The organism is Planktothrix paucivesiculata PCC 9631, assembly GCF_900009265.2.
GTDB lineage: Bacteria > Cyanobacteriota > Cyanobacteriia > Cyanobacteriales > Microcoleaceae > Planktothrix > Planktothrix paucivesiculata.
On record NZ_LR735021.1, the window covers coordinates 184,107 to 241,777 of the forward strand.

Annotated in this window: 45 protein-coding genes (2 of these 45 cut by a window edge); 26 read left to right on the plus strand and 19 right to left on the minus strand. The window is 40.4% G+C overall.

The features are described 5' to 3' along the window. Positions 1–1,209, minus strand: partial view of a glycosyltransferase gene (locus tag PL9631_RS18065; RefSeq protein WP_083622443.1) — the 5' portion only. 99 nt of this gene lie to the left of the window's left edge; the window shows 1,209 of its 1,308 coding nt (coding positions 1–1,209); its start codon is at positions 1,207–1,209; its stop codon lies beyond the left edge, outside the window. A gap of 8 nt (positions 1,210–1,217) precedes the next feature. Further along, the gene (locus PL9631_RS18070) at positions 1,218–1,856 is read right to left on the minus strand and encodes a YybH family protein (RefSeq protein WP_083622445.1); all 639 of its coding nucleotides are present in this window, start codon (positions 1,854–1,856) and stop codon (positions 1,218–1,220) included. Positions 1,857–2,087: 231 nt separating this feature from the next. On the opposite strand from PL9631_RS18070, the gene PL9631_RS18075 reads away from it, so the two are divergent. Then, entirely contained in the window at positions 2,088–3,194 is a 1,107-nt protein-coding gene (locus tag PL9631_RS18075; RefSeq protein ID WP_083622447.1) for a ParB N-terminal domain-containing protein, read from the plus strand. A gap of 241 nt (positions 3,195–3,435) precedes the next feature. Beyond that, on the plus strand, positions 3,436–4,830 hold the full coding sequence (locus PL9631_RS18080) for a Uma2 family endonuclease (RefSeq protein WP_083622448.1): 1,395 nt from the start codon (positions 3,436–3,438) through the stop codon (positions 4,828–4,830). Between the two features lie 32 nt (positions 4,831–4,862). Here the strand turns inward: PL9631_RS18080 and PL9631_RS18085 are convergent, their stop codons facing one another. After that, entirely contained in the window at positions 4,863–5,480 is a 618-nt protein-coding gene (locus PL9631_RS18085; RefSeq protein ID WP_083622450.1) for a Uma2 family endonuclease, read from the minus strand. Between the two features lie 121 nt (positions 5,481–5,601). On the opposite strand from PL9631_RS18085, the gene PL9631_RS18090 reads away from it, so the two are divergent. From PL9631_RS18090 to PL9631_RS18105, 4 genes are all read left to right on the plus strand, one after another. Further along, complete coding sequence (locus PL9631_RS18090) at positions 5,602–6,576, plus strand: tyrosine-type recombinase/integrase (RefSeq protein WP_083622451.1); 975 nt, start codon at positions 5,602–5,604, stop codon at positions 6,574–6,576. 78 nt (positions 6,577–6,654) lie between these two features. Further along, entirely contained in the window at positions 6,655–6,882 is a 228-nt protein-coding gene (locus PL9631_RS18095; protein WP_016953657.1) for an AbrB/MazE/SpoVT family DNA-binding domain-containing protein, read from the plus strand. Further along, entirely contained in the window at positions 6,879–7,271 is a 393-nt protein-coding gene (locus PL9631_RS18100) for a type II toxin-antitoxin system death-on-curing family toxin (protein WP_083622453.1), read from the plus strand. The genes PL9631_RS18095 and PL9631_RS18100 overlap by 4 nt, the downstream gene beginning before the upstream one ends. A gap of 65 nt (positions 7,272–7,336) precedes the next feature. After that, a complete protein-coding gene (locus PL9631_RS18105) occupies positions 7,337–7,627 on the plus strand; it encodes a nucleotidyltransferase family protein (protein WP_083622454.1) in 291 nt (96 codons plus the stop codon). Positions 7,628–7,961: 334 nt separating this feature from the next. On the opposite strand, the gene PL9631_RS18110 is transcribed toward PL9631_RS18105, so the two are convergent. The 3 genes from PL9631_RS18110 to PL9631_RS18120 all read right to left on the minus strand — a co-directional run bounded on the left by PL9631_RS18110 (position 7,962) and on the right by PL9631_RS18120 (position 13,239). After that, the gene (locus PL9631_RS18110; protein WP_083617988.1) at positions 7,962–8,861 is read right to left on the minus strand and encodes an IS982 family transposase; all 900 of its coding nucleotides are present in this window, start codon (positions 8,859–8,861) and stop codon (positions 7,962–7,964) included. A 189-nt stretch (positions 8,862–9,050) separates the two neighbouring features. Beyond that, positions 9,051–9,563: a hypothetical protein gene (locus tag PL9631_RS18115; protein ID WP_083622456.1), complete on the minus strand. Its 513-nt coding sequence runs from the start codon at positions 9,561–9,563 to the stop codon at positions 9,051–9,053. Between the two features lie 133 nt (positions 9,564–9,696). After that, positions 9,697–13,239 (minus strand): WD40 domain-containing protein, encoded by a 3,543-nt coding sequence (locus PL9631_RS18120; RefSeq protein ID WP_083622458.1) that lies wholly within the window; start codon positions 13,237–13,239, stop codon positions 9,697–9,699. 192 nt (positions 13,240–13,431) lie between these two features. Here PL9631_RS18120 and PL9631_RS18125 point away from each other — a divergent pair, with 192 nt between their 5' ends. From PL9631_RS18125 to PL9631_RS18160, 8 genes are all read left to right on the plus strand, one after another. Then, the gene (locus tag PL9631_RS18125; protein ID WP_083622459.1) at positions 13,432–20,478 is read left to right on the plus strand and encodes a LamG-like jellyroll fold domain-containing protein; all 7,047 of its coding nucleotides are present in this window, start codon (positions 13,432–13,434) and stop codon (positions 20,476–20,478) included. Between the two features lie 206 nt (positions 20,479–20,684). After that, complete coding sequence (locus tag PL9631_RS18130) at positions 20,685–25,697, plus strand: thioester reductase domain-containing protein (protein WP_083622461.1); 5,013 nt, start codon at positions 20,685–20,687, stop codon at positions 25,695–25,697. Between the two features lie 21 nt (positions 25,698–25,718). Beyond that, positions 25,719–26,471, plus strand: coding sequence for a lysophospholipid acyltransferase family protein (locus PL9631_RS18135; RefSeq protein ID WP_083622462.1), 753 nt, complete (start codon positions 25,719–25,721; stop codon positions 26,469–26,471). Positions 26,472–26,523: 52 nt separating this feature from the next. After that, entirely contained in the window at positions 26,524–28,185 is a 1,662-nt protein-coding gene (locus PL9631_RS18140) for an FAD-binding oxidoreductase (RefSeq protein WP_197046421.1), read from the plus strand. Next, on the plus strand, positions 28,182–28,991 hold the full coding sequence (locus tag PL9631_RS18145; RefSeq protein ID WP_083622465.1) for an SDR family oxidoreductase: 810 nt from the start codon (positions 28,182–28,184) through the stop codon (positions 28,989–28,991). The genes PL9631_RS18140 and PL9631_RS18145 overlap by 4 nt, the downstream gene beginning before the upstream one ends. Positions 28,992–28,999: 8 nt before the next feature. Next, positions 29,000–29,929, plus strand: coding sequence for a phosphatidate cytidylyltransferase (locus tag PL9631_RS18150; RefSeq protein WP_197046422.1), 930 nt, complete (start codon positions 29,000–29,002; stop codon positions 29,927–29,929). 8 nt (positions 29,930–29,937) lie between these two features. Then, positions 29,938–30,567, plus strand: coding sequence for a CDP-alcohol phosphatidyltransferase family protein (locus PL9631_RS18155; protein ID WP_083622468.1), 630 nt, complete (start codon positions 29,938–29,940; stop codon positions 30,565–30,567). Between the two features lie 90 nt (positions 30,568–30,657). Then, positions 30,658–31,938 (plus strand): MFS transporter, encoded by a 1,281-nt coding sequence (locus PL9631_RS18160; protein WP_083622470.1) that lies wholly within the window; start codon positions 30,658–30,660, stop codon positions 31,936–31,938. A 173-nt stretch (positions 31,939–32,111) separates the two neighbouring features. Here PL9631_RS18160 and PL9631_RS18165 read toward each other — a convergent pair whose 3' ends face one another. Then, complete coding sequence (locus tag PL9631_RS18165) at positions 32,112–33,005, minus strand: tyrosine-type recombinase/integrase (protein ID WP_083622471.1); 894 nt, start codon at positions 33,003–33,005, stop codon at positions 32,112–32,114. Between the two features lie 60 nt (positions 33,006–33,065). Between PL9631_RS18165 and PL9631_RS18170 the strand changes: the two genes are divergently transcribed. Together PL9631_RS18170 and PL9631_RS18175 are read left to right on the plus strand one after the other, a co-directional pair. Then, positions 33,066–33,560, plus strand: coding sequence for a helix-turn-helix domain-containing protein (locus tag PL9631_RS18170; protein ID WP_083622473.1), 495 nt, complete (start codon positions 33,066–33,068; stop codon positions 33,558–33,560). 641 nt (positions 33,561–34,201) lie between these two features. Then, positions 34,202–34,549: an alpha/beta hydrolase-fold protein gene (locus PL9631_RS18175; protein ID WP_083622474.1), complete on the plus strand. Its 348-nt coding sequence runs from the start codon at positions 34,202–34,204 to the stop codon at positions 34,547–34,549. Here PL9631_RS18175 and PL9631_RS18180 read toward each other — a convergent pair. The 5 genes from PL9631_RS18180 to PL9631_RS18195 form a co-directional block, all read right to left on the minus strand. Next, positions 34,536–37,013 carry an HD family phosphohydrolase gene (locus tag PL9631_RS18180; protein WP_083622476.1) on the minus strand — a complete coding sequence of 826 codons (2,478 nt, stop codon included), beginning with the start codon at positions 37,011–37,013 and terminating at the stop codon, positions 34,536–34,538. The two genes, PL9631_RS18175 and PL9631_RS18180, sit on opposite strands and share 14 nt — an antisense overlap. A gap of 69 nt (positions 37,014–37,082) precedes the next feature. Next, a complete protein-coding gene (locus tag PL9631_RS18185) occupies positions 37,083–38,051 on the minus strand; it encodes an ADP-ribosylglycohydrolase family protein (protein ID WP_083622477.1) in 969 nt (322 codons plus the stop codon). Next, positions 38,048–38,509 (minus strand): type II 3-dehydroquinate dehydratase, encoded by a 462-nt coding sequence (gene aroQ / locus PL9631_RS18190; protein WP_083622613.1) that lies wholly within the window; start codon positions 38,507–38,509, stop codon positions 38,048–38,050. The genes PL9631_RS18185 and aroQ overlap by 4 nt, the downstream gene beginning before the upstream one ends. A gap of 30 nt (positions 38,510–38,539) precedes the next feature. Then, positions 38,540–38,677, minus strand: a complete 138-nt coding sequence (locus PL9631_RS26260) for a hypothetical protein (RefSeq protein ID WP_197046423.1) — start codon at positions 38,675–38,677, stop codon at positions 38,540–38,542. Between the two features lie 503 nt (positions 38,678–39,180). Next, positions 39,181–40,437 carry a competence/damage-inducible protein A gene (locus tag PL9631_RS18195; RefSeq protein WP_083622479.1) on the minus strand — a complete coding sequence of 419 codons (1,257 nt, stop codon included), beginning with the start codon at positions 40,435–40,437 and terminating at the stop codon, positions 39,181–39,183. Positions 40,438–40,593: 156 nt separating this feature from the next. Here PL9631_RS18195 and PL9631_RS18200 point away from each other — a divergent pair, with 156 nt between their 5' ends. Next, a complete protein-coding gene (locus PL9631_RS18200) occupies positions 40,594–41,703 on the plus strand; it encodes a serine/threonine-protein kinase (protein ID WP_083622480.1) in 1,110 nt (369 codons plus the stop codon). A 31-nt stretch (positions 41,704–41,734) separates the two neighbouring features. Here the strand turns inward: PL9631_RS18200 and PL9631_RS18205 are convergent, their stop codons facing one another. Further along, a complete protein-coding gene (locus tag PL9631_RS18205; RefSeq protein ID WP_197046424.1) occupies positions 41,735–42,655 on the minus strand; it encodes a c-type heme family protein in 921 nt (306 codons plus the stop codon). Positions 42,656–42,907: 252 nt separating this feature from the next. On the opposite strand from PL9631_RS18205, the gene PL9631_RS18210 reads away from it, so the two are divergent. Next, on the plus strand, positions 42,908–43,792 hold the full coding sequence (locus PL9631_RS18210) for a phosphate/phosphite/phosphonate ABC transporter substrate-binding protein (protein ID WP_083622482.1): 885 nt from the start codon (positions 42,908–42,910) through the stop codon (positions 43,790–43,792). 70 nt (positions 43,793–43,862) lie between these two features. Here PL9631_RS18210 and PL9631_RS18215 read toward each other — a convergent pair whose 3' ends face one another. Next, the gene (locus PL9631_RS18215; protein WP_083622483.1) at positions 43,863–44,954 is read right to left on the minus strand and encodes a calcium/sodium antiporter; all 1,092 of its coding nucleotides are present in this window, start codon (positions 44,952–44,954) and stop codon (positions 43,863–43,865) included. Between the two features lie 186 nt (positions 44,955–45,140). On the opposite strand from PL9631_RS18215, the gene PL9631_RS18220 reads away from it, so the two are divergent. Further along, positions 45,141–45,692 carry a DUF1269 domain-containing protein gene (locus PL9631_RS18220; RefSeq protein ID WP_083622485.1) on the plus strand — a complete coding sequence of 184 codons (552 nt, stop codon included), beginning with the start codon at positions 45,141–45,143 and terminating at the stop codon, positions 45,690–45,692. A gap of 33 nt (positions 45,693–45,725) precedes the next feature. Here the strand turns inward: PL9631_RS18220 and PL9631_RS18225 are convergent, their stop codons facing one another. Both PL9631_RS18225 and arsS read right to left on the minus strand, forming a co-directional pair. Further along, positions 45,726–46,343, minus strand: coding sequence for a TVP38/TMEM64 family protein (locus PL9631_RS18225; RefSeq protein ID WP_083622486.1), 618 nt, complete (start codon positions 46,341–46,343; stop codon positions 45,726–45,728). A gap of 122 nt (positions 46,344–46,465) precedes the next feature. Next, complete coding sequence (gene arsS / locus PL9631_RS18230; RefSeq protein ID WP_083622488.1) at positions 46,466–47,452, minus strand: arsenosugar biosynthesis radical SAM (seleno)protein ArsS; 987 nt, start codon at positions 47,450–47,452, stop codon at positions 46,466–46,468. A 95-nt stretch (positions 47,453–47,547) separates the two neighbouring features. Between arsS and PL9631_RS18235 the strand changes: the two genes are divergently transcribed. Then, positions 47,548–48,918, plus strand: a complete 1,371-nt coding sequence (locus tag PL9631_RS18235; protein ID WP_083622489.1) for an ion transporter — start codon at positions 47,548–47,550, stop codon at positions 48,916–48,918. Positions 48,919–48,973: 55 nt separating this feature from the next. On the opposite strand, the gene PL9631_RS18240 is transcribed toward PL9631_RS18235, so the two are convergent. After that, positions 48,974–49,258 (minus strand): hypothetical protein, encoded by a 285-nt coding sequence (locus PL9631_RS18240; RefSeq protein WP_083622491.1) that lies wholly within the window; start codon positions 49,256–49,258, stop codon positions 48,974–48,976. Between the two features lie 82 nt (positions 49,259–49,340). On the opposite strand from PL9631_RS18240, the gene dusB reads away from it, so the two are divergent. From dusB to PL9631_RS18270, 6 genes are all read left to right on the plus strand, one after another. Further along, positions 49,341–50,366: a tRNA dihydrouridine synthase DusB gene (dusB, locus tag PL9631_RS18245; RefSeq protein ID WP_083622492.1), complete on the plus strand. Its 1,026-nt coding sequence runs from the start codon at positions 49,341–49,343 to the stop codon at positions 50,364–50,366. Between the two features lie 173 nt (positions 50,367–50,539). Further along, a complete protein-coding gene (gene argF / locus PL9631_RS18250; protein WP_083622494.1) occupies positions 50,540–51,463 on the plus strand; it encodes an ornithine carbamoyltransferase in 924 nt (307 codons plus the stop codon). Between the two features lie 83 nt (positions 51,464–51,546). Further along, complete coding sequence (locus PL9631_RS18255) at positions 51,547–51,867, plus strand: hypothetical protein (RefSeq protein ID WP_156090621.1); 321 nt, start codon at positions 51,547–51,549, stop codon at positions 51,865–51,867. Positions 51,868–51,886: 19 nt separating this feature from the next. Then, the gene (locus PL9631_RS18260; protein ID WP_083622495.1) at positions 51,887–52,312 is read left to right on the plus strand and encodes a hypothetical protein; all 426 of its coding nucleotides are present in this window, start codon (positions 51,887–51,889) and stop codon (positions 52,310–52,312) included. Positions 52,313–52,424: 112 nt separating this feature from the next. Then, entirely contained in the window at positions 52,425–52,712 is a 288-nt protein-coding gene (locus PL9631_RS18265; protein WP_083622497.1) for a hypothetical protein, read from the plus strand. Further along, positions 52,712–53,158 carry a type II toxin-antitoxin system VapC family toxin gene (locus tag PL9631_RS18270; protein ID WP_083622498.1) on the plus strand — a complete coding sequence of 149 codons (447 nt, stop codon included), beginning with the start codon at positions 52,712–52,714 and terminating at the stop codon, positions 53,156–53,158. The genes PL9631_RS18265 and PL9631_RS18270 overlap by 1 nt, the downstream gene beginning before the upstream one ends. 66 nt (positions 53,159–53,224) lie before the next feature. Here PL9631_RS18270 and PL9631_RS18275 read toward each other — a convergent pair whose 3' ends face one another. After that, positions 53,225–56,254 (minus strand): plasmid replication protein, CyRepA1 family, encoded by a 3,030-nt coding sequence (locus tag PL9631_RS18275; protein WP_083622500.1) that lies wholly within the window; start codon positions 56,252–56,254, stop codon positions 53,225–53,227. 131 nt (positions 56,255–56,385) lie between these two features. Beyond that, positions 56,386–57,671 carry the 3' portion of an AAA family ATPase gene (locus PL9631_RS18280; protein WP_083622501.1) on the minus strand. The gene runs 781 nt beyond the window's last position, so only the last 1,286 of its 2,067 coding nucleotides appear in the window; its start codon lies off the right edge, out of view; it ends in the stop codon at positions 56,386–56,388.

The following is a 57,671-nucleotide window of genomic DNA, read 5'->3' on the forward strand; positions in this document are numbered from 1 at the left end:
CATCACAGGAATCCAATGCACCATATAAAACGAACCTTGAATTGTTGCCCAAATTAATTGCCATCCTCGTAAACTTTGATATTGGTAAACTCCTGCCATAAACCCAACCGTTAGAAGTAACCCAAGTAAAGTTTGTAGAGGAAAAAGAACGGGATGGTGGCTATAAAAAACTGTCCATAAGAGATCGGCAATTAACCCTATAGGAAGTAGAAATTGTAACAATAAAAATAATAATAAATCAAGTTCTTTTTTCCAATTTAAAGTTAAAATGTGGGGAAAATAATCGAGGTAACGTTGATAGCCCCCTTCTGCCCAGCGACAGTGTTGATGCCAAAGGCTTTTCCAGTTTGTCACACCTTCCTCCTGAACTGCTGATAACGTAACAAACTCGATTTCTGCACCGATTAAATATAGCTGGAAAGTGAGATCTAAATCTTCAGTTACCGTATCTTCACTCCAACCGTTACACTGTTCTAGCAATTCTCGCCGCACTAACATTCCATTCCCCCGGAGTTCAGTCATTCCCGCCGCCGCAATGCGATGAGTTTGCAGAAAAGCATCACAATTCATTTCCATTTGTTGGCAACGAGTCAGGAAATTGGTATCTGCATTAGAAATCGTTTTTCGGGTTTGTACGGCACCGATGGCACTTTGCCTAAATAAAGGAACTGTTTGCATTAAGAAATCGGCCGGAAGTTGAGCATCGGCATCACAAATTAACATAATCTCTCCCTGGGTAAAGGGAAAAACTGAGTTCAATGCCCCAGCTTTACCACCGTTTGATTCTCGACGATGTACTTGTAATTGGGGAAATTGACTTTGTAATTGACTCAAAATATGGGGAGTTTGATCCGTACTCCCATCATCAATTACCCAGATATCCAAAAGAGAAGTTGGATAATTTAGGTGAAATAAGTTATCAATTAAATCAGTTAAAACTGCACTTTCATTTTTAGCAGGAACTAAAATAGAAACTCTGGGTAAATCGACATCAACTTCCATCTGGAGCGAAGTTGGTTTTGCTATCAACATCCGTAGGATTTGAATCGTCAGGATTGCTGTTAATCCCCCCATGAACCATTGCGTTTGGGGTTGCCAGTGCAGTAGACTGACCATACCCCAAATGAGTAGAACCACCAGCCTTGCTTTCCAATGTCGATCCGACTCGGCACGGAGATCATGACTTGAGCGATCAATACGAGTTTCCATTCTATTAGCTACAGCTTTGACGTTACTTGTCTGCGCCAACGATGCCAGAACAGCATCCCCACAGCCCCTATTATGGCACCGCCCAACCCCGTAGCAACTGCGATCGCACGCCCCGCTTGTTGAGCGCCATGCAGTACCGGGTTATTCAGTAGATTAGACGAGAAATGCAGGGATTGAATCGTCCATCTGCCCTGAAACTTCTGCATCACGGCTGTCCACCGCATTGCCATATTAGCAGAATTACCATCTTGGAAAGAGAAGGTTGCGATCGCATCTCCATAGGAAACCGCAGTCTCCGGCGCGAGAAAGCTTCTCGGATCATCCACCTTAACTTCCATTGCGATCTTTTGGATCGAATTGGAAAACTGCTGATTCCAGTATGTCTCAAACTCTTGCACCTTATGAAACACCTGGTTATCCACAGTTGTAATCGTGAATGAGGGGTGTAAGTAAGGCTCAATTTTGGAAAAATCACGAGTGTTGATAGCTTTTAAGGCTATCTCCCGCGCCTGAATAATCCCATTGATGTCCTGTTGATTAACCTCTGCTAAGGCGCATTGAGGCATATTCCAAATTGTCAGCACTAGCAAAACGCTCCAAAGTAGCTGCCAATATTGATGTGCAATTGTGAGTTTTTGTTTGCTCATAGCCGCTTATTTTTCGACTTCAGTGCTAATCTAACATCTGATTGAAGTGGAAGTGAAAACTTCTGACCGTTGGAGTTAGAGATTTGACACAAAGGAACACGAACTAATTTAGAACATAGTGGAAAATTTTCCACTATGTTCGGTTTGATTCATTTCGTTCAGTGAAGCGATCGCTTAAAATGGCGAGTATACTTAATCCCAAATAATTAAACTGTCAACAAACTATCCCACTTGTCCTCTCTACCCGATGCCCACTCCACTCTAACAACCGTAGACCCCAAACTCCTCAAACCCCATCCCCGCTACCTGAAAATCTATGGTCGGATGAACATCGAGGAATTGGTCGAACAAATTCAATTGTCCAATTGGATTAACCCCATTCTCATCACCCCAAAACAGATTATTGTTAGTGGTCATCGACGCTGGCAAGCTGCCCTACAATTAAAGTGGAGCGCCATTCCCGTTGAAATTCGAGCCTTTCCCAACCGACTCTGTGAACTCGAAGCCCTCCTGAGTGAAAATCTCGCCCGACCCAAAACCCGGGAACAAAAAGTTCGAGAAGCCAACTCTTGGAAAGAAATTGAATCGGCGCGCGCCAAACAACGGCAAGAAGCCGGACTTAAAATTGATGAACCCGACAACCTTATGGATATATTTTCAGAAGGTAGGAAGGGAACCACCCGTGATTTAGTTGCTGCTAAGGTGGGTTTGGGTTCGGGTGTCACTTATACTAAAGCGGCTAAAGTCGTGGCTCAGATTGATTGGGAAATCAAAGCCGGAAACGAAGAATGGGCTGATGCTTGGCGTTCAATTCTCAACACCGTTAGTATTCAAGCGGCTTATTCCTTACTGAAACTGCCTCGAAAACAACAAAAACAAATCTTAGATTTAATTGCTACAGGTCAAGCTCGGACTCCCAAAGAAGCTGCTCTACTGCTGGCCGAAGAAGCCAGTCTTGATGACCCCCGCTTATTTGTATCGGGGGACTTTGCCGTTGTCAACATTGACCCGAACCTAACCTTTGCTCCCTCGGACAATCGCTGGAATGGGTATTGGGGAAGGGTGGAAGGCACAGGAACTTCTGGGTTAATTGTGCTGAACTTGGGGAGTGAAATGCTGCAATTTTACAGTCGAGATTTAGTAGAAATTGATGAGCCAACAGAGGAATTTTTACAAGTTGCTTCAAAGGTATTACGACTCCGAAGTTTGGACTTAGATGAACTGGAAATCGCGTTGCTGGATGTGTTGCAACAGCGTGTAGAATTTACGCCTCGACAACTGCTGTATCTGGAATATTTGGAAAAAGTTTTAACGTTACCTCGACTTTCCGGCTCTTAATTTCTCAACCCGTGTGAAAACAGCCTTCCCCAAGAGAGGAAAGCTGTGTTGCTTGCGTAATAATGATTAGGGAGAGTTAGGTTAAGATAATGCACGTTCTCTGACGCTTAGTTTTTCATTTGAAATTGGCGTTTGAATGGGGAATGAAAACCAATCATAATATCTGAAGTGGGTACACCCATCTCGACATGATCTCATTCAGGATTAAATTTCCAGGGTTTATATTCAAGGAGATGTGGCAATGACATCAAACCTGTTCAACGAATTTATCGACGCCGGCCCAGAAGCCAAACTAGAATTGATCGAATCCAAGCTAATCGTCGGTAATACCCTAGTTGGCAGCCGTCTGCTACTCAAACAAATTCTCACCGGATGGGGAGCGCGGGCCGCCATCGCCCTAGCCCCCATACAACAATGGTTAGAAGCTCTCCGTCTTACCTATAACGCGCCCATTCCAGACAGTACAGAAGCCATCATTACCACCTTACAAACCTGGGCTGCCAGTTTCCCCTACCAACCAGAAGACCTGATACCCGGCTTTAGAGGAGAAGAAAACCATCACAATCCCATCCGCAGTTATATCAGCCACTCCTTGTGGGAAATCGCAGAAAGACTAGGAGGACAATCATTCAGCCGCGATTTTGTCATGCGCCTGGGTAACAATGGCTTCACCCCAGACATCCTATTATTTCTGGGGCCACCGCGCAACACACTCAGAGAATACTACCTGGAAGGGCCAGCCGAAATGGTCATCGAAATACTGCGACCCGGACATGAATACGCAGACCGCATCATTAAACGAGACTATTACGCAGCAGGTGGAGTGCCAGAGTACATTATTCTCAGTCTGGCCCAAAAAGAAATCGAATTTTGGCGCTTATTCAACGGAAAATACGAGCGCATGGCTCCTGACGCATCAGGATGCTACCGACCGCAGAGCGTACCGGGGTTAGTTTTTGCCCCCGACAATCTGTGGAGAGAAGATGAAGACTGGTATAGCTGGCCCCAAGACCCTCCAATTGTTTACATTGAAGGCACACAGCCAAAAGGTCGAAGACTGCGAACGGTAGAGAATGGTTTAGGTTGGGGATGTTTACCATTTAATCCGCAATTGCAGCTAGAGCCAGTACCGATTTCTTTTGAACAGTATATTTCTTGGTCTCCAGAAGCCAAGTTTGAGTTTTGGGATGGCAAACCTCAAATTGGCAGTAAAGAAGGCATTCGTAACTTGATGGGAATGTTACTGATGACCTTTGGTTTAGCAGATGCTTTAAAGGTCTTGCCACCCGTTGAGTGGGTAACAGCGTTATTAGAAACAGAAACTCTAAGCTGGCAAGATGCCCAACGGAAAGCAGTTTGGTGGGATTTGGCTCGTCAAGCTGCTACCCTATTGCGTTCTAAATATGGGGTAACTCGCTTGGGAGTCATTGGAGATTTGGTCAAACCTGAGCCCTTAAATTTTTGGTCAGAAATTACGCTGGTTGTTTGGGATTTAACAGAGAGGAAAGATTACGAGATTTACCATGATTTGTCTAATTTAAGTAAGGAACCTGAGATTAACTTTATTGAGGCAGATAGTAAGTATGCTACGCTGGCTCAACAGCAAGCAATTTCTCAATTGTTGGTTGAAATTTAGGGCTGGCTGAATTAAATTCTTAAATTAATTCCTCAAAAACTGGCTTGGAAAATCTCGGAAGCGGTTAAACTCAACTCTGGAAAAGTGAGTGATTCAATGCGTTGATTTTCTCGAAATTGACTGACTTGATACTCGCCTTCAACAAGCTGGTAAATAGAAAGAGTCGGTTGTTTAGGATTTCCGATAAATCTTCTTCCTCCTAATCCTAAATAATCGACAATCCAATATTCAGCAATCCCTAAAACCTCATATTCTTCTAATTTTAAAGCATAATCATCACTCCAATTGGTTGAAACTACTTCAATAACCAAGGGGACAGAACTTCCTTGAGTGATAATCGATTCTTTTTCCCATCGGGGATTCTCTGCAACTCGTCGTCCATCGATGACAATCACATCAGGTTCATATCCAGACTCATCACGCGCCGATTTAATCACGCTTTCTTTAGGGATAAAATAGGGAAGTTTTAATCGTCTAATTTCAAAGTTCAGTTCAGCAATCAGAAAACCAGCTACCCGCGAATGTGTGCCTGTGGGTTTAGGCATTTGTACAATTTCTCCGTTGTGTAGTTCATAGTGACATCCCGACTCTTCTGGATACCAAGCAATAAATTCATCAAACGTTACAGTTTTAGGTATAGCTTGAATCATAATCTTTGTTTAGGGTTAATTGAGATAAAATCAAACCTAGATTCTATTCTAATCTTCCTCAACTCTATCTAAATCGCACTCCGCACCCCGCACTCTCCACTCCGCACTCTTAAAACTTCCTATGAACACCCTCCCGTCTAATTCTGCTGTTGAAATTGTTCCAGCTTTTGTTGCGGGGACATTAACTGAACGTAATGTGATGGAGGATTTGTTAGCCACAAAGCGTTCGGAGAATACCCGGAAAGCTTATCATCGGGATTTGAAGGATTTCTTTTGGGCAGTTGCTCATCAAGAACCCACCGCTCAGTTAGTGATTGAGTTTTTACAGTTATCCAAGGAACAAGCCTTAAGTTTGGTATTAGGTTATAAGCAACAATTACTGTCGAGGAAGTTATCAGAAGCAACGGTGAATCGACGTTTAGCCGCGATTAAAGCGTTGGTTGCATTCGCTTATCGGATTGGACAATGTGCTTGGACATTGGCAGAATTGAAGGGGGAGAAGGTTAAGACTTATCGGGATACGACGGGAATTCCCCCGGTGGCGTTTAAGAGGATGTTACAAATTCCCAATCGTCGCATACTTAAGGGCAAACGAGATTATGCGTTATTAAGGTTGTTATGGGATAATGTCCTACGGCGGGAGGAGGTGTGCCAAGCCAATCTTGAGGATTTGGATTTGGAGGGGAAAACGTTGAAGATTTTGGGGAAGGGGAAGGGAACACAGAAGGAAGCGGTAACGTTATCGAAGCCGACGGTGGAAGCTTTGCAAGATTGGTTGGTAGCTAGACGAGAATTAAAACGCTCTAAACCGTTGTTTATTGCGTTAGATAGAGCGAGTTATGGACATCGGCTGACGGGGACGGGGGTTTATAAGATTGTTAGTCAAATTGCCAGAGAAGCGGGGATTAATAAGCCGTTATCGCCTCATCGGATTCGTCATTCGGGGATAACGGCGGCATTGGAAGCAACGAATGGAGATGTGCGAAAGGTGCAGAAATTGAGTCGCCATTCAGATTTGAATACGTTGATGATTTATGACGATAATCGGAAAAATCAGCAGGGGGAAGTTACTGATTTGTTAGCGGATTTGGTTTGATAGTTATACTCATTTGAGGAGTTGGGAATTTAACGTTAATATAGTAGTTACATTTGTAATTACATTGGGGTAAGTTTCATGATCCAGACCTTAAAGTTACGCAAAATTGGTAATTCCGTAGGGGTGACATTTTCTAAGGAGTTATTAGAAAAGCTCAACCTTTCCGAAGGGGATACTGTATTTGTGACGGAAACTGAACATGGACTCCAGCTTAGTCCTTATGACCCTGAATTTGAGAAGGCGATGGCTATTTATCGCCAAGGTAGCCAGAAGTTTCGTCAGGCGTTGAAGGAACTCGCTAAGTGAATGAACCAACTTGGCTAACGGAACAAATGGTGCTTGCTATCCATGAAGATTTGATTTCTCAGTATGGTGGGTTATCTGGGGTGAGAGATAGCCCGTTATTAGCCGCGAGTTTAGCCCGTCCCCAGCATAGATTTTCTTATCAGTCGGAAGTTTCGCTCTGGGAATTGGCGGCGGCTTATTGTTTTGCTTTGTGTAAAAATCATCCCTTTGTGGATGGGAATAAGCGGACAGCTTTTATGGCAATGTATATTTTTTTGGGGTTGAATGGTTATGGTTTTAACGCACCAGAGCCGGAGATAGTATTAGTGATGGAGGGTTTAGCATCGGGGGAAATTGACGAAAATGCTTTGCACGTGTGGCTAGAAAAATATGCTGATAAATTGCTCTGAATAATATGATCTAATATCAGGATTATTGTGGTTTATTCCCTAAAAAATGGCTGAGGATTTAAAAAATGAACCGAGAAAATTTAATCGCTTTTTTAAAAGCTCATGGGGCAGAAATTCGGGGTTATGGTGTAAAGTCTCTGGCTTTATTTGGTTCGGTAGCCAGGGATGAAGCCACGGCTAACAGTGATATTGATTTATTAGTGGAGTTTGACGGTAAGGTGACGTTTGACTGTTACATGGACTTAAAGTTTTTTCTGGAGGATAGTTTGGGATGTCCCGTAGATGTAGTTAGCAAGAAGATGTTAAAGCCTCAAATTAGAGATGTTATTGAAACAGAAGCCATCTATGTCTCGTAGTCTCCGACTGTATTTTGAGGATATTTAAAATTAGGAATTATTGAAACTACTTCATGAAATTTTGGTAGATAGACCTTTGAGAATGCCTAATACTTCATAAAGTGAGTTGGTACGGGGATCTAGTAGCGAAAACTCGGCTGACCATGCGTATTCTGGTTGTCTCGATTTTTCCATTTTCAGGAATAAAAAGTTATTCCACGTGAGTTCGATGGAGTTTGATCGCCACACCCTTCGGCTGACGCTCACGGCGAAGCCACAAGCTGTAAGTTCTCAGGCGGGAAGTGAAATTAGCTTGTCAGTTTTAATGTTTATTTAATGCGCGGGAAATTTGAGTTTATTCAAAATGATAAACTGGTTGTTTAATCTCATACAATGATGGCTTTTCAGGTTGATAAGTATAAGCAATCATTCCGGCTACTAAATTCACCATAAAATTACCTACACTTCGATGTCTTGTATGTTCAATTTGGCATAAGTTTTTCAGTTGATCATTCACTGATTCTATTATACCTCTTTTTCTTAATTTCATTTTATCTGACCACAACATTAGTTTATTTTTCATGTTTTTCTTCAGCCTAGTTATCAGTTGTAAACCTTTTTCATGTAATTGCTTAAATAATTTTTCGGAAATATATCCCTTGTCTCCAAAAATTTTTCCCACAATTCCTTCTGTTAATTCTGGGACTACTTTTCGGTCATCAACATTAGCAGGTGTGACTTGAAAATTTAAAATTTCCCCATAGTCGTTGATGATTAAATGTAACTTAAATCCAAAATAAAAGCCAATTGAACTTTTCCCCCATTCCGCTAGTCCAGCAAAGACTTTATGGCTATTTGCTCGATTTTCATGACAGACCTTTAAGGCGGTCGAATCGATAAAACTTGTTCCAGTTACCTCGCCTTTACAACAATATTCAAAGTAACAACATAGTGCTAATAAAGCATAAGACATTAACTCAACAAAACGATTATAACTGACTAAGTTAGGCATAGCTTTTGACCAATATGCCATTACTTGTAATCGGTAAAAGTCTTTAAATGTTCGGTAACGTGAACCATGAAATCCGATCAATATTGTCATTATTTCACTTAAAGTCAAGCGGGTTTTGGGTCGGCTTTGACCCACCACTTCTGGTAACAACATTTGTGCCAATAAGGGTTCAAATACTTGACAAAAGTCATCCAGGTCACAAAAAACTTTTGTTATGTCTAAGTGTGATGCTCTGTGATCCATAAAAGCCTCCTTAATTGTCTAATATTTGCTGGTTACATCTCTATTTTCCCACGCTTACTGATTAGATCATATGCCCAATAGTCGTCTGTTTTGTCGCGATCGCCTGCCCAGTAGTCGTCTGTTTTATCGCGATCGCTTGCCCAGTAGTCGTCTGTTTTATCGCGATCGCCTGCTCAATAGTCGTCTGTTTTATCGCGATCGCACTCCATCGAACTCACGTTTATTCCCATTTGTCACCATGCCAAAGGTAGGATGAGTTGGTTGGTTGGGGCTGGCGTACATATAGGCAAGGGTCTGAAGAATGGCAGAATATGTACTGAATTTCAAGCCTTTGGCTTCGATAACGGCTATCCATAGTTTGCCATTAAATACCAAGACATCTAAGCGACCACGCACAGGCTCATTATTGTCTTCTTCGTCAATGATAATTGGGTCTTCAGCCGAAATATCAAAGGGGTCTTGATAAAAACCTGCTATGTCTAACAATGGCGATAAAACTAGCATTTTGACTAATACTTCGATGGTTTTACGGCGATATAGCACTTGTCGCATAAATTGGTTGCGGATGCGATCGCACTTGGCTTTTTCTTCTTCAGAGAGTGCTATCGGTTCTAGCCATTCCGTAAAGAAGTTGCTATCGGTAGCGACTTGTAGGTTTAATCGTTCTTCTAGTTCATAAAGTGTGATTTCATTGGCTTGCATGATTTTTATTTCTCCTATAGGGTAAGTTGTTTATCACCTTTGGCTTTCTGTGTTGGATGTGTGTATTCGGGGTATTGCAACGATTCATGAAAAATTCCGCCATATCGCCCGAAACGCTTACCTAGAGAGATTTTTAGCGATACCAGCATTCCTCATCTACACCTTCTTGAATCGCACCTAATGCTTTGAGAGTAGTTTTTTGCCCCTCGGAAATCCCTGTTACCCCCGTAATATTCATGCCTTCGTAAGGAAGAATGCTCTTTAAGGTTTGTATTAATTTATAGGTCTGTATATCCCACAGTTGAATAGGCTGTTCCAAAAATGCGATCGCCAATAACGGTTTCACAGGATTCCAATCCACTGACCAAGCATGATTTTTACCCTCAATAACCTGCTCACATTCACCCGTCCTCACATCCCAAATTCTGACGGAGGTATCTGTACTGGCACTCGCCACCTGATAGCCATCGACATTCCAAGCTACGGAATAAATATGTCCAGTGGCTGGAGACTGTAACGTTCTTAAACACGCTCCAGAGGCTACATCCCACAGTTGAACGTTCCCATCATAATCTCCACTAACCAGAGTTTTACCATCAGGACTCAAGGCAATCGAATGAATCGGATGATTCGCCTCAATCACGCGCTCGCAAACCCCTTGGCTCAAATCCCACAGCCGAATAGTTCCATCTGCACTCCCACTTGCTACCCGGTTGCCCACTGGGAACTCAACAACCGACATCACTTGGTTCTGATGACCCGATAGGGTTAATAAACATTCCCCAGAGTAAGCATCCCAGATCCTTACGGTTTGATCGTTACCACCGCTAATGACATAACTTCCATCCCGCCTCCAAGCCACTGACCGCACCCAATTCTCATGTCCTGATAACACCTTTAAGCATCGCCCAGTCTGAACCTCCCAAATGCGAACTGTGGCATCTGCACTACCACTCACAATCAAGCGTTCGTCAGGACTCCAGGCAACCGATAACACTTCTTTGGTATGTCCCTGAAATACCCTTAAGCATTCACCCGTTTGGCTATCCCACAGTTGCACGGTATAGTTCGTGTTACTACTCAAAAGCCGAACTCCGTCTTTGCTCCACCGGACATACCAACAGGAGTTACTATAGCCCCGCAATGTTTTGAAACAGTCACCCGTTTCATAATTCCAGAATTTAATCACTTGATCAAAGGATACACTGACGAGGGTACTGCCATCTCGACTCCAATCGATCGCCCAAACCAAACTCTGTTCCCCCTGAAACACGTGCAAACAGTTGAGAGAACTATCCCACAGAGGCAGGATTTGAGCGAGGCTTCCCCCAGCCAGTCTATGACCATCTGGACTCCATTCCACTCGATAGATACAATCCTGGGTGGTGGTTGCCTGTAAGCACTCTCCGGTTTGCCAATCCCACAGTTTGACGGTTTTATCATATCCACTGCTGGCGAGGACTTTGCCATTGGGATGCAACGCTAAGGACAACACCCAATATTCATGGGCCGGAATTACACGAATACAGTCCCCTTTAGTGACATCCCAGAGTTTAATCGTATGATCGGTGTAGGCTCCTGCCAAAATAGTCCCATTGGCAAGCCATGCGACATCATGAACCCAACAACTCTGATTCGTTAGCTTGCTTGGGCCTAAGCGAGTTAGACAGGTTCCCGTTGCTGCATCCCAAACCATGATCAATGGATCTTGCCCTCCACAAGCCAGTTTTTGACCATCGGGACTCCAAGCCAGGGAAAAAACCCATTTCGTATATCCCTGAAACTCGCGCAAGCATTGACCCGTGCGAGTATCCCAAACCTGAATTCTGTGTTCGGCACAACAGACTATCATTGTGCCATCAACACTCCAGTCCCCTGCTTTAATCCAGCCTCGTCCAGCCTGGATTGTCATCAATGGCTGCATCGGTTTAAACTGCCAAATATGTAGTCCTCCATTGTTATCTCCAACGGCAAAGCGTCGCCCATCGGGGCTAAATTTCACCCAGGCTCCCCCCGTAAATAGTTGGGTAAAGAGGGATTGAGCAAAATGAGCCGATTGAAAATTGATGTCCTGTAAGGTCGCACCTCGCAAGTCGGCATGGCGAATTTTTAAATGAGAAAAGTCCCATCCCGTCAGGTCAATTTGTAGGTGTCGGCACAGATTGATCAAGTTACCGACGCCGTAGCTTAAGAATGGCGTGGAGCAGTGGCGTAATGCGGTTAAAATCGATTGCAGATGCTGCTCTAGGGTTTCAGAATTGTAAAGTGAGTCTTGGAGTTTTTGGATTAAGGGCTGTAAAATTAATCGAACTTGACTGTCTCGAATATAGTCTAAAACTGTTGTTTTAATTAGGGCGTAGCGATGAAAATATGAGAATTTAACCGTTAACAGTTCGGTGACAAGTTGCTGAATTAAACCGTCTGTAACATATTCCATCACCACGGGCTGTAGGGTATATTCGCCTGAGCGCTTTTCAATTAAGCTGCGTCGCGTTAAGGATTCTAGGGATTCTAATAGGGTTGCCCGTGAAATCGGAGGGACAATATCATCTTGTAGTTCTGCAATAGTTGTCCATTCTCGATTAATAGCCAACCAATACATGATAGTTTGTTCGATAGGAGACAACCGCTCAAATTGCCGATTTAATAAGCGATGAATTCCATTAAATACTAATATATTTTCTTGCAAAAAAGAGTTAATATTCCCTTCAAACAAACTCTGAATTGAGGCAGCAACAATTTTTAGGGCGAGGGGATTGCAACAATATAATTTACACAGGCGACGTTTTTCTGCATCGGTTCCGATGAGTTGTTTGGAGTCCATTAAGGCGAGGGAGGTTTCCCAGGAACCGCTTAGACATAGCGATCGCACTGCTCCGTTTAAGTCTTCTGATATGGCAACTTGGGCAGATTTCTCACGACTGGTGAGTACAATACAACTCTGATGACTGGCTTCTCCCAGTAATTGCAATAATTCACCATAGTCTGTAAAATCTGGCTGGTAGTATCCGGCGCAATTGCCAGCTTGTAAAATCGTTTCTTGATTATCCAAAATCACTAAGCAGCGATGGGTTTGTAACCAGTACAGGAGTCGTTCGGGTTTAGCTTGGATATCTTGCTGGTTAGAAAGGAAAGGCACCAGTTCAGACAATAAGGTATCTAAGAGAGGGGCGTTACGGAGCGATCGCCAAATCAAAAATTGAAATTGTTCTTGTAAGAGTTGAGCGACTTTAGCCGCTAAGGTACTTTTACCAATTCCCCCCATTCCCACGAGGGCAATGAGTCGGCAGCGATCTTGTATTATCCATTGGGTCAGGGTTTCAATCTCTTCACCTCGACCTTGGAAGTTGGAAACATCGAGCGCCTCACCCCAATCAATTGAACGTTGGACTTGAGGTTGGGGGATAGCCGTCGGGGTATCAAAGTGAGTAATAATGCCGCGCAGATTGGTTTTGTTGACTTTGCGGCCTAGTGCCTCACTGAGAAGTTTCCAAAATTTGGGGCCAATGTCCCGTTGGAGATAGTTGATGGAATAGCCTGAGCGCTCGGCAATGCGATCGTAGGTTAAGTTGTTCCAGGCACCGAACAGAAGAGCCACTTCAACCTCAGTGAGTGTTCTAGCAATTCTGGGAGCGATCGCACCTTTGACCACTTCCAATGCCTGCTCAAATTCCATAGATTTTTTAGCTTTGAGAAAATATCAATCTAACTTAAACCATACTTTCCATACTTGACAACTCCATACTTTCCTGTAAAGACGGCATCGGGGAGTTGGGATAGATTATTGATTACATGGGTGGTAGCCCTGATTTTATGAACAATATTTTAGCTAGTTTGTAAGAATCTGATAAAAACGAAAGGTAAAACTATGTTGCTCTCTAATTCCTCCATTCAAAAAACGAACCATTACATCAATTGCATTACCCACGAGGGAAAAGTAGTGCTGTTTGGCACTGCTCCTGATGGAAAAATTTACTACACAGTCAAGCGAGATGGATATGAGGATAACCCTGATTATGACAATAACGGTTGGGAGAATTGGTCACAGTTAGAATTCCCCAATGAAGATCCAGATTCCTCAGTTGTAGAAAAGGAAAGAAAAGAATTAACTCGCCAAGATTTTCCGAATAGCTTTATTTTGCAATCCCGCTACAGAACTAACGAAGAATCTGCTGTTGCTCCAGTTCAACTGGTATCTGGATTGGGTCACATCTATGTTTTCCGGCAGTCTAAAACGAATACATTGCTGGTAGATCGCTTCGTGTTAGATGGCATGACCAATACACTTAATCGCAAATTGGAAGTCCGCTATCAGCAGAGTCGAAAGAAATATGAGCCTTTTAAGGCTAACAAAAATAGCCAAGGGATAGGTATATCCAGCTTCGATTCTCTGAATTTTCAGGATAAGGATAAAAAGAAATTCTATGAACCGACTACAGAAATCAGCATCGTAAATAATTTGTTCAATGGCTGGTTTTCGGTAGTTTTGTTGCCAACTAACGAACTTGATAAGTACCGTTGGCATATTTTTGCGTATAACCGCGATACAAAGAAAGTTGAGATCATCTCAATTCTTGCTTCTGAAGAGGGTTTGTTTGATGTCAAAGACTCTACCGTATTCGATCCAAAACCCGGAGAACCCAGTGTTTTACTACCTCGTAGAATTCCAGGAATTATCCGTCGTAGCTTGGAATTAAATGACGATAAAGGTAAAATATTAAAGATAGTTAATGGGCTGTCGGCTACGAAATATGATGTGCAGTCTGAGATTCTCACTCAAGATAATCAAACTCAACTGATCAAAGATGCTACGAAAATCATGCTGGTTATTCCTACAGATCAAGGGAATACAGTAGCATTAAGTTTTGCCGCTGCAAAAGATGGAACTCTATCGCAAATTTCTGAAGATGAAAACTCTCAGATATTGCGAAGCAATAATCGCTATGTTTTACTGCCTTTGAATACCTTGGATGAAATAAAAGCAATTGGAGATAGCACTCCACCTGCTACAGGCACAATCGCTGGTATGGCGAGAACTGAGGGCGATCGCATCCAAATCACTTCAGCCCAAGCGGTTACATTAAATCCAGGAGATAATGTCAAAATTCAAGGGACAACCCACTATAACGGGTATCACGTTGTTCAGAAAATCAATGATAATACCTTTGAAATTGAGGCCAAATGGGTTGATGGCAACAGTGAAAACTGGCAGGTGGGAACTTGGGAAGAGCTTCCATCCGAACAAAGTGGTTTAGTTTTTGATGGCATCATTACCGCCTTTGAGCGCACAGTCGAAGGGAAGTTAATGATTACCAGCCCCAATCATGGACTCGATAGTGGGGATGGAGTCCAAATCTCAGGTACCCAGGGCTATGATGACACATATCCCGTGACTGAGGTTGATAGCAATCGGTTTACCCTGGATGTCAAATGGCAACCGGGAGCCGCCGCTAACGTTAAACTCGAATCTCGCAAGCAACGGGGTATTAACTTTGATGGCATAGGAGACTATATTGAGATTCCAGCCCTCAGTGAGTTAAAACCGCCATCTCCAGACTATTCTTTTGGTGAAACCTACTCGGTTTGGATTTATTTGTCGAACAACGGAACTGGAGAACAATTAATTGTTGGCGAAAAAGGTCAACTAATGCAGTTGGCACTCAACAATAATCAGGCAATCCTGAGAGTTTCTTTCAGCGATGGTTTTCGCCAAATTGAAGATCCACTTCCTGTAACCACAAACCAATGGGTGCATTATGCAGGCATTTTTTCATGCGAACAGAAAACAACTGACGATCAGAAAACAACAGAAACTAATTTAATTCTGTGTCGAAATGGGGAGCAAGTTGCCAAGCAAGTAGTCTCGGCAACCCCTGAAAGCAAACCTCAAGCTCAAGATAGCGGAGGAAGCAGTAATGCAAATAAAAATAAATGGCAGCCTGAATTTCTGATTGGAGGCACAGCCAAATCTAACTATTTCACTGGGAAAATTTCCGATGTCCAGGTGTGGAACCATGCCCGTCAACCCAAAGAAGTTCAAGATAGTATGTATCTGCGACTGACGGGTAAGGAAGTTGGTTTAGTTGGGTATTGGCGACTTGGAGCCATTGTAGAAGGCGACAAACGGGAAGTGGTCGATTTTTCTGTCTTTGATAACAATGGCATCGTGTATGGTGACGCATTTGTTAGCGCTGTTACCCTTGCTCGCAAGCTCAAGGACAATAAAACCCTAATCGTTCAGTACACTAATGATGAAATGTTTGCTGTGACCCAACGGGCGACCTATATAGAGAGCTTTGAGTTTAAGTTGGATCAGCTTATCGATCCTAATAACATTGATGGAAAGGGAAATAAAGTCTTTAAACTTTCCTATTGGGGCAAAGCCAATCGAGACTCAGAAAAGCAAGAGAACTTCTTACCAGAAAACTCCATACTTGAAGACCTTAAGAATGGTTGGTATCAAGCTTCAGCACGTTTCACTATTCCTGATGGGGTAAAGATGGTTCGTTCTTTTGGGCTTGTTGATGTCAAAGGTGATAATTGGACAAAACTTGAAATTCGCAAGCATCGGATTCAGTTAGTATCTGATGCAATTACAGAAGCCCAATACAGTGACGAAGTTAAGTTACAAACTCTAGTAAACCAACAATCAGCAGCCCAACAAAACTTACAAATATTAGCGCGATATGAGCAAGAAGAGGGGATTTTGCTGCTTCGCAAGTGGGAGTTAGAACAAGCAAATAAACCCGACAGAAAGATTAATTTAGAAAAGAAAATAAGTGAGCTTAAGAGGGAGGTTGAGCAATGCCAAAAATCTTACGATGATGCGAAAGCAAACATTCAAAATTACTGGTATAAAATCGTTGCTAAACACAGCGGGAAAGTTCTGGATGTAGATGGTGCTAAGAAGGAAGATGCAAATGTTCATCAATGGACATGGGTGAATGGAGATAACCAAAAATGGCAATTTGTGTCAGTAGAGGGGGGATACTATGAAATTGTTGCCAAACATAGTGGCAAGGTTCTAGATGTATCTGCGGCAAAGAAAGATAATAATAGAAATGTCCAGGTGTGCAATCGGTTCAATGTAGATAACCAAAAATGGAAGCTTGAGGGGTTGGGAGGCAACTGCTATAAAGTTATTGCCAAACACAGTGGCAAGGTTCTGGATGTATCAGGAAAATCCACGAGCGATGGAGGGAATGTCCAGCAGTATGAATGGCAAGCCAAAGATCCCCAAGGTCAAGAATGGTTGATTGATAAGCTAGATGAATATCCGAATGATGCAATTAAAAAGGCGAACGAGGCACTACAAAGCAAAAACAGTGAACTTCTCAAAGCTCAAATAGAATTAAGTGATTTCAATGATGCCAGCGATCTATTGAATATTGTGAACCAACGACTCACTATTATTCAGAACGAGATTAAGAAATTAAATCTGAAAGAGATTGGTGGTCAATCAAAACCCATGATAATGACCGTTCTGGCAACTGATCGCCGGAAATTGATAACTCAAGGCGCATTATTGGACTTTGTTCGTCCTACCAGCCGATTAACTGCTCTTGAAACCTGTGAAGGTAATGTCCAACTGACCTACTTTGATAATCAAGGCAAAATGCGGCAAACCATCTTTGACGCTACCACTGACAGTCGTAATGCCTCATTTGAACAGTGGATTCCTGATCAGCTACCTCTTTGTTTAAAACTTTCTGGGAGTGGTTCTATTAATTGCGGTAAAATTGCCCTTGACAACCGGAGTTTTACGATTGAGTTTTGGGCAAAACGGGATCAGCTTGGGAAAAGCTTCCTTCTTAGCCAAGGTAAGGAAGAAAAAAATAAAGCCTTACACATCGGCTTCCGCGAGAATGGAAAGTTTACGTTTGCTTTTTACGGCAACGATCTCGACACAGACAAAGATTATAACGATTTTGAGTGGCATCACTGGTGTTGTGTTTATGACATTCAAACGGATGCAAAAAATGTAAAAACTACTAGAACACGAGCGATTTACCGAGACGGAGAAGAAGTCGTCAAGCAAAACACTGAAAATGATCACGAAGAAGAAGTCGCCAAGCAAAACACTAAAGATTATCAAGGTTCAGGTGATTTAATACTAGGACAATACATAAATTCACAGTATCCTTTTGTAGGAAGACTTGTAGAAGTTAGAATTTGGGAAATTGCCCTGAGTGCAGAAGAGGTTGCAGTCAATAGTAAAGTCCGGCTCAGTGGCAATGAACCTGGGTTAGTCGCATATTATCCTCTGAATGAATTAGATAAAATCCGAGATCTGACTGGAAAACAAGCTGATGGAAACATTCAAGGTACTCCGAGTTGGATTGGATGTACCGCACCGATTGGTAAATTTAAGCATTCAGTTTTAAGATTAGATGGTGTCGATGATTATTTAAAAGTTCCCAATTCAGATGAGCTTGATTTTGCTACAAACCAAAATTTTACGGTTGAATCATGGATAAAAGCAGATTTGATTCAGCAAGATAAAAGCAATAAGGACAACGATATCATTGAAAAATGGGAAGGAAACCAGGGATATCCCTACGTTATCAGGTATCTTCCAGACAGTGGGCAGATTTTAGCTGGTCGATATGACGGCACTAAAGGAGTTGCTATTACTTCGGCTGTAAGCATTAATGATGGACAGTTTCATCATGTTTCTTTTGTAAAAGAAGGAAATAAGCTATTCCTTTACATTAATGGTAAGATTGCTAACGGTGGCAGTAAAACAGATACACTTACTGCTAATACCAAGAATGGCTCTCCGCTCTATTTAGGTTGCAGAGGCGGGAATACGAAAAATTTCTTTACTGGTCAAATTTCAGAACTCCGTATCTGGAACAAAGCTCGCACTGAGCAAGAAATTCAGGCTAATATGCACAAGCGGCTAACGGGAACAGAATCAGGACTTGTTGGATATTGGCCACTTAATGAGATTGATAGAACACAAGTATTAGACCTTAAAGGTACTAATCCTGGCACAGTCGAGGGTCCTGTGATAACCCAAGACTATACTCTGCCAATTGGTGAAGATGCACTGATTAGCTGTGAATACAGCACGATTGGGTTAGATGCTGATCAGAAAAAATCTGCTATGATGCGGCGTTTCTTTGCTTATCCTAGTATTGCTGGGGTCAACCTATTACCCGATAAACGAATTGAAACCTTAGAAATGGCATGGATTGGGAATGCTCAGATTAATCCTACCTTGTTGGGCTATATTGAAGGTGCGCCACCTATACCAAGCGAAAACCTAACTATAGAGGATAACTACAACGCAGCGACTTCCGTAGAACTTGTGTCATCTGAGGATGTTGCCTATAGCTGGAACCGCGAACAGGAAGCAGGATTAGGTGCAACAAGCTCTCTCTTTATGGGAGTGGATCAAAAAGTCACCGTTTCAGCGGGAGTTGGAGCGGAAGTTGGTGAGACAGCCTTAGAGACAAGAGTAGGATTTCAAGGAAACTTATCTTCAAAATACAGCTTTCTCAACAGTAGCAATGTTTCATCATCATCTGGTTTAAACATTACTAATAAGCTAAGTTTAGTCGGCACTCAGGAAAAGCAGCCTAAATTCAACCAACTCGGTAGCCGTTTTATTCCTAAAAATGTTGGCTATGCGGTAGTCGTGTCGGGTTTGGCAGATGTTTTCATTCTGCGTCTAAGCCGTAGTCAAAAAGTCGTGGGTACTCAAATTTTACCTAATGAAAATATTCCTTTAGATGTGAATACCATTACGTTCTTGATCAATCCTGCCTACACCATGAATGGCAGTCTGGACGGAATGACTGGCAGCAAGGCAACGAGCGAACGATTCTTCCAGCAGGTTTCAGAGAAGCGAGCGCAATATGGTTCTCTCTATCCAGCCAGCTATTTCCGTTTGCTAGAAGCCTATGATTTGAAAAAACAAATTGACTATCGAGATCAACAACGCAAGTCTTACTTTGAGCAATTTAATTCACGACTTGTCGATGAGGCTTCTTTAGACAGGGAAGTAAATAATTCAAACTACAACACAGGTGAGACGAATCTTGGCAAAGAAGATGAAACTAAAAAACTCGATCAAGAGATCAAAACTCTGGAAAAAGAAATAGAAAATCTTGAAGCAAAAGTTTCTTTGTCACCAGAAGACCAAAAGAAATTGGATCAAAAAGGAAAAGAACTAGACCAAAAGCAGAAGCAAAAAGAAGCAGCCTTACAAGATAAGATTAGAGACTTAGAAGACTTGAGATCCTCTACAAAAGAAAATTCAGCAGCAGACGACAAAAAGAAAGAAATTAACTCTCGATTTAACGATGCTTCCCAACAAATTCATGCAACAGAAAGCTTGGCGGGTTGGCAAAAAAAGATGGAAAATATTCAACTTCTTGCGGGTAAACGTAACATCGTTAATGCCTATGTGTGGGATGCGGATGGAGGCTTCTACTCTGAAAGCCAGCAGTTTAGCAATTCCATTGAACATACAATTGGAGGCTCGTTTAATTTAGAGACAGCGGTTGGAGGTCAAGGTGTCCTCAAGGTGTTTGGAGTGGGTTCTGAGTTACAAGCACAGGCGACGGTTCACATGACCCAAACAATGACTAAAACCGTAAGTCAAAGTAAGGGCTTTGCCCTAAATGTCGATATTAGTGGAGTCGAAAGCCGAGGTATTACCGATTATAAAGATCGCCCCATATTACCTGGTGAAAAAGTTGATCGCTATCGCTTTATGAGCTTCTACCTTGAAGGTAGCACCAATAATTTCAATGATTTCTTTGCCTATGTGGTCGATCCCGAATGGTTAGCTAGTAATGATGAAGAAGCTCGTGCCTTGCGTCAAACGGCGACTGGTTCACCCAATAAGACTTGGCGGATTTTGCATCGGGTCACTTATGTGGAACGTCCAGCTTTAATGAGTTAGGAAAAGTTACTGCAAAGTAAGTAAACTGCATTTGAGCATTAAGTGCGATCGCCCAACTTCACAGCCTAATTCAGTCAACATGGGTCGATTGAAGAGCGTGAATAGGGCGATCGCTTCTATCCATTAACCTCCAAAAAGTTGCTCCAGTCATCGAGCAAATTGAAATGAGAAGGGGGGTCAGCTTATAAATCTCTGGGTAAAGATGTATGAAAATTACAAATTTTATTGATATTATTCAATTGAGAGCTTTAATTGAGCCAGATAAAACCTCTTTTATTTTTCTGCAAGACGGAGAAAGAGAAGCCACCAAACTTACCTATAAAGAATTAGAGCAACAAGTAAAAGCGATCGCATCTCAACTGCAAAAGATCGCCAATCCTGGGGATCGAGCTTTACTTCTCTACCCACCAGGACTTGATTTTATTACAGCCTTTCTTGCTTGTTTATATACTGGAGTAATTGCAGTTCCAGCCTATCCACCCCGACGAAATCAACATCAGTCTAGGTTAGAAGCAATCATTGCAGATGCTCAACCGCTAGTTGTTCTAACTACAACTGATTTGTTAGCAAATATTAGCAATCAAATAAGCCAAAATCAGCAATTCTCAAACTTGCAATGTATCGCTACTAATAATCTGCTGAGTAGTGAAAATTTTACTCCTTATCAAGCTACTTCAGATACCCTGGCTTTTTTACAATACACTTCAGGATCTACAGGTACGCCAAAAGGTGTAATGGTTACACATGGCAATTTATTGCATAACAGTAAACTAATCCAGACTTGTTTTCAAAACACACCAGATAGTTTAGGAGTGTCTTGGTTGCCACCTTATCATGATATGGGATTGATTGGTGGAGTGCTACAACCGTTATATGTTGGTGGGTCTATGATTTTAATGTCACCATTAGCATTTATCCAAAAACCTTGGCGTTGGCTACAAGCTATTTCTCGCTACAAAGGCACTACCAGTGGTGGGCCAAATTTTGCTTATGAATTATGTATTAAAAAAATTACGCCAGACCAAAAAGCACAACTTGATCTTAGTTCTTGGGAGGTCGCTTTTAATGGCGCAGAACCGATTCGTGCAGAAACGCTGGAACAGTTTACGGCAGCTTTTAAGTCTTGTGGTTTTCGGCGCGAAGCATTTTATCCCTGCTATGGTATGGCGGAAGCAACTTTATTAGTTTCTGGAGGGTTGAAAACATCTCCACCGATTGTTTCTCAACTTGATGACATAACAGGGCAAAACCAAGGAGTTCCAAATGCTAATATTTCAGTAAATGTCCATAAAATTGTTAGTTCTGGTCAGACAGGAGTAGACCAAAAAATAACGATTGTTGACCCTAAATTATTAACTCCATGTTCTGAAGAGCAAGTAGGAGAGATTTGGGTATCAGGGCCAAGTGTAGCCAAAGGATATTGGCAGAAATTAGAGGAAACAGACAAAACTTTTAATGCTTATCTAGGAGATGAAGGGCCTTTTTTAAGAACTGGAGATTTAGGAATTTTGCACAATGGGGAACTTTATGTTACAGGTCGCCTAAAAGACCTAATTATTATTAGAGGCAAAAATTATTATCCTCAAGACATAGAATTAACGGTAGAAGAAAGTCACCAATCTATAAACAAACCTAATGCTTGTGCGGTTTTTGCCAGTGAAATTAATGGTGAAGAAAGCATAGTTATTGTAGCTGAATTAGAACGAGGTTATCGAGGATCAAATACGAATTTGAGTGTAGAGAATCTTGAGCAAGAAACGCCACTAGCTTCATCAAAAGTTGAACTAGAAGCCGTGTTTAGTAGCATTAGACAAGCGGTAGCTAGAGAACACGATCTGCAAGTTTATGCAATTTTACTGGTTAAAGTTGGGAGTATTCCTAAAACTTCTAGCGGTAAAATTAAACGCCATGCTTGTCGGGATAGATTTCTGGCAGGAACATTGAAAATATTGGGAGATTCTTATTTGCAATGCACTCAAAAACCAGCAATTCTTAATAATTCTAATGAAATAGATAATTATCAACTCAAACTAGACCAAGCTGATTTAGACCCAACCAAAGCTGATAGTGACCTTCTAATTCAGTGGTTGCGCTCCTATGCTCAAGAGCGAATCAATTCTTTTATTATTGATGAACGTCGTTGTATTCCCCCTTATATAGTCTTGGATTTCGGTAATCAAGGACTTTTAGGGATGCAAGTACCAAAGCAATATGGAGGAATTGCCCTAAGTAACGTTAGTACCATGCGAATTTTGGAGCAGTTAGGGGCAATTGACTCTACTTTGGCGTTATTCACTGGTCTGAACAATGTTTTAGGTATTCGCCCTATTCTCAATTATGCCACTAATGAAGTACGCGATCGCATCCTACCGATCCTTGCCACTGGTAGAGAACTAGCAGCTTTTGCCCTCACAGAATCAGGTGCCGGGTCTAATCCTCAAGCCATTTCTGCTCAAGCCATACCAACGAATCACGGGGGTTGGCAATTATATGGCACAAAAATTTGGAGTGGTGCAGCAGCTTGGGCAGGTGTAATTAATGTATTTGTGCAAAATGTTGATCAAAAAGGTAAACCCAAGGGTATCAGTGCATTCGTAGTGAGACAGGGCAGTAAAAACCTCCGTCAAGGGCCAGAAGCCCTGACAATGGGGATGCGGGGGATGATTCAAAACACCATCTATTTAGAGGGCGTCCCTGTAGAACCAGAACATTTGTTAGGTCAGCCAGGAATGGGGATGGAAGTTGCTCAAGACGCGATGATGTACGGGCGCTTGAGTATTGCTGCTGCTTGTGTAGGCGGAATGAAACGTTGCGCTCAGTTAATGGTACGCTATGCTGAACGCCGATCTATTTCTACTGGACGGCTTTTAGATAATCCTGTAACTTTAAAGCGCCTAACAGATTTAACGGCAGCAACGGCGGCAGTTGAATCTTTGGTTTATCGCATAGCTACTCTACTAGACTTGGGGTATCCCGTTCCCGTAGAAGCTTACACAGCTTGCAAAACCTCTGCACCAGAATTTTTCTGGCAAGCGGCTGACCATCTAGTACAACTACTAGGGGGACGTGGCTATATTGAGACGAATATTGCACCCCAGATTTTACGAGATGCTAGGATTTTAAGGATTTTTGAAGGGCCAACAGAAACGCTCAACAGTTTCTTAGGTTCGCGCTTAGTTCATCACGGCGAGGAACTCGCTCGATTTTTGAGCGAAGGATTGAATGCTGCCACAATTTCTCAACGTTTGCAAGCTTTAGCAGCACAGATTTATCATCAATATAGTGAGTCGAAAGAAGATCCCATTACTGCAACTCGTTGGGCTTATCTACTCATTGGTGAACTTGCAACCAAAGGGATTTTGTTAGCTGCGGCTGAGTGGGCATATACACGCGCTGAATCACCACATCTACATCAAACTGTTACTTGGGCACAACTACAATTTGAGCAAGCAATTGCGAACACGCTTTCTCAATTTGAAAATCATGCTCTTTTTTGGCAAGCAAACAATATTGTGGAAAGAGTTAACAGCTACGTTAATAATATAGGCGAGCTAGAACAAAATTTAGCAGGTGAAGATCGTGAATTAGATAATTTTCTGCGTAAAAATATCAATAAAAATCTTGATAATGATCCTATAGAATCTAAGGCATTAATTAAATTTGAGCAAATTAAACAGGAGAACAAAGTTTTAGATAGCCCAGATGTTACAGAAACACAATTAAGCAATAATTATCAATCTATTCAAGATTGGATTGCTAATTGGTTAGCTGGCAAATTAAAAATTACTGTAGAAAAAATTAATATCAACCAATCATTTTCAGACTATGGCTTAGATTCAGTAACAGCTATAGAACTATTACACGAGCTCAACCAGTGGTTAGCAAGCGCTTTAGAATTAGAAACATATCTAATTTGGCAATTTCCAACTATTGCTCAGTTAGCTAATTACATAGCTGATCAATTAGAAAAAATTTCTTCCCCTAATACAGTGCAATTTAGTTTACTACCAGATGAGGCTATCGATCTCAATTCTGAAGCAATTTTAGAGTCAGAAATCACTCCTATATCTAACAAATCTTCTATTATATCTCAATCATCAACCATCTTTTTAACGGGAGCAACTGGATTTTTAGGTGCTTTCTTATTAGCAGAATTATTACACAAAACATCTGCTAAGATTTATTGCTTAGTCCGAGCAGTAGATGAAGATAAAGCTTTAATGAGAATCCAAAATAACTTAGATTATTACTCACTTTGGCAGTCAAAATTTAGTAATAGAATAATCCCTGTATTGGGTGATATAGATCGTCCACAATTAGGTATTAGTAATGAATATTTTGCCAAACTAGCGACAGAAATAGATCTGATTTATCACAATGCGGCTGTGGTTAATTGGGTATTTCCTTACTCTAGCCTAAAGTCAAGTAATGTATTGGGAACTCAAGAAGTTTTAAGATTAGCGACTCAAAGCAAAATTAAACCAGTACACTATATCTCAACAACAGCAGTATTTGAATCTCCATCCTATGCGGGAAAAGTAGTTTGTGAACAAGACCCTTTGATGTTTAGTGAAGGGATTTATTTAGGCTATTCGCAAAGTAAATGGGTAGCAGAAAAATTAATAGCGATCGCACGAGATCGAGGTTTACCTGTTTCCATTTACAGACCTCCGTTAATTTCTGGACATAGCAGAACAGGAGAATGGAATATTGATGATTTTACCTGTTTGATGATTCGAGGTTGCGTGCAGATGAAAGCTATGCCAAAATTAGATTATCTGATGGATCTCGCGCCAGTTGATTTTGTAAGTCGTTCTATCGTTTATTTATCACAACAGCCTGAATCTTTAAATCAGGTATTTCATTTGAATAATCCCTATCCTCTTCATTGGAATAAGTTTATCGAGTGGATACTTGAATATGGTTATCCAATTGATCAAATTCCTTATCAAGACTGGCTCAATCGCCTCAAAGAAGAATCAAGTTCTACAAACAATCCTTTATCACCGCTATTAAGTTTTTTCCTCAAACAATGGTCTGACACACAACTAACTATACCTCAAATGTATCAGCAAAAATCTAAACCGAGAATTGACTGTCAACAAACTATCTTAGCCCTGGCTAATAGTGGAATTACTTGTCCTCGATTAGACGATCAATTGCTGCATACTTACTTTGAATATCTATTAAAAAAAGGAGGACTAAATCCACCAATTTAATTGCTAGAGATAAATTAATTAATGCACAAAAAAGAGATAGCTTTAATCACCAATGACTCATCTAAATTAATGAAAAACCCCCAACTTCCAAATTGTCTTGTTAATCCAGTCCAAAATATTATTTGGATTGGTGGTAGAGCAATTTACCAACATTGGTTTAAACTAAAATGTCAAGGAATAGATAATATTCCCCAAGAGCAAGCATATATAATTGCGGCTAATCACGTTAGCCATCTTGATGGCCCAGCACTGATAGCAGCCCAAGGTAAACATTTTAAAAATGTTTATAGCCTAGCAGCAAAAGATTACTTTTTTCAAGAACCGTTTAAAGCTTGGGTGTACAAGAATTTCTTTAACATGATTGCTTTTAAACGAAAAAGTAATTTTTTAAGTTCTGTGCGTTACTGCCAAAAAATTGTTGCTGAAAATAAAGTAATTGTTTTTTTTCCAGAAGGAACTCGTTCTGTAACAGGTGAACTGCAACCACTAAAACTAGGGCTAGGCTTATTAGTGGTTCACTTAAATGTTTTGGTTGTTCCTGCTTATATTTATGGGACTTATCAAGCTTTGCCTAAAGGTAGACATTTTCCTAAACGACATCCAATTTATGTAAGTTTTGGCTTACCTTTAGACTTCAGCCATTATCAAGCTAAAAAACATCTACTTGACAATCGGCAAATTCAACGAGAAATTATTAATGATGTGTATGTAGCGATTGCTCAATTGCGTGACAATTTATTAGGAGGTTTGAATTATGAAAACTTGGGGACATAAATGGGGGTTTGCCGATACCCAGTTTGTAATTAATGAGGATCGCTCTGTAACTTTGACAGGCGATCGCTACAACCTATCAGGTTATAAAATGCCTTATTTCCTTCCCTATATAGAAGAACAATTAGGTATTGAAATTAATCCCTATGACCAACAACAAGAAATCACAGAAAAGTCGATCAACCCTCCAACCATTAACAAAGATTTTTGTCAAGCCTTGGCAAATATATTTCCTAGCAATCAATATACTTTTGAAGATCGAGAACGCCTGTTTCACAGTCATGGACAAAGTGCTTTTAAAGAAATTTACAAAGTTCTTTATTCTAAATTAGACCGAACTGTAGATATGGTATTTTACTGCCAATCAGAGTTAGATGCAAAAACAATTATCAATCTTGCCATAGAACATAATATTTGTCTTGTTCCTTTTGGAGGCGGAACTAATGTTAGCTGTGCTTTAAAATTACCAGAAAACGAAAAAAGAATGTTAGTTTCTGTAGATATGCGACGAATGGATAAAATTGAGTGGATCGATCAAGAAAATCTCCGCGCTTGTGTTCAAGCAGGAATTACAGGTCAACAGCTTGAGGAACAGTTAAGAAATGATGGTTTTATTTGCGGTCACGAACCTGATAGCTTAGAGTTTTCGACTTTAGGCGGTTGGATTTCTACAAATGCCAGTGGAATGAAGAAAAATCGCTATGGTAATATTGAGCAAATTGTAGAAAATATTACTCTAATTACTCCCAAAGGCACAATTGAACAAATACAACCAACCCCCCGCTCTTCCATGGGAATACAGATTCAAAATCTCTTATTCGGGAGCGAAGGAAACTTAGGATTAATTACCAAAGCCGTGATTAAAATTAATCCTGTTCCCGAAGTAAAAAAATATGGTTCTCTCGTTTTTCCTAACTTCGAGTTAGGAGTAAAATTTTTATATAACTTAGCTCATAATGGATTTGTACCAGCTAGCATTCGCTTAGTTGATAATAACCAATTTCGCTTCAGTCAAGCACTTAAACCAAAGTCAACTAATATTAAAACATGGATTGATAAACTCAAAAAAATCTATGTATTAAATCTGCGTGGCTTTAATCCTAACCAAATGGTAGCAGCAACTATTGTGATGGAAGGCTCTGTTCAAGAAGTTGCCTATCAACAAGCTAATATATATGCCTTAGCCAAAAAATATCAAGGTTTGGTATCGGGGGCAGAAAATGGAAATCGGGGCTATATGCTAACTTATGCTATTGCCTATATGCGCGACTTCTTATTAAAGTTTTATATTATGGGTGAAACATTTGAAACCTCTGTTTCTTGGAGCCAAATTCATCAACTTTGTCAGGCTGTTGACCAGACATTGAAAGAACAACATCAGAAATTTAATTTACCTGGAAAGCCTTATCTGTCTTACCGGATTAGTCAAATTTACCATACAGGGGTTTGTTTATATTTTATGTTTGGCTTTTACAGTAAAGGAGTGGAATACCCAGAAGTAGTTTCTACTCAAATCGAGCATTCTTTGAGACAAGCAATCATGGCAAATGGTGGGTCTATTTCTCATCATCATGGTGTTGGCAAAAGTCGCCAAGAATTTATTAAAAATACTCTGTCATCTGATAGCATTGAATTAATTAAAGAGATTAAACAAGCTAACGATCCGCAAAACATTTTTGGAATCGGCAATTTTTCGAGAGATAGTAAAACTATATGAACAAGTTTAATGGTTTAGTAGCATTAATTACTGGGGCATCTTCTGGTATTGGGGCAGAAATTGCCAAAGAACTCGCTCGTCAAGGCGCAAAGGTAGCACTTTTGGCAAGACGCATAGACCGATTAACAGCTATAGCCACAAAAATTGACCCTAGTGGTCAAAAGGTAATAGCGATTCAGTGTGATGTAGCTATAGATGAAGAAGTTGAAAAAGCTGCCAGTTTTGCTCGAAGTAAGTTCGGCAAAATTGACATTGTTGTTGCCAATGCGGGTTGGTCTTTAAAAGGAAAAGTAGCCGACTTAAGCGTGAATGATTATCGCAAGCTATTTGCTACAAATGTGTTTGGAGTTCTTAACACAATCCACGCTACCTTAGATGACCTGAAAAAAACCCAGGGAAGATTAGTGGTGATTAGTAGCGTTAAAAGTTACATTGCCTTGAGTGGTGATTCTGCTTATAGTATGAGCAAATTTGCTTTACGGGCTTTATGCGAATCCTTATCTCAAGAATTAGCTGCTGATGGGGTATCAGTAATACACATTTGTCCTGGGTATGTGGCAACGGAAATTCGCCAAGTCGATAACGAGGGGGTTTGGCATCCAGATTGGTCAGATTCTATTCCGTCAATATTATTAATCTCTCCCACCCAAGCCGCCAAAGAAATTGTGAAGGCGATCGCCCAAAGAAAACCGGAAAAAGCCATTGCGAACTATAGCAAAATAATTATTTTTATGAAACGCCATCTACCTGGTTTAGTCAGATGGATCATATTCAGATTCAAAATTAAAGTTTCTTATAAAATGTGAGGATAATTGTGGAAATTTTCAATCCGTTAATTGTACCAACGCTGACTCTTTTGGGGGGAGAAATTGCGATCGCGCTATCCTTTTTCACTCTATTTGCCATCATCTATCGACGGGATGCAGCTAAAATTAAACATCATGCCTTAAAATTAGCCATCTTAATTGCCATTGGGTTAATTTTAATTGGTGCCGCTGGACTGGGAAAATACGGATTGCTCCCTGTGACTTTATTATTAGCCTATTTTGGCTGGCAGGAATTACTCAATACTGTACAAATAAAGTATGGTGCTATTCCTTTACCCATGTTGTTACAACTGTTAGGAACAGTTGGAATTGTTGGGGGTCTGTGGGAAAATCCTTTAGCAATTTTCTTCGGGGTGATTGTTGCTACTTGGGTCGGAATTGCCATCCCCATTTTTATTCTTGATAATCCCCCACCCATGTACGGAATGTTAACGACAGCTTTTGGCATGGTTTTGATCACCCTACCCCTCGCCTGTTTACTCACACTGGTTGATTCGGCTTATCAAGAATTTAATCTTCTCATCTTACTGGTTTTAACCCATGATGGTTTTTCTCAAGGGGTTGGTCAAATCTTAGGAAAAAATCCTCTGATTCCTAAAATTAGTCCTAATAAAACATGGGAAGGAACTATAGGAGGACTGCTATCTTGTCTACTTTTAGGTGGTTTTGCTCATTTTATCTTACCAGAATGGCAGCTTTGGCAAGTTTTATTATTATCAGGAGCAGTTGCTTTTCTGGCACTCACGGGTGATTTGATTGCTTCTTGTCTCAAGCGAGAAGCAGGAATCAAAGATTTCAGTCAAATCTTAGCAGTAACAGGAGGAATTTTAGATAAGTTTGATAGCCTTATATTTACAATTCCAATTTTTTATATTATCGTGAATTTTCAACATCATCTCAATTTTTTGATGAATTAAGGAGCAAAATGTTTAGTCCTATTCTGCGTCAACTTGATTTAGCTAACAGTTTAACTTTAACTGGATTAGTTTTGAGTTTTTTTTCGGTTCTGTTTACAGTCAACGGGCATTATAATCAAGCCGTAATTTGTATAATCTATGCTGGCATAATTGATTTATTCGATGGGTTTGTTGCTAAAAAAATTTCTCGTACAGAATTACAGTCCGAAGTGGGTAAGCAATTAGATAGTATTGTAGATCTTTGTTCCTTCGGTTTAAGTCCAGCAATTTTTGCGTACTGCTTTGGATTGAACGATTTATTATCGATCGCCATATTAATATTTTATTTAGCAGCCAATGCTTTGCGATTAGCATATTTTAACACCACAGGTTTAATAAATGAAGGAAATGAACAATATTATACAGGCTTACCTGTTACTTACACGGCTCTGTTTATTCCTTTGGTATTTACAGCGAGATTTGTGTTGCCGGATAACATAATGAAGTTAGTTATAGAGGGTCTTTACTTACTATTAGCTTTAGCAATGTTAGGAAACTTTAAAATGCTGAAGCTGCGCGGTATTTGGTATGCCATATTTGCTTTTGGTGCAATTGGACTAACGGCTGTATATGTTTGGGCGATTGCTCTTGGCATATAGTTATAGCATGATTAATAATAAAGAGCCTTGAAATCAGCAGAAAAAGCGCAAAACTGGCAAAAGCTATAGCAAAACTTAACCACTAGAAAAATGCAGACTTTCCTTTTGATTTGGTTTGGACAGCTAATCTCTCTAATTGGTTCTGGGTTGACTCGCTTTGCATTGGGAGTGTGGCTGTATCAGACTACTGGCTCATCAGTACAATTTTCGCTGATGTATGTATTTGCTGAATTACCTTATATTATCCTTGCTCCTTTTGGAGGCGCAATTGCTGATCGATGGAATCGACGTTTGCTGATCATTTTAAGTGATATCGTTGCCGCTCTTTGTACTCTTTCTATTGCTTTGCTGATGTGGCAAGGTGGGTTACAAATTTGGCATCTTTACCTAGCAGTTGGAGTCAGTTCTGCTTGCAAAGGATTTCAACAACCAGCTTATTATACAATCCCAACGCTCTTTGTTTCTAAAGAAGATTTTGGTCGGGCTAATGGTATGATTCAACTCGCTCAAGGAGCAGGGCAATTATTATCGCCTATCTTAGCTGGAATATTAGTCGATACAATTAAAATATATGGAGTTATTTTTATTGATTTTATTACCTTTATTATAGCTACATCAACACTAATATTTATATCATTTCCTAATGTTGCTCATCACCGTTATGGTAACTTTTCTCCAACTTCACTGTTAGAGAATATCGTTGAGGGTTGGTATTATATCAAGGCTCGTCGTGGTTTATTAATGCTCCTAATATTCTTTTTTATTACTGACTTCACGATTGGGTTAGTACAAGTATTAATAACTCCAATGGTGTTAAGTTTTACCAATGCGAAAGTTCTAGGTCAAATTTTTTCTATAGGTGGAAGCGGTTGGTTATTAGGAGCTATTTTAATGAGTACCTGGAGCGGTTTTAAGCGGAAAGTTGATGCTGTCTTATGCTTTGAATTTATATTAGGCTTTTCAATTTTAGTAGCAGGTTTGCAACCTGAACCAATATTAATTAGTGCTGCCGCTTTCTGTGCTTTTTTTAGCGTTCCCGTTATTATTAGCTCTCATAATTCAATTTGGCAGGTTAAGGTTGACCCAAAAGTTCAAGGTCGTGTTTTTGCCTTGCGGGGAGCGATCGCTTGGGCTGCTTTTCCCTTTGCTTACCTTGTGGCTGGCCCTTTAGCAGACTATGTATTTCAGCCTTTATTACTTCCAGATGGATTACTAGCAAATAGTGTTGGTCTAGTGATTGGTGTCGGCCCAGGCAGGGGTATTGGCTTACTATTCATTTTAGTAGGAATATTTGTAATATTGGCAACAGTTGCTGCTTATAATTATCCAACTATTCGCAGGGTAGAAGATGAATTACCTGATATTGAATAGCCAACTCAGTAGATCGAAAAATTCTGTGAAATCGAATTTGCTCTACACAATCGCCTCTGGGCCTCGTTCGGCCTGAATCTTGATTTTTTCATCAACATTTGTCTTCTGCCCCATGTTCCAGAGTAGTATTAATACTCTTGATTTTAAGGTAAATTAACATACTTTTGGCTAAATTAGTCCAGCAATTTGTCTAAGGCTGTTTGAGCAATTAGTTCCGCTTTCTCTGATGTGACTTTTTGATACTGTAACGTGGTCTGGATACTACTATGTCCCATCAATGCCCGTAATTCTTCTAAACCCATTAACCCGACTCGCTCGGTGGCAAAAGTATGTCTTAAATCATGCAATCTAGCGTCTTGAAGTGTAGGGACGAGGGCGATCGCGTCTTTCCAGTCTTGATAGGCTTGGCTGTAGCTAAGGCGGCTGATCTGGAGGGTTTTGGGGTGCTGGGCGACAAATAAGGCGGTGGCCTGGGGAGGGCGAGTCCCCTGAATATAGCGTTCTAAGGCTTGGGCTGCATCGGCACTGTAGAAGCACCAGCGTCGTTTATTGCCTTTACCGATGACTTGGAATTTGCGGTCGGAGGAGTTGATTTGGTCGAGATCTAAGGCGAGGACTTCACTAACTCTGGCCCCACTGCGGTGTAGTAAACGGACTAATGCCATGAGTCGCCAGTTGGAGAGGTGGCGGATGGCTTGATATAGGGCGTTGAGTTGATGGGGTTTAAGGTAGCGGATCGTGCTGTCTTCGTGGTGTTCTCCTTGCTGGGCATCGGGTTTTCTGGGTTTGAGGCGGGCGATGGGGTTGAGGGGGATATAGCCTTCATCTACGGCAAAGTTCATGAGGGCGATGAGGATGCGTTGATGGCGGCGATGGGTGGTGTAACTCAGGTGGGTTAAGGAGTCGAGGTAGTCGCGCACTTGTTGGCGATCTAGCGTTTTAATGTCCGAGAAGCCATACTGTTGTAGGAAGGGAATCAGGGTGAGTTCATAAGACTTTCGGGTAGCGGGGGAAAGTTCAGGACGCTGTAAAAATTGGGTAGCAATTGTAGCAATTGTGGTTGTCATAAAACAGGAATTATGCTGAAATAAGAAGAGGTTAATCACTACTGTTTTTAGCATATTTTAATGCACACTTTAACATCGGAATTTCTGCCCCAACCCGAGGAAACCCTGGGGGAATACGTGCGACGGCTGCGAGGACTGAAGCGTCTGAGTCAAGAGCAGTTGGCGCAAGGGTGTGGGTTGCATCTGCAAAGTATTGGCAAGATTGAGCGGGGGTTAACGACTCGTTTGAGTCAGAAGGCGAAACGGGGTCTGGCTCAGGTTTTGGGGGTTCCGGTGGCGTATTTGGAGGCGGCGGTGCGGGGGACGGGGGTGGAGGTGTCTCAGGCGCTGAAACTGTGTCTGTGCTGTTGGACACCGGGGACGGCGCCGGAGTTGGGGTGGCTTGACCCCAGGGCCAAGTTTTGTTTTTTGTGTGGGGGGGTTTTGTGCGATCGCTGTTCCCACTGTTCTCATCCCATTACTTCTGAGCAATATCGGTTTTGTCCGATGTGTGGTCAGTCTTATCGGGATGGAAAGCACAAAGCTGTTGATTTGAGAAAGACAGAGCAGAAATAAGAGTTAGAAAATAACCCTCTTTTATCACTAAGGGGAATTTGAACGAAGTTACGCCCTTTCAGCCTACGGGAAATTAGGCTTTTCCCTTAAAGTGATAAAAGAGGGAAATAAGTAGGTAGGCAGGAAGAAACCAAAGTATGTAAAGATAAATGAAAAGGGAGAAGAAATCTACCGAGGTCATGAAAATATGGGTGCTCGTTTAAGGGTATTTCTGACTGGGTAGTCGCCGAGATACGTGCAAAATGGGACACTTTGTAAACAAATATTGCAAAATGTCTTTTAATGATTTAAAAACTTGCCCAAAAATGGTACTGAAACATTCTAGTTTTTGGATACTTAAATCCACTGTTAACACTATTCAGTCTTTCAAACTTGCCCATTTATGACCTTTTTAGGGGATGTTTTACAAAAGAGGACACGCGGAATCCAGTGTTGAAACAACGTAAAATCGTGGATTTTAAACATTAACGTTACAAAACTTTACAACGTGTCCCATTTTGCAGGTATCTCGGTGGCTACCCTAAAAGGGTTCTACAGGATATTAAAAGGAGATTACGGAAAAGCAAAGATTGCTTTTCCCATTGATAAAATAAGTTGATAAATTGAAAGTTTACAGAGAATCTCTGGTTTGAACCTAATTAGTGAAAATTTCTGCTTTGGCGGGAAAGTCGGCTTTTATCGCCATTTTTGCTGCAAGTTGTCCTAGCGAGATGGGATTTTCCGTCGATCAACCGCCCCAAGCTCAATCTCACCCTGTTACCGTACTTTACTACCTTTCGGGGTTAACCGGTAGGTCAGAAAACTTTATGATTAAAACTGGAGTCCAACGTTTAGCCGCCCCATACGGTTTAATGGGGGTTGCACCCGATACAAGTCTCCGCCATACCAGAATTTTAAGGGAAAATGACGACGGGGAGTTAGCAACTGGGGCGGGATTTTATATCGATGCCACCTTGATCAGAGAATTTCTGAATATTATCGACAACTGAATACCGCTTTGGGATAAGCGATCCGTTTGTGATTGACTTGTTCCCAAACTCGGACAAAGATTTCAGCAATTTTTGCCATTTCTGCCCGGGTTAAACCCGAATCTATTAATTGATTATCTTGCCATCGAGCTTTTAATATTTTATTCACCATATTTAATGCTTCTTCGTGGGTAGCATCCTTAAGTGATCGCAATGCCGCCTCACAGGAATCTGCTAACATCACAATACCGGTTTCCCTAGATTGGGGAATCGGCCCATCATAGCGAAAATCCTCTTCCCTAACTTCCAACTCAGGATTTTCTTTAGCCATTTGTTGGGCTTGATAATAGAAATAAGCAATCTGCATACTTCCTTGATGTTCAGGAATAAACGATTGAATCGCTTTTGGTAAACGATATTTTTTTGCCATTACTAACCCCTGGCTCACGTGCTTTTTAATAATTTTGGCACTTTGCCAAGGGTCATCAATCCGATCATGTTTATTCGTTCCCCCCATTTGATTTTCAATAAATCCTAAAGGGTCGTGCATTTTTCCAATATCATGATATAAAGTTCCAGTTCTCACCAATTCCACATTACAGCCCAATTCTTGAGCGGCGGCTTCAGCTAAAGTTGCCACAAACATAGTATGTTGAAATGTTCCGGGTGCTAGGGTTGCTAATTTTTTTAATAAGGGTCGATTAGGATTTGCTAACTCAGCTAATCGAATCGGAGTAATTAAATCAAATAGATGTTCTAAATAGGGACTTAACCCCAAGGCGACAATACTCCAGGCTACTCCTTCTAATACTTGTAATCCCACAACCTTGAGCAGAACATACCAAATTGATCCCGCCGTTGCACTCGCCATTAAATTAAAAATTAAGTAAACAGCGCCTTGAGCAATTCCCACCTCTAACCCTAGTAATGCTAATTCCTCTCGACTGCGAGATTGTCCCGCCAACAGACTGGCGACCAATCCGCCCACGGCACTAGCGAGCAAATGAAAACTATCAATTTCCATCCCAATTGGTAATAGCAGCGAAAGCAGACCGACCACCGTTACGCCCACAGCCGAGCCATAAAAACTTCCTACTAATAAACCCACCGCAGGTAAATTAATCAGAGGTAATTTTAAGAGAATAATAATCGGTGTACTCAAGGTCAGGAGTAATAATAACAACCGATCTCGACGTCGTAAACCGCGATGAAATTTCCATTCCACCAATAAAACAATTCCCACTCCTAGGCTGACTAATCCCACTAACTTAATCAACCCCTTAGAATTAATTCCCCGTTCACTTAAACCAAAATAATCCAGCAAGACAAAATCCCGTTGAGTAATTTTTTGTCCTTTGTTAACAATAACTTCTCCCTGACTAATATTCACCAACACCGGTTCAATTTTTTGCGCGACTAACTCCGCCCGGTGTCGAGTTGCTTCGAGATCTTTAACTAAATTGACTTTTAAAACCTGATTCAACAAATCCATAGCAAAGAATCGAGTTTCTGTAGGAATCGTATATCTAACATGAACTTCTATGGCTTTTTTTAAGACTTCATCCGGTACACCCGGAGCAATCCCCTGGGTTAACATCTCCTGAATAATTTGAGCAATTCCCTGTTGGGTTTGTAACCAAATTGGCTCAGACCAACTAAAAATCGACTCATTATAAAAGACTTTTTGATCATTCAATAAGTCCTGGGCAAAAGCATTCAAAGATGCCGCATATCGCCAACGAGCTTGGGTCACGTCAGACAACAACTCGGAAAATTCAACGGGGGTTGTGCGCTGACGATAGACTTGTAATTGTTTGAGGGTTTTTTGGCGAATTTCAGCTAAGTTAGCTTCTTGCCAATCGGTAAATTTTGTCGGGTTTTTTTTATTGGGGGTTTTTGGCGTCAGGGTCGAGGGAATTTGTACACTTACCTGTTCGACTTGGGCGATTAAATCTTGCCATTCTCGTTCGGGAACCCCGCGCAGATAACGCTGAACTTCCGTGGATAAAATTCCCGTACTGACAAAAGGAAAGGGTTCAGCAATTTTTCGGATTGACGTGCCCTGGGCTAATACCTTTTGAATGGTTTGCTCAATCTCTTGATTAACAGCATGATCAATTACTAGGACGGGAATTGAGCCAATTTCAGCCGCTTTGCGCTTTTCATCGGTGGTTTTCAAGTCAGGGACAATAGCATCCCAGGGGGCGTTAATAGTTTCCTGGGCAACACGGCCGACATTTAATTTTGGTTGGTTGTAAAATCGCACGCCGATGACGCTTGTTAAGGAAACCACACTCACCAGGAAAAAGGTCGGACTAGCCAAGGAACTCAATTTTTTGTTGACTTTTCGGGATTTAGAATTGGATAAAAATGAAGAGTTAGAACCGGATGGTTTCGGGGTTGAAGGCTGTATGGGAGACGAGGCGGAATGGGCGCGGCTACAAAGCCGTTCAATCTGTTGCGTCAGAGTAGGTCGCGTATTCATCTGCTTGGAAACTAGATCAAGGGGTGGAGCAGCCGTTTGAATTTAATTGTATAGTATTGTTTTGAGTTTTTAAGGAAAGCGAATCACCATGGGTTTTCCAGGGCGATATACACCTGACCACAGGGCAAACAAGTTCTGAGCTAACTGTAGCAGTTCTTCCTGAGTGGGGTTGAGTTTTAGGGGATTATTTTCGATTTCTGGAGCAGTTGCAAGCCGAACAGAGGCGTCTGGAAGCTCTAAACGCCATTTGACTGGAATTCCGATTAAGCCTTGATAGGTGCCGGATAAGGCTCCACTAATGGCGGCGGTGATTTCAGGGTGATATCCCGTTTGTCGCGATCGCAAAACCGTTAAACCATAGTTTTCTGGGGTGCTGAGGAAACAATAGAAGCCCAGGGCCAAGGCCGTCCAATTTTGAGGCTCAAAATCTGCCAGAACCCTCTGTGGTGGCTTTGGGGTCTGGGTCAGTTGACGAACCGCCGTTTCTAAACTGGCTTTTTGCTCTAAGAGGGTTTGAACCTGTTCTAATTTAGCGCTCAAGACCGATTCCGTCGGTAATTGCTTCAACAAGTTAGGAATCAGTTGATCGAGTTCGGGATTTTGAGTCAGGATCTGGGCGATCGCCATAGCCATGGCCAAAACCCCATCCCAAACCGAGGCTATTTGTTCGGGTTGATTCGCTCCCAACTGTTGCAAAGCATTCAAATTATCGTGAAAAAACAAGGCCAGTGGGAAGCCAACAATAGCCGCCTCACTGCCTGAATTTAACCCCTGTGGGAATGGGAACGCAGGTTTTTGAGAGATTTCCCATTTTAGAGGTTTTTCCCTCTGGTTCGTCACTCCGGCCCAGTAATCAAGGGGATGAAATCCCTGATGTTGAATTAAGCTTTGAGCGAGTCCGGGAATCAGTTCCCCCCAATTCAGGGAAGAACCGGGAGATTGGGTTTCAGACCCGTGTTGCAGTTGACCCAACTGATAACCGAGGATTATTCCGAGAAAAGCCCCTTGAAATTGGCCAGATAGTGAATATGGGTTCATGAAGCCGATGCTAAGGGGTTTTGCCCCTGCAAATGATCAACCAAAGCCCGTAGTCCCAATCGGTAACTTTCGGCCCCAAATCCACTAATTTGTCCAATCGCCACTGCGGCGATAAAAGAATGATGCCGGAAGGCTTCTCGACGGTAGATATTGCTCAGATGTACCTCAACGGTCGGAATTCCAACACCTGAGATAGCATCTCGAATCGCAATACTGGTGTGAGTATAGGCTCCAGCATTAATTAGCAAGCCTTGGTGTTGCCCGAATGCGGAGTGTATTGCATCCACCAAAACCCCTTCGTGGTTAGACTGGATGATCGAGAGTTTAACTGGGAATAACTGAGCTTCCTGTTCCAACAATCGATTAATTCCTTCTAACGTTGTTTTCCCGTAAATTTCCGGTTCTCGCTGACCCAATAGATTCAAATTGGGGCCATGCAATACTAAAAGACTTAGCAAAGGATTAACCTTAATCAAATGTTAAATTCACTACCTCCGACGGCGCGGCTCATCCACGGGTACAGGAATTGGCTCCGCTTCGGGTTGAGTCGCCGGGCCCAATAGGGCATCAATAAGCTCCCGTGCCCATTCTTTTAATTTTTCCAGTATTCTATCAATGTATTCCATTGAACAAAAAGCTCCTCGCTGTAAACTAGCTACGCAACTGGACTGGGGGTTAAGGTTAACCGAATGGTTAGCCCAATCACCGCATAAAGCTCAAAACTTAGGCTTGCTATAGGTTAGCAAGTTTTATCTTTAACAGATATCTCCTATCTATTTCTTATTCTATTATCTTACCCCATTATGGCTCAAAATTCTATAAAAATTTCTAAAATTTTAAGGATTTGGTAATAGGACAATTTAGAATAATCCCCTGAATTTAGGGGTTTGACAGCCCGGAACCCTCTCCTTGCACAATCATATTTCCGATGAATTGAAAAAGGGTAGGATTAGGGTTGCTGATCGGAAACCGTTGGACTGAACCCAACGTCCAGAGAAACTGTAATAGATTAATCTTAACAATTTTTCCGGGGATGTTTAGGTATTGAATTGCACAATACCACTCTCAGCATAACGAATCTTTACAAATTTAGGCAATAGCTTGACAATTTTCTGTTTTTCCTCAAAGGTCAACCCTGACCCAGCAGATGACGACGCAGGAGGTCAAGGGCCGTACTCGCACTGACTCGCCGTATCCAATCCCGACCTCGTTTTTCCCCAAACCGACATTCCAGACTCTCTACTGACCCCTGGGGCGTCGCTAAACCAATGTAAACCAGTCCGACGGGTTTGGCTGCCGTCCCTCCCCCTGGCCCAGCAATTCCGGTAATACTTAAACCCCAAGTGGTTTGCAAAAGATTTTTTACACCGACGGCCATTTGTTCGGCCACCACGGCACTCACGGCCCCGTATTCCTCTAAATCATCGGGGTTGACCTGGAGGATAGCCGCCTTCACCTGATTATGATAGGCAATCACACCCCCCAAAAAATACTCAGAACTGCCGGGAATTTGGGTCAGGATTTGTCCTAAACCTCCTCCAGTACAGGATTCGGCCACACTCAAGGTGGCTTGATATTCTTGTAATAATTCCCCTACCACCGAGGCGAGGGTTTGACCATTGGCCCCATAACAATCGAGTCCGGCAATTTCTCGGAGTTGGGTTTCAATCGGGGTAATTAATTGTTGGGCAATTTCTGGAGATTGTGCCCGGGCAGAAATTCTTAATTTTACCTCTCCATGATTAGCATAGGGGGCAACGGTGGGATTTTTCAGATCCAGGAAATCAGCGACTTTTTCGGCTAAAGTAGATTCGGCTATTCCCCAAAATTTTAGGGTACAACTTTGAATAATTCCTTGACACCAACCATTATTTTTCAGATAGGGAATTGCCACATCTGACCACATTTGATAGAGTTCTGCGGGAACCCCCGGAAAGGTTAAAATTGTGAGTTGATCTCCCCGGGGTTTCCAGATAATTCCGGGGGCAGTTCCGGTTAAGTTAGCCAGAATTTCTGCCCCTTGAGGAATTAGGGCTTGTTTGCGATTACTCGCCGACATCACCCTTCCCCGTTGATTAAATTTTTCAGTGATATCTTCAATAATTTCCGGTCTTTCTATCAGGGGAAATCCAAAAAAATCAGCGATGGTTTCAACGGTTAAATCATCGGGAGTCGGCCCTAAACCTCCGGTAAAAATTAATAATTGAGAACGTTCAGAGGCGATCGCAATTACTTTTTTTAGGCGTTCTCGATTATCTCCGACCACACTTTGATAATAATGGGGAATGCCTAATTGAGCCAATTGTTGTCCCAAAAACTGAGCATTGCTATTGAGGATATCGCCCAACAGGAGTTCCGTCCCGACACAAATAATTTCAGCAACCATAAACTTAAAATAAGATAGATTATCAATATACCCCTAATTAATAAACTCAAACCTCCTCAAAACCCTGTTCACTGACTGATGTTATCAAAAGCACAGATACAATAAGGATAAATCAACAGTATAAAGATTAACCTGTGTGCTGGGACGGAGATGATCATGGAAACTCAACTGGCAAATCGTTATAAACTGATTAAACCCTTGGCAACAGGGGGTTTTGGTCAAACCTTCCTAGCTCAAGACTTGCATTTACCCCATAATCCCTGGTGTGTGGTTAAACAACTCAAACCCATAGCTAAGGATTCTAATACCCAGCAAATTGCCAAACGTCTGTTTATTCAAGAAGCTGATATCCTACATCGTTTAGGACATCATGAACAAATTCCGAGTTTGCTGGCTCATTTTGAACAAAATCAGGAATTTTATTTAGTCCAGGACTATATTGAAGGTCAACCTTTAAATGAATTAATTATCTCGGGTCAAGCTTGGTCTGAGGGGGATGTAATTATTTTATTACAGGAAGTTCTGCACGTCCTGGCATTTGTTCATGAAAATCAGGTGATTCATCGAGACATTAAACCTGCTAATTTAATTCGTCGTCATCAGGATCATAAAATTATTTTAATTGATTTTGGAGCCGTTAAAGAAGTGAGTCTTTGTTCGATTAATTCAACGGGTGAAACCACTTTAACAGTTGCGGTGGGAACACCTAATTATATGCCCAGTGAACAGCAAGCTTTTAAGCCTAAATTTAGCAGTGATATTTATGCTTTAGGCATGATAGGTTTGCAAGCTTTAAGTGGTTTATCCCCTCGTCAATTTCCCCAAAATTTAGAAGGAGAATATTGTTGTCGCGTGTTACCGACTCCTCAACCTATCAGTCAAGCCTTAGCCAATATTTTAGATAAAATGGTGCGTTATGATTATCGCCAACGTTACCCCACAGCCCAGAATGCTTTGGAGGCAATAGGGCAGTTAACAGAACTGTTTGAACAGTCTACTATCACCTTTAATCTGCCCCATCTTACGAATACTGATGTTTCGAGCACTACCCAAACGGTTTCCTCCACTATAATAATTTCTAGTATTTTCCAAGAACAATGTCGTCAAACTTTAGCAGAATTTATTGGCCCCTTTGCTAATTTTATTGTGCAAGATACATTAATAGAATTTCCCCAATTAACCCCACAAGAATTAGTGGATAAATTAGCGGCTAATATTCCTGATTCTAACGAAGCTAAATCTTTTCGACAACGTTTAAGAGATTAAAAGGATTATCAGTCTATCTATCCTGCGGTCATTAATTTCGCTGTTGACCTAGCCGTTGCATCGCCATTTGTAAACTAATTTTCATGCGAGTAAAGGATTTCGCTAACGTACCCACTTCATCGGTACTTTTTTGTTCAAATTCTGCATCCATATTCCCCGTACTAACAGCTTCTGCGGCATTAGCCATCCGTTTTAGGGGTTTAACTACATAGCGTTTGAGCCAAATATTGACTAACAAAATTGTTACGGCAAAAATACCAACCACAATGGAGATAATAATAATTTGGGATTGACGCATCCGATGATAAACGGTATTGGCGGGAACAAAAATAACTTGAGCCCCTACAATTTCGTTCAGTTTCCAACCAAAACCATTCTCTGACCCATAACGGTCAATTAAACTTTTTGGAGCCTTATTGGGTTGACTATGACATTCTAAACAACTGGCTTCAGATATCTGAATGGGACGAGCAATATAGAAGACCTTACCTGTGGGAAATTCACGAAATGATTCTAATTGTTTTAAATTAGGATCATTTCTAAATTGTGCAATTAATTTCTCCTCAAAAGGATCGGCTTTATCGCGTAAATTAGTGGGATTGAGAGTTGCTTCTTTATAAAAAAATTGATTCCACTCGGGGTCTTTTCTCAGAATTTCAAACACTTCTCGGGAGGCATAGGTGGGAACACTTTGAGGCAAAAATTCCGTTGCTATTTGTGCTTCTAAATGGCTGGTAACTTGGGTATGCGTATAATCACGGACTGCATTCATTGTTTTTAGTAAGATCATGGCTTCGGAGTTAAATTGCATTCGCGCATTAGTATTGAGAACTCCTGAGAGCACAATTCCACTTAAAACCGTTCCTATTAAGAAAACTAGAACTAACAAAAGTGTAAATTTCTGATTGAGCTTCAGGGAGGGGATGATTTTATTGGGTTGGATGAATGACATTTTTAATACCTTGTTTTGAGTTCCAGAACCGTTGATTGATCCTAAATAGGGGGAATAGGCAATAGGGATTTATTTTTCGATAATAATTCAAAAGCCTCGGGTTGTCATCCGGCAAATATTAAGATTGTTAAAAATATCAAGTTTTAGGAACTTTATTCTGTAGAATTATAAAGGGAAAATTCGGCATATCTGAAAAATAAAGGATTATCTTGGTTTTTAAATTAGACAAATAGCTCAGGGGTTATTGATTTTATGTTCTCTCAAAAGGGGATTTCCTCTGTATTATTAAGTTTCATTTTTTTAGGGCTTTCTCTGCTGTGGGGGTGTAATACATCTTCTTCTGATTTGTTGGGAAAAATTACAGTTGGTATTGTTAGTTATGAAACCGCCGAACAAGCCCTTCAGCAATATCAACCCTTTCGAGATTATTTAGCTAAACAGACAAAAACCATCGTAGAAATCGAACCTGCCTTTAGTGAATTACAGGCGGTAGACCAAATAAAACGTCAAGTGTGGTCAGTGGTATTTGCGCCTCCTGGGTTAGCGGCTATGGCAATTCAAGAGGCTGAATATACCCCTATCTTTCCACTCCAAGGCTTGAATGATTACAGCATCATTGTGGTCAGAAAAGAAAGCGAAATTTATACCCTTAAAGATCTTTCTAATAAAAAAATAGCATTGGGACAGAAAGGATCATTAGCCGGATACTATTTACCTCTATATGATTTATATGGATTAACTTTAGCAGAAATTCAGTTTGCACCCACACCCAAAATAGCGTTAGATTGGTTAAAAATTGGTAAATTAGATGCCGTTGCTGTTTCAGAAAATCAATTTCTAAATTATTCACCTCAGTTTAAATCAAGCCCTTTTCGGATATTACATAAGTCTCGTCAAATTCCATCAGGTTCGGTCTTGTTTTCATCTACATTTAATCCTCAACAACAGGAAAATCTGAAAAAGATTTTACAAGATGCTCCTCCAAATCTGATTGAGCAGGCTGGCTACCTTCCCCATATCCAACCCGATGATTATCAACAAATCATTCAGTTTATGGAAAAAGTTCAACCCCTAGAAAGAAAATTACGAGACACTCCCGTTATTTTAACGGCTCAGTCAACGGTTAAAACCAAATAACCAGGCTATTTTACCCTTTTTATAGATTAATAATACCTCTCCCCTACTAAAAAAGGGGAGTTGAATCTGCTTAGGGATTTAAGCGTTTGCGTTTGGCTTTATAGCTGCGAACACTGGTGACAATTAAGGTGACAATGGTAATGGGAATTACAAAACTGATCATCACAAAATTAAACAAAGGAAGCTCAGAATGTTTTGAAGAATCGAGGATTAAATAGGTGGCATAGGCAAAATAGTAAGCCAAAAAAAGTACACCTTCCCAACGGTCAATAGATTTGCCCGTATAAAAAATAGGGAAACAGGAAATTGCCACGGCAATCATCACCGGAATATCAAAATTTAACGCCGCAGTGGAAACATTAATTCCTTCTGGGGATACGGCGGAGGAAAGTCCTAATACCGCCAGAATATTAAAAATATTGCTTCCGATTACATTACCCACAGCAATATCCCGTTCTCCCCTAATTGTAGCCACAACAGAACTCGCTAATTCTGGCAGGGAAGTTCCGGCGGCGATAATGGTTAATCCGATAACTAATTCGCTGACTCCAATGGCTCTAGCGATGGAAATTGAACTTTCAACTAGCCAATTAGATCCTTGAACTAATAATACCAATCCAATCCCAATAAAACCGATATTAATAATCCAATTTTTCGGCGTATTTTCAACTAGATTCAGGGATTCATCTCCGTCAGATTCCTCATTTTTTTGTTTCTTAGCTTCATAAATTAAAAACAGAGTATAAACAATTGCTCCAATAAATAAAATCGTGCCATCAACCCGACTAATTTTGCCATCACTGGCAAACATTAAGGTTAAAAAAGATACCCCAATCATAATCGGAACATCTAACCGAATTAACTGATTGGCTACCATTAAAGGCGCAATTAAAGACGAAATTCCTAATATGATTAACACATTAAAAATATTACTCCCAACAACATTTCCTAATGCGATATCGGGTTGACCTGCTAAACTCGATTGAATACTAACTGACATTTCGGGAGAACTGGTTCCATAAGCAACAATTGTTAGCCCCACAAGTAAGGAAGGAATTCCCAAAATTGAAGCAATGGTTGAAGCACCCCGAACTAATAGTTCTGCTCCTAAAACCAATAAGACTAAACCCGCTATCAATAACAGAATCACGCTCAAGCTCATACAATAAAAATCCTTAACCGTTAAAATTAGGTATCTGTGTTTACAATGAAAGATTACAACCCCTTTTGTCAATCTATCATGGGTTTAATCAACTTTGTTGATGAGGGTGTGGTAAAGTGGAGGGGGTTAGGATTGTCACCCAGATTGACAGAATTTGTTAAAACAATAAATTTTGAGGAATAAAACATGACTTATGCAGAAGATTTAACAACTTTAGTAGTTGTTGCTTACCCGGAACAAGAGAAAGCCAAAGAAGTTTTGAAAGAGCTCAAGGAATTGCAAACACAAGGAATTATTTCGATTGTGAATGCTGCGGTTATGGTTAAGAATGAAAAAGGCAAAGTTTCTATTAGTGAAACTGGAGATACCGATGCCAAAGGCGGCGCAATTATTGGTGGAATTACGGCGGGATTAATTGCCCTTTTTAACCCGATTGGAGCTTTGGGAGTCATTGCTTTAACCGCAGGTGGAGCAGGAGTTGGAGCTTTAATTACTCATTTTATGGATTTGGGATTTCCCCAAGAAGATCTTAAAGAACTTTCTGAATCTTTAACCCCAGGAAGTTCGGCGATTATTGCTTTAGTTGAGCATACTTGGGTTGATAAATTAACGGAAACTTTAGAGGAGTATGCCGGAAAATTGTATAAACGTTCGATTAAATCGGATATTGCGTCTCAACTGGAAACAACGGCAAAAACCATCAGTGCTGACCTTGAATCTACGCCCCCGGAAGCCTAATTAATCTAAGTAAAAATAGGTGGAGGTTTCCACCTATTTGATTTTTTGGTTTAGAGCATTCTGGGAAATCTTAGTGATATAAATTGTAACAATTACCGTTGCGATTAACCCTATTCCATAGAATAACCATTCTACCGACGTACGCGATCGCCCTCCCATCCCTAACTGGGCTAAACTGCCAATTAAAGATCCTATATAAACATATAAAATTGTACCGGGTAACATCCCAATCCAAGAGGCTAGGAAATAATCTTTTAAGGAAACATTCGTTAGTCCAAAGGCATAATTAAGTAAATTAAACGGAAAAATTGGGGAAAGGCGAGTTAAACCCACAATTTTCCATCCCTCTTGACTTACGGCTTGATCAATAGCTTTAAATTGTTCATAATTTTCTAGTTTTTTAGTTACCCAATCCCGGGCAAAATATCGTCCAATTAAAAAGGCAAAGGTAGCCCCAATTATCGACCCAATAGAAACATAAATCGAACCCCAAACCACCCCAAAAATAACTCCCGCACCCAAAGTTAATAGAGAACCAGGGACAAATAATATTGTGGCTAAGTTGTAGATAATAATAAATGCAACTGGCCCCCACAAGCCTAAATTAGCAACCCAATCTAAGAGATTTTTTAATAAGTCTTGAACGCCCATTTTATTCTCCCACGTCTTTAAAATTATATCCCTGAGCAGGTTGGTCTTGAAAACTTTCTTATGTCTTTGTGGTTAAATTTAGCTTGACTCTTGTTAATATCAGAGTGCTAACGGCTATAATTCTAAATTAAAGATCCCCCACAACTAGAACCACATCCGGCGGTACATCCATAACAATAGGAAGCTGTTTTTACGGTGTTAATTAAATCTAAACTATTAGCATCTAATAAATCACTAACTGTTAATAATTTTCCCGAAGCATTCCGGGCGGGAATATTTTCCATTTGGTTAAAGTCACAATCATAAATATAGCCTTGATAATCAATAGATAATTGATTCCGACACATTAAATTAGATACTGTTTCGGGATTATAATTAGATTCTAAAAACTCTAAATAGGAAGATTCTAATTTTTTCTGCTGTAAATAAGACTTTGTGCGCCCGATGGGTAAATTGGTAATGGTCAAGAGTTGATTAAAATTAATATCAAACTGTTGTTTTAAATAATCTTTATAGGTTTGTTCAAGTTGAGATTGTTCCGGCGGTAAGGTAAACTTTTCAGCCGTTGGTAAGGCGGGGTTATAAACCAAATCTAAGATTAATTCCGGTGTTTTACCATAGCCCAAACGGTTTAACCCTTGAATTGCTTGAATTGAATCCTGATAGACTCCCTTTCCTCGCATTTTATCTACATTATTTTCTAAATAACAAGGCAAGGATGCAATAATTCTTAATTGATGATTGGCACAATATTCGGGTATATCTTCATAACCTGGGACAAAATAAAGCGTTAAGTTAGACCTAACAATCACTTGTTTTCCTCGGTTTCTGGCTGCTTCTACTAAAGGTTTAAATCCATAATTCATTTCTGGGGCACCTCCGGTTAAATCCACCGTTTTAATTTGGGGAAAACGATTAATTAATTCAATCAATTGTAGACTAATCTCTAGGTCTAGTTCTTCGGTACGTTTTGGCCCAGCTTCGACATGACAATGATTACAAGCTAAATTACACCGTTTTCCTAAATTAATTTGTAATATTGTAATCGGTTGTTTTGTGAGGGGAAAACCGAGTTTCTGTGAAAACGGGGTCAACGTTGTTTGAATCATGAGTTAAATGGGGATTAACTGTAATATTTATCCTGTGTTAATTTTAGCATAAGAATAGCGATATAATCTTATTAAAGATTAAATTTCTCATTTCAATGTTACCTTTCCTTTCTCGTATCCCGTCTTTACATCCAGAATCAAAATTACTGACTGTCTGGGAAACCTTACTGGTTTTTGTCACCCTATATAACTGTTTTATTATTCCCTTTCGCATGGCGTTTAATGCCATAATTTTTGATTTTTGGTTTCTGATAGATTGTCTGGCAGATTTTATTTTAATTTTAGATATTTTTTTGAGATTTCATATTGGTTATATTGATGAGGGAGAAATCGTTAAAGACAAGCAAAAAATTAGCTATTATTATCGGAATACAGACTTTAAATCTAATCTATTAGCGAGTTTACCGATCGATATTTTGATCCATTTATTTTTTCCTAACACCTCTCTAATTTTAATGGGTTTAGCTAGAATTCCCAGACTGCTAAGATTTCCCCAATGTTTCTTGATATTCAAAAAATGGGACAATAATGTTTATTTTAATTCGGCTGTTATCCGAATGTTTGAGTTATTAATTATTGTATTTCTAATTGATCATTGGATAGCCTGTTTGTGGTTTTTTATTGGAAATACAACTGGAAAATCAGGAGAATCTTGGCTACAAGTTAAGGATTTGTATTTAGAAAATACAACAACACAATATTTGCATTCCTTATATTGGTCAATCACAACTTTAACAACGGTAGGTTATGGTGATATTACGCCTCAAAATAATATTGAACTTATCTTTACATTTATAGTGATGTTTTTGGGTGTATCATTATATGCCTTTATTGTTGGAAATGTAGCAGCAATAATTGCTAATTTAGATGCCAGTAAAAACCGATTTCGAGATAAATTAGGTCGAGTTCAATCCTATATGGGGGAAAGAAAAATTCCCCGATCTTTACAAAAAAATGTCTTAGATTATTACCAATATATGTGGGAATATAATCGAGATATATCCCTAGATTTTGAATTATTAGACGAACTCCCTCACTCCCTAAAAACCCAAATATATTGTTATCTCTATCAAGAATTATTAGAAAAAGTTCCTATTTTCCAAGATGCTGAACCCTGTTTTATTGAAGACTTAGTAACTAAATTAAAACCTAGAATTCTCCCCCCTCATGACTATGTAATTCGAGAAGACCAAATGGGTCATGAAATGTACTTTGTCAAACGCGGACAACTGCAAGCCTTTTCTGAAAAAACCGGAAAAGTTTATAGCGTTATGGAGCCCGGTTGCTTTTTTGGGGAAATTGCCTTACTTTATGATAGTCGTCGCACAGCTTCGGTGAAAACCTTAACCTATTGTGAGTTATTTGTTCTGTATAAGGAAGATTTCGATAAAGTCCTAGAAAATTATCCGAAATTCTCAGAAAGAGTTAAACAAATTGCCGAAAAACGGTATCAGTCCCGGGAATAATTTTTATCCAGTGATTAGCCCCATGAATGACAGAAAAATGCTAATCACTGAGAATTTATCGATTAATCGGCTGTTCCAATTGTGCCGGACGACCCGTAATATTAAATCTCTGCATCAAATACAAAACCCCCGCCGCCATAAACACCCCAAAAACCAACCCAATTACCGTTAAAATAATAAACGAACGTTGAATAATTTCTACGGTTCTAGGGTCATGTTTTACCCCTTTAACATCTTCGATTTCTTCAGAAACTTCACTGGGCTCGGGTTGGGGAAAGTGCAGTTTATTGGCGTTGCCATTTTGATTAAACGGGTCAGGATTATTAGAAGGAAAATTCATAATCAAATCCAAAATGATTTAAACCGTTAACTAATTCTATTATAGAGATACTCGGATTTACTGAATTTGTTCCCTTTTAACCATGACTGTCCTTTCCCCCGAACTGAAACACCGTTTATCCACACCCCTAAAAATTGGCACTGTAGAAGTCAACAGTCGCGTCCTCCAATCCCCCCTATCCGGTGTCACCGATTTGGTTTTTCGGCGTTTAGTGCGTCGCTACGCCCCCGACTCCATGATGTACACCGAAATGGTTCACGCCAGCGAGGTTTGTCATGTGCGGGGACTTCCGAAAATTATGGAAGTTGACCCCAACGAACGCCCGATTAGTATTCAATTATTCGACTGTCGCCCCGATTTTTTAGCCGACGCTGCCCAAAAAGCCGTCCAGGAGGGAGCCGATACCATTGATATTAATATGGGTTGTCCGGTGAATAAAATTACCAAAAACGGCGGGGGGTCTTCATTATTGCGACAACCGGAAATGGCGGAAACTATTATTCGGTCAGTGGTGGCGGCCGTGGATGTGCCTGTCACCGTAAAAACCCGGATTGGTTGGAGTGATGAAGAAATCACGATTTTAGATTTTGCCCGTAGAATGCAGGATGCGGGGGCAAAAATGATCACCATTCACGCCCGCACCCGCGCCCAAGGTTATCACGGTCAGGCAAAATGGGATTGGATTCGACAGGTTAAGGAACAGTTAAGGATTCCCGTGATTGCCAATGGCGATATTTTTTCTGTGGAAACGGCGATTCAATGTTTACAAGAAACGGGTGCTGATGGGGTGATGTGTTCCCGGGGAACCCTGGGTTATCCGTTTTTAGTGGGAGAAATTGACTATTTTTTGAAAACCGGAGAATTTAAAACCCTTCCCTCCGTAATTGAACGGTTGCAATGTGCAAAAGAACACTTACAAGCACTGTGGGAATATAAGGGTGAACGGGGGATTTATCAATCTCGAAAACATTTAACCTGGTATGCAAAAGGGTTTCCTGGGGCCCACGAATTACGGGATCATTTGGCCAGAATTGAAACGGTTGCCCAAGGATGGGAATTATTAGATGATGCAATAAATCAGTTATCCCAGAACAGTTTTGTGGCTTAGAAAACTTTAAAATCATACAAGGGAACACCGGAACAGGTAAGAAAGTCGCAAGCTGATAGAGTTTGATAATGGCTTGATGTCCTAATTGCCCTGAATACTCTTATAAAACAACCCTGGTTTTGTAGAGGTGAGGTATCCTTGCCCCTAGAGGAAATAATTAGTGAGGAATGATGATGGAAACATTAAAAGGACGGGATTTTTTAAGTTTGGCGGATGTGAGTATTGAGGAACTCTATTTTTTATTAGATTTAGCGACAAAATTAAAATCAGGAATGGTCAAATTGCGTCGCAATAAAGTATTAGGATTAATATTTTCTAAGGCTTCAACTCGAACTCGGGTAAGTTTCACCGTAGCCATGTATCAATTAGGCGGTCAAGTAATTGATTTAAACCCCAATGTTACCCAGGTGAGTCGGGGGGAACCTTTAGTGGATACCGCTAGGGTTTTAGATCGATATTTGGATATTACGGCTATTCGTACCTTTGAACAAAAGGATTTAGAAACCTTTGCTAATTATGCCGAAATTCCGGTAATTAATGCTTTAACTGATCGAGAACATCCCTGTCAAGTTTTAGCGGATTTAATGACGGTTCAAGAATGTTTTGGAACCTTAGAAGGTTTGACTTTAAGTTATTTTGGCGATGGGGCTAATAATATGGCGCATTCCCTATTATTAGGCTGTGCTATGGTGGGAATGAACGTTAGAATTGCGACACCAGCTAACTATTTACCCGACGCCGATATTGTTGAACAGGCAAAAAATATTGCTCAAGGAAAAACAGAAGTTATGATTACTGATGATCCCCTAGAAGCCGCTCACGGATCTGATGTTGTTTATACTGATGTTTGGGCTAGTATGGGACAGGAAGAAGAAGCCAGGGCTAGAATTCCTCTATTTCAACCCTATCAAGTTAATTCCAAATTAATGGAAAAAACCGCCGATAATTCGATTGTTTTACATTGTTTACCCGCCCATCGGGATGAAGAAATTACCGATGAAGTTATCGAGGGATCTCGGTCAAAAGTTTGGGATGAAGCGGAAAACAGAATGCACGTTCAAAAGGCATTATTAGCCGTATTATTAGGAGATGATTAACTTTTAGACCCTCTGAAAAAGCAAGCGATCGCCAAAATTATCCCACATCCCGATCCCTACCAAAAACACAGCCTCCCTAACCCATGCCGTCAGGTAACATCCTAACTGCCACCGATGTCCTAAATTTACTCGTCAGTGGGATCGACAGAATCACCTTAGAAAACGAACTCACCGCCTCAGCTTGGATATCCACCCCAGCTAGAGGCGGCTCAAAAAGCGGTATCGGCATAACCTGGACTAGCCCAAACAATCAATCTAGCGTCAGAATTATGACTAAACCCGATGGTTCGTCCTATGCCCGCGTTTACAATGGCTCCGGAGGTGGCGCACCCGAAGAACAACCCCTAAACGCATTAGGACAACCTGGAATTCGTGCACAAACCCACTTTATTTTACTTCCCTAATCTCACCCCAAAACCCACTATGAATTTTGAAGAAATCTGGCAACAATACGACTTTACCGAAGCAGAATTACTCTCAATGGGATGGCAATTTCCCTATAATTATATCCTCAATCTTAACTACTACTGGGAACTCAATCCCACTAACACAAATTCTGAAATTGCCACCACCGAACAACCCCTAAAACTTATCCTAAAATCTTGTATTCGGCTCGATCTACAACTCAAATCAAATCCTAACGAATTAGAGCAAATTCCGGCTAATCTTGGCACAATTATCGGCTGGGGTAAAGTGACTCCTTCCCCTTGGTTAGAAAACCTCTCCCTTTCCCCTGATGAATGGCTTCATCTATTTTTTGATATCGGTGGAAACAACAAAATCGAAGCTCTTTGTCAGTCAATAGTCATCGAACAATTAGCCAAACAATCCTTAGCACTGATTTCGTAATCAGTTAAGAAACTAAATTTATTCAAAGCCAACTATTAACAACAAAAAAATTGACAAATTTGTTCAATAAAGATAAAATTTAGATAATTTATATCTTGATTTATTAAAAATAATGAATACTATTAAATTGCGAAAGCACATCGAGCAAAATCTTTTACAAATTTCGGCAGACAACCTAAAGATAATAGCTGAATTTGTTGAATTTATTAAACAAAAAGAAAACCCTGAAAATATTAATTATCCATTGCCAGAAAATATTTCTTATAAACCCGCTTCGGGTCAGTCGGTATTGCGACACGCTGGTCAGTGGGTTGGTGATGACTTACAAGACTGTCTTGACTTAGTTAATCAAACCAGAGGAAAAGTATTGGTCAATAGACATATTAATCCTTTTGAATAATGTATCTTTTAGACACGAATCATTGTAGCCTTATTCTCCTCGATAACCAAGCTGTTATCCAAAACATAGAACAGGTAGGAGAAACTAATATAGCTACCTCAATTATTACAGCAGGTGAGCTAATTTATATGGCAGAAAATTCCACTAATAAAGATCAAAACTTAATCCTAATCAACCAGTTTATTGAAGATATTAGAGTTTATTATATTGATCAAGAAACCGCTAAATTCTATGGACAAATTAAAGCAGCCTTAATCAAAGAATTTGGCCCCCAACAAAAAACTAAACGAAAAACAACTAAAATAACAGAATTAGGTTTTGATGAAAATGATCTGTGGATAGCTGCTATTGCTCGGCGTTATAATTTTACCCTAGTGACATCTGATAGTGACTTCAACCGCATCAAAACAGTTATCAGTTTGACCCTAGAAAATTGGAGAGCATAAAGTATCGCGATCGCTTATTTCCTAAAGCCCCTTAGAAAGCTAGGTGTTTTCCAAGGGGCTACGATGTTAGTAGGACTTAAATAGGGAGAGTTGGATGTAATTAGGGCTAAATCGGAAAGGGTCGGGAGTGGGGGTATTTTCAGATACAATCCTATCTAATTTACCGGGATATTGACCTTCTAATTTTAACCAATGTTGAAGAATTTCTTCTCGGTGATCTTGGGGGTCAACCAGACGATAAACCCGGATTCGTTTTTTAGCTTCTGTTTGCGATCGAACACAGGTTAAACCATAGCCAATTTTATCTAAAAAACGCCGTAAAATTGTAATCGGACTCGAATTTTTAGCCAGCCCAATCCCAATAATTGTTTTAATAGCATTGCGATCTTTGAGGGCAATTTCCGCAATGGTTTGTAAGTCAGTATCGGTATTTTTTAAATCCCGGTTGGGATTTTTCAGTAAAGCAGGAATCCCCAATAATTCCATAATTCCAATAATTGCGCCCAACTGAGAACGGTTAAAATCAGGAGCAAAAATATTTCCCTGTCCCTGCTCCATTAATCGTCTAGCAATTAGAGCATCTCGACCGATTAAATAGGGACGACCTAGAGTTAAGAAATAATGAATTCTGAGTTGTTCATACCATCCCTGATCATCTTTATTAATGACATCGGAAGTAACAGCAATACCGTAACGTAATTTTAACTCATATTTACGGATAGCCCGGCGTTCTTCGGGGGTTTTCGTTAACTTCTGTTGGAGATAGTAATATTGACTATCACTGAGATCTAACGCATTCATTACCGCCACAGATTCCGCTTGATAATTCTGATCTTTTACCGCTAGAATGAGTTCATTTAAACTGGGACGTTCTGAACATTCGGGTTTAAATTTTTGAGTGGATTTAATCGAGTTTTTGGGTATTTTTTTGGCTTGTGGAATCTCAATAATCTGATGACCCTCTGCCATTAACGCGGTTAAAATTGTCTCTCGATAACGCGCCATTCCCGCATTAAATCGCACTGCCATTTTTGCCCAAGCGATTAAGGATTCTGCTTGAAATCCCATTTCTAAATCATCTAAGGTTTCAAAATCCGATTGTTGCAATAGACGAATATTTAAACGGGTTAATTTTTGCCCACTACTCAGTAAAGAACTCATAGAGGTTGTGCCATTTCCTACCTGATTAAACCCTCGATTTGCCATCCAAATAAATCGCGGAATATTCTCTCGAATTCTTCCCAAAGCTTGACGAACGGAATTTTCCGCTTGAATCCCTTGAAATATTCCCCAAACCGAGGTAAAATGGTTATTAATTTCAATACTAACTCCCGTCTCAATTGAGGGCGACGCTAATACAATATCATAGCGTTTTAGTACCTGATTCAAGTCAGAAATTGCCCCATAAGCCGAATGACTAGGATCAGCTAAGGATTCGGAATCTATTCTTAAAATAGAGCGATCAGGAAATTGGGTTTGTAAATAGGTTTCTAGGGTGCGAGTCCCCCATTGACTGGCTAATTTTTGGGCAGATAAACAAACAAAAGGTTTCCCCCCTTCAGCAATATGTTGTTCTAGGTCTTTTACCAGTTGGTCAGGGGTATTTCCTAAATAGTTATGAATTTTCCCGGCTTGATTCTTTGAGGGTTGCCATTCATTTTGAATAATAAAAGGTTGCAGATGTACCCCCGATAGGCTAGTTAAGTAATCAATGGAAATATCACTTAAATCAGCATCGGAAATCACGACTTGACCCTTGCCCCCTAAAATATTTTGCATCAGGATTTTAAAGGATTTAAGGATAGAAACTCGATGGTTTTGACAGGTTTCTGAGTTTAATCCATGCCATAATACTTGTTCAACTTCATCCAAAATTACTAACCCATTTGACCAGTCTTGGGCTTGAAATTTAACCCCGGAATTAGGATGGAGAGAGTCCATACATAATCCATATCCTAGGGCAGAATTAGGGGTATCCACGGGGGATTTCATGTATTGTAATCCAAACCGTTGACAGAGGGATTCAATTAGTCGAATTCGATGACCAATGACTAAAACCCATTGACCCTTTTTAATCGCTTCTTGAACTATAGTTTCTATAACTTTAGTTTTTCCGGTTCCTTTCGGGGATTTAATGGCGATTAGTTTGGCGGATTCAGGTATTTTTAGATCGGATAAATAACGGCTATTGAGAGCAATATCGGCGGCATAGGTTAACCGATTAAAAGAAAAAGCTTTCCAGGTTTCTAAAGGGGTTGCATTTTGATACGCCTGATCAAATATTGTTTGACCTTGTTCGGCAATTAAATCATCAACTCCTTTGCCTAACTGTGGATTCCAATTGACTATATACACAGAACATTCTGCTTTTGTGAATAAATATCCTGTTTGCTGAATCGCTGAATTAACGGCTTTAATAGTTCTGGGTTTGGTATCTTGATCAAATACCATATAAATTTTACGATTAGCAGTTGCAAAAGGCTGTAATTGTTCAATTAAAGCAGGTTTAGCAATTCTATTTCCATATTGATCTCGGGGAACTCGATACCCGCTATGAATCCCAGGAAGTGCGATCGCAATATATCCGGCTGTTAGTAATGCTCCGGCTTTTTTCGCTCCTTCTGTAATACATAAAGGCAGTTCTGGATGATCAATAACCCAACGCCAAAATCCTAAATCTGGCTGATGAAGTTGCAGGTCAGAAGGATGAATATTAACGCCATATTTTTTAGAAATTTGTTCCCAAATCTTCCGGGAAATTCTTAATGCAAAAATCCCCATCGGTGTGTTAGGAGGATGTTCATATTTAATTAATTTTTCCTGATCTGAATTTAAACGAGGATTTATGGGTTTAAAACATCCCCATAAATCAGGATTTCCGGTCAAAATATTCATCCCAGAACACCACCATCCTCCTTCATAAAGATGCTGATAACGGTTAAGAATAGGCTGAGAGATACGACCCGTATTTAATCGGGGAAGGGTATCAGAATAGAGGAGATAATCTAACGGACGATACCCCTCCAAAGGAATCACATTCAGTTGGGTTAGTTCTTCATCTACGCCGCTTTTTGTCCACTCTGTCAAATAGTCCATTTCTCTCCCGTTTCAACTCCGAATTTTTAAGCGTAACCTCAGGATGAAACTCTGACTATAAATTTTTGTAAACGTTTTGACGTCAAAGTGAATTTTTATCGACAAATAGGTACAATTTATGCTAGATAAAACTAAAAATCATATTCCACTTCCAAAATTTCCGTATATTCAAATTCATTGGGACTTTGATGGACTAAGGGATAGCGATTTCCGGCTAATTCTATCCAGTCTTCCTCACAATCGGTTTTGGGAGAATTGTAGGATAAAACATACTCTCGTCCGATGCGTTTTTCCATCTCTTGCGCCACTTCTCCGCGCCATTGAGTCTTCGTAACTAAAACAATTAATTGATTCGCTAATTGAGGAATAATACTCGCAATTTGTCGCCGATAAATTTCATCTAAACTGCCAAAAGGAGAGTCCATAACAATCGGAAATGTACTACTATCGGGGCCCATTAAAGTATTTTTTTGACTCCATTCCCTCACGCCTTCAATCACACCCCCAATAAACGATAAACTTAAAATTTGATTTTCCCCCGTGGAAGCGGCGACTTCTGCTTCCTCTCCGGCCGTGCTTTCTACTAATTTTAATTCATATTTTTCGGTTAATTTTGGTAAATAAGGGGTAAAGGAAATTTGACTAAATAGCTTCTGAACTCGTTTTTCTAACTCATGGCGAAATTGCTGGTCTAAATACTGTTTAACCTCACTCAAACGCAGTATGGCATCCTGAGTCACAGCAATTCTTCTTTGAACTAAAAGTTGTTTCATTTCATTCATTTGTTGCTTATCAATTTGTCGAGATAAACTCTCAATGGTCTGCTTAAAAGTTTCAATTTGCTGTTGATTTGAGCCAGTTTCTCGATTCAGTTCACTAATTTTTAGTTCAATTTCATCTAAACGTTTTTGTAACTCTTGAATATCCTCATTCGGAAACTTTCTCAGTTTATTTGTAATACTATCGAGTTCATTTTCAATCCGTTGTAATTCTTCTCTATTCGTTTGAATATTTAGTTGTTGATGATTGATTTCTTGCCAAAATTCAATCCCTTGTTTGTCTAATTCATCGACTTGGCTACTCAAACGAATTGCTGTTTCATCAATATCAGCAGTTCCGGCTCGATTTAACAGGTGTTCAACCTGTTCACATTCAGTTTTTCCTGAGATTAACTCCGCCCCACAAATACATCGTTTTTGCTCTAATAAATTTTGCACAAAATGTTTTGTGATTCCGGTATTTAACTCCCCCCGTTCTCTCATTCCTGAAAATAAACTTCTAAATTTTCCCGTTAATTCCGGGATTAAAACCGTATAGGCTTTAGTAGAAATAGCCCGATTAATAGCAATATGAGCTTGATGGAGTTGTTCTCTTAATAATTGTTTTTTGCGTTCTAATTCATCTCGCAATTTTTGTA

Excerpts from the sequence above, each read along its gene's own strand:
- PL9631_RS18225 (WP_083622486.1), bottom strand. The coding sequence starts at position 46,343 with ATGGGCGTTCAAGACTTATTAAAAAATCTCTTAGATTGGGTTGCTAAT.
- PL9631_RS18155 (WP_083622468.1), top strand. The coding sequence starts at position 29,938 with ATGTTTAGTCCTATTCTGCGTCAACTTGATTTAGCTAACAGTTTAACT.
- PL9631_RS18095 (WP_016953657.1), top strand. The coding sequence starts at position 6,655 with ATGATCCAGACCTTAAAGTTACGCAAAATTGGTAATTCCGTAGGGGTG.
- PL9631_RS18205 (WP_197046424.1), bottom strand. The coding sequence starts at position 42,655 with ATGTCATTCATCCAACCCAATAAAATCATCCCCTCCCTGAAGCTCAAT.
- PL9631_RS18170 (WP_083622473.1), top strand. The coding sequence starts at position 33,066 with ATGCACACTTTAACATCGGAATTTCTGCCCCAACCCGAGGAAACCCTG.
- PL9631_RS18080 (WP_083622448.1), top strand. The coding sequence starts at position 3,436 with ATGACATCAAACCTGTTCAACGAATTTATCGACGCCGGCCCAGAAGCC.
- PL9631_RS18240 (WP_083622491.1), bottom strand. The coding sequence starts at position 49,258 with ATGAATTTTCCTTCTAATAATCCTGACCCGTTTAATCAAAATGGCAAC.
- PL9631_RS18210 (WP_083622482.1), top strand. The coding sequence starts at position 42,908 with ATGTTCTCTCAAAAGGGGATTTCCTCTGTATTATTAAGTTTCATTTTT.
- PL9631_RS18120 (WP_083622458.1), bottom strand. The coding sequence starts at position 13,239 with ATGGAATTTGAGCAGGCATTGGAAGTGGTCAAAGGTGCGATCGCTCCC.
- PL9631_RS18185 (WP_083622477.1), bottom strand. The coding sequence starts at position 38,051 with ATGAACCCATATTCACTATCTGGCCAATTTCAAGGGGCTTTTCTCGGA.
- PL9631_RS18255 (WP_156090621.1), top strand. The coding sequence starts at position 51,547 with ATGCCGTCAGGTAACATCCTAACTGCCACCGATGTCCTAAATTTACTC.
- PL9631_RS18105 (WP_083622454.1), top strand. The coding sequence starts at position 7,337 with ATGAACCGAGAAAATTTAATCGCTTTTTTAAAAGCTCATGGGGCAGAA.
- PL9631_RS18110 (WP_083617988.1), bottom strand. The coding sequence starts at position 8,861 with ATGGATCACAGAGCATCACACTTAGACATAACAAAAGTTTTTTGTGAC.
- PL9631_RS18215 (WP_083622483.1), bottom strand. The coding sequence starts at position 44,954 with ATGAGCTTGAGCGTGATTCTGTTATTGATAGCGGGTTTAGTCTTATTG.
- PL9631_RS18270 (WP_083622498.1), top strand. The coding sequence starts at position 52,712 with ATGTATCTTTTAGACACGAATCATTGTAGCCTTATTCTCCTCGATAAC.
- PL9631_RS18130 (WP_083622461.1), top strand. The coding sequence starts at position 20,685 with ATGAAAATTACAAATTTTATTGATATTATTCAATTGAGAGCTTTAATT.
- argF (WP_083622494.1), top strand. The coding sequence starts at position 50,540 with ATGGAAACATTAAAAGGACGGGATTTTTTAAGTTTGGCGGATGTGAGT.
- PL9631_RS18180 (WP_083622476.1), bottom strand. The coding sequence starts at position 37,013 with ATGAATACGCGACCTACTCTGACGCAACAGATTGAACGGCTTTGTAGC.
- PL9631_RS18265 (WP_083622497.1), top strand. The coding sequence starts at position 52,425 with ATGAATACTATTAAATTGCGAAAGCACATCGAGCAAAATCTTTTACAA.
- PL9631_RS18070 (WP_083622445.1), bottom strand. The coding sequence starts at position 1,856 with ATGAGCAAACAAAAACTCACAATTGCACATCAATATTGGCAGCTACTT.
- PL9631_RS18160 (WP_083622470.1), top strand. The coding sequence starts at position 30,658 with ATGCAGACTTTCCTTTTGATTTGGTTTGGACAGCTAATCTCTCTAATT.
- PL9631_RS18125 (WP_083622459.1), top strand. The coding sequence starts at position 13,432 with ATGTTGCTCTCTAATTCCTCCATTCAAAAAACGAACCATTACATCAAT.
- dusB (WP_083622492.1), top strand. The coding sequence starts at position 49,341 with ATGACTGTCCTTTCCCCCGAACTGAAACACCGTTTATCCACACCCCTA.
- PL9631_RS18085 (WP_083622450.1), bottom strand. The coding sequence starts at position 5,480 with ATGATTCAAGCTATACCTAAAACTGTAACGTTTGATGAATTTATTGCT.
- PL9631_RS18090 (WP_083622451.1), top strand. The coding sequence starts at position 5,602 with ATGAACACCCTCCCGTCTAATTCTGCTGTTGAAATTGTTCCAGCTTTT.
- PL9631_RS18115 (WP_083622456.1), bottom strand. The coding sequence starts at position 9,563 with ATGCAAGCCAATGAAATCACACTTTATGAACTAGAAGAACGATTAAAC.
- PL9631_RS26260 (WP_197046423.1), bottom strand. The coding sequence starts at position 38,677 with ATGGAATACATTGATAGAATACTGGAAAAATTAAAAGAATGGGCACGG.
- PL9631_RS18220 (WP_083622485.1), top strand. The coding sequence starts at position 45,141 with ATGACTTATGCAGAAGATTTAACAACTTTAGTAGTTGTTGCTTACCCG.
- PL9631_RS18275 (WP_083622500.1), bottom strand. The coding sequence starts at position 56,254 with ATGGACTATTTGACAGAGTGGACAAAAAGCGGCGTAGATGAAGAACTA.
- PL9631_RS18195 (WP_083622479.1), bottom strand. The coding sequence starts at position 40,437 with ATGGTTGCTGAAATTATTTGTGTCGGGACGGAACTCCTGTTGGGCGAT.
- PL9631_RS18145 (WP_083622465.1), top strand. The coding sequence starts at position 28,182 with ATGAACAAGTTTAATGGTTTAGTAGCATTAATTACTGGGGCATCTTCT.
- PL9631_RS18260 (WP_083622495.1), top strand. The coding sequence starts at position 51,887 with ATGAATTTTGAAGAAATCTGGCAACAATACGACTTTACCGAAGCAGAA.
- arsS (WP_083622488.1), bottom strand. The coding sequence starts at position 47,452 with ATGATTCAAACAACGTTGACCCCGTTTTCACAGAAACTCGGTTTTCCC.
- PL9631_RS18165 (WP_083622471.1), bottom strand. The coding sequence starts at position 33,005 with ATGACAACCACAATTGCTACAATTGCTACCCAATTTTTACAGCGTCCT.
- PL9631_RS18135 (WP_083622462.1), top strand. The coding sequence starts at position 25,719 with ATGCACAAAAAAGAGATAGCTTTAATCACCAATGACTCATCTAAATTA.
- PL9631_RS18200 (WP_083622480.1), top strand. The coding sequence starts at position 40,594 with ATGGAAACTCAACTGGCAAATCGTTATAAACTGATTAAACCCTTGGCA.
- PL9631_RS18235 (WP_083622489.1), top strand. The coding sequence starts at position 47,548 with ATGTTACCTTTCCTTTCTCGTATCCCGTCTTTACATCCAGAATCAAAA.